General features: G+C 68.7%; 51 protein-coding genes (2 of these 51 running past the window's edge). 22 read left to right on the forward strand and 29 right to left on the reverse strand.

Features of this window, described 5'->3' with window-relative positions; translation table 11 throughout:
* Both BGO46_RS01035 and BGO46_RS01040 read left to right on the forward strand, forming a co-directional pair.
* Nucleotides 1-746: the 3' portion of a glycoside hydrolase family 99-like domain-containing protein gene (locus BGO46_RS01035; RefSeq protein WP_292674545.1), read on the forward strand. The gene continues 448 nt to the left of window position 1, outside the view; 746 of the gene's 1,194 nt are visible here — the last part of the coding sequence; the start codon falls outside the window, past its left edge; its stop codon occupies nucleotides 744-746.
* Nucleotides 743-2,035 (forward strand): hypothetical protein, encoded by a 1,293-nt coding sequence (locus BGO46_RS01040; protein ID WP_292674542.1) that lies wholly within the window; start codon nucleotides 743-745, stop codon nucleotides 2,033-2,035. Before BGO46_RS01035 ends, BGO46_RS01040 begins: the two co-directional genes overlap by 4 nt.
* A gap of 60 nt (nucleotides 2,036-2,095) precedes the next feature.
* Here the strand turns inward: BGO46_RS01040 and BGO46_RS01045 are convergent, their stop codons facing one another.
* The 8 genes from BGO46_RS01045 to glf form a co-directional block, all read right to left on the reverse strand.
* Entirely contained in the window at nucleotides 2,096-3,397 is a 1,302-nt protein-coding gene (locus BGO46_RS01045; RefSeq protein WP_292674539.1) for a polysaccharide pyruvyl transferase family protein, read from the reverse strand.
* A gap of 32 nt (nucleotides 3,398-3,429) precedes the next feature.
* Complete coding sequence (locus BGO46_RS01050; RefSeq protein ID WP_292674537.1) at nucleotides 3,430-4,890, reverse strand: oligosaccharide flippase family protein; 1,461 nt, start codon at nucleotides 4,888-4,890, stop codon at nucleotides 3,430-3,432.
* A 45-nt stretch (nucleotides 4,891-4,935) separates the two neighbouring features.
* Entirely contained in the window at nucleotides 4,936-5,853 is a 918-nt protein-coding gene (locus BGO46_RS01055) for a glycosyltransferase (protein ID WP_292674534.1), read from the reverse strand.
* A gap of 44 nt (nucleotides 5,854-5,897) precedes the next feature.
* The gene (locus tag BGO46_RS01060; RefSeq protein WP_292674531.1) at nucleotides 5,898-6,665 is read right to left on the reverse strand and encodes a glycosyltransferase; all 768 of its coding nucleotides are present in this window, start codon (nucleotides 6,663-6,665) and stop codon (nucleotides 5,898-5,900) included.
* Nucleotides 6,666-6,920: 255 nt separating this feature from the next.
* Nucleotides 6,921-7,652, reverse strand: coding sequence for an ABC transporter ATP-binding protein (locus BGO46_RS01065; protein ID WP_292674528.1), 732 nt, complete (start codon nucleotides 7,650-7,652; stop codon nucleotides 6,921-6,923).
* Complete coding sequence (locus BGO46_RS01070; RefSeq protein WP_292674525.1) at nucleotides 7,652-8,452, reverse strand: ABC transporter permease; 801 nt, start codon at nucleotides 8,450-8,452, stop codon at nucleotides 7,652-7,654. Before BGO46_RS01070 ends, BGO46_RS01065 begins: the two co-directional genes overlap by 1 nt.
* 24 nt (nucleotides 8,453-8,476) lie before the next feature.
* Nucleotides 8,477-10,330, reverse strand: a complete 1,854-nt coding sequence (locus BGO46_RS01075) for a hypothetical protein (RefSeq protein WP_292674522.1) — start codon at nucleotides 10,328-10,330, stop codon at nucleotides 8,477-8,479.
* Nucleotides 10,327-11,463 carry a UDP-galactopyranose mutase gene (gene glf / locus BGO46_RS01080; protein WP_292674519.1) on the reverse strand — a complete coding sequence of 379 codons (1,137 nt, stop codon included), beginning with the start codon at nucleotides 11,461-11,463 and terminating at the stop codon, nucleotides 10,327-10,329. Before glf ends, BGO46_RS01075 begins: the two co-directional genes overlap by 4 nt.
* Before the next feature lie 47 nt (nucleotides 11,464-11,510).
* Between glf and BGO46_RS01085 the strand changes: the two genes are divergently transcribed.
* From BGO46_RS01085 to BGO46_RS01110, 6 genes are read left to right on the forward strand one after another with little or no spacing between them, the layout of a single operon-like run.
* Nucleotides 11,511-12,401, forward strand: coding sequence for a glycosyltransferase (locus BGO46_RS01085; protein ID WP_292674517.1), 891 nt, complete (start codon nucleotides 11,511-11,513; stop codon nucleotides 12,399-12,401).
* A gap of 45 nt (nucleotides 12,402-12,446) precedes the next feature.
* Nucleotides 12,447-13,583 carry an NAD-dependent epimerase/dehydratase family protein gene (locus tag BGO46_RS01090; RefSeq protein WP_292674514.1) on the forward strand — a complete coding sequence of 379 codons (1,137 nt, stop codon included), beginning with the start codon at nucleotides 12,447-12,449 and terminating at the stop codon, nucleotides 13,581-13,583.
* The gene (locus tag BGO46_RS01095) at nucleotides 13,583-14,674 is read left to right on the forward strand and encodes an acyltransferase (protein WP_292674511.1); all 1,092 of its coding nucleotides are present in this window, start codon (nucleotides 13,583-13,585) and stop codon (nucleotides 14,672-14,674) included. The genes BGO46_RS01090 and BGO46_RS01095 overlap by 1 nt, the downstream gene beginning before the upstream one ends.
* 10 nt (nucleotides 14,675-14,684) lie before the next feature.
* The gene (locus BGO46_RS01100) at nucleotides 14,685-15,782 is read left to right on the forward strand and encodes a glycosyltransferase family 1 protein (RefSeq protein WP_292674508.1); all 1,098 of its coding nucleotides are present in this window, start codon (nucleotides 14,685-14,687) and stop codon (nucleotides 15,780-15,782) included.
* Between the two features lie 57 nt (nucleotides 15,783-15,839).
* A complete protein-coding gene (locus BGO46_RS01105; RefSeq protein ID WP_292674505.1) occupies nucleotides 15,840-16,835 on the forward strand; it encodes a GDP-mannose 4,6-dehydratase in 996 nt (331 codons plus the stop codon).
* Between the two features lie 2 nt (nucleotides 16,836-16,837).
* Complete coding sequence (locus BGO46_RS01110) at nucleotides 16,838-17,755, forward strand: NAD-dependent epimerase/dehydratase family protein (RefSeq protein WP_292674504.1); 918 nt, start codon at nucleotides 16,838-16,840, stop codon at nucleotides 17,753-17,755.
* Here the strand turns inward: BGO46_RS01110 and BGO46_RS01115 are convergent.
* From BGO46_RS01115 to BGO46_RS01125, 3 genes are read right to left on the reverse strand one after another with little or no spacing between them, the layout of a single operon-like run.
* On the reverse strand, nucleotides 17,752-18,996 hold the full coding sequence (locus BGO46_RS01115) for a hypothetical protein (protein ID WP_292674502.1): 1,245 nt from the start codon (nucleotides 18,994-18,996) through the stop codon (nucleotides 17,752-17,754). The two genes, BGO46_RS01110 and BGO46_RS01115, sit on opposite strands and share 4 nt — an antisense overlap.
* A complete protein-coding gene (locus tag BGO46_RS01120) occupies nucleotides 18,980-19,363 on the reverse strand; it encodes a DUF2304 domain-containing protein (RefSeq protein WP_292674500.1) in 384 nt (127 codons plus the stop codon). Before BGO46_RS01120 ends, BGO46_RS01115 begins: the two co-directional genes overlap by 17 nt.
* Nucleotides 19,360-20,091, reverse strand: coding sequence for a glycosyltransferase family 2 protein (locus BGO46_RS01125; protein WP_292674498.1), 732 nt, complete (start codon nucleotides 20,089-20,091; stop codon nucleotides 19,360-19,362). The genes BGO46_RS01120 and BGO46_RS01125 overlap by 4 nt, the downstream gene beginning before the upstream one ends.
* A gap of 103 nt (nucleotides 20,092-20,194) precedes the next feature.
* Between BGO46_RS01125 and BGO46_RS01130 the strand changes: the two genes are divergently transcribed.
* Entirely contained in the window at nucleotides 20,195-21,676 is a 1,482-nt protein-coding gene (locus BGO46_RS01130; RefSeq protein WP_292674495.1) for a DUF2142 domain-containing protein, read from the forward strand.
* On the opposite strand, the gene BGO46_RS01135 is transcribed toward BGO46_RS01130, so the two are convergent.
* On the reverse strand, nucleotides 21,636-22,493 hold the full coding sequence (locus BGO46_RS01135; protein ID WP_292674491.1) for a glycosyltransferase family 2 protein: 858 nt from the start codon (nucleotides 22,491-22,493) through the stop codon (nucleotides 21,636-21,638). The two genes, BGO46_RS01130 and BGO46_RS01135, sit on opposite strands and share 41 nt — an antisense overlap.
* Before the next feature lie 118 nt (nucleotides 22,494-22,611).
* Here BGO46_RS01135 and BGO46_RS01140 point away from each other — a divergent pair, with 118 nt between their 5' ends.
* The 3 genes from BGO46_RS01140 to BGO46_RS01150 are packed head-to-tail and all read left to right on the forward strand — an operon-like array spanning nucleotide 22,612 to nucleotide 25,763.
* A complete protein-coding gene (locus tag BGO46_RS01140) occupies nucleotides 22,612-23,538 on the forward strand; it encodes an ABC transporter permease (RefSeq protein ID WP_292674488.1) in 927 nt (308 codons plus the stop codon).
* Between the two features lies 1 nt (nucleotide 23,539).
* Nucleotides 23,540-24,751: an ABC transporter ATP-binding protein gene (locus tag BGO46_RS01145; protein ID WP_292674485.1), complete on the forward strand. Its 1,212-nt coding sequence runs from the start codon at nucleotides 23,540-23,542 to the stop codon at nucleotides 24,749-24,751.
* A gap of 28 nt (nucleotides 24,752-24,779) precedes the next feature.
* Nucleotides 24,780-25,763: a glycosyltransferase domain-containing protein gene (locus BGO46_RS01150; RefSeq protein WP_292674483.1), complete on the forward strand. Its 984-nt coding sequence runs from the start codon at nucleotides 24,780-24,782 to the stop codon at nucleotides 25,761-25,763.
* Here the strand turns inward: BGO46_RS01150 and BGO46_RS01155 are convergent, their stop codons facing one another.
* The 4 genes from BGO46_RS01155 to BGO46_RS01170 all read right to left on the reverse strand — a co-directional run bounded on the left by BGO46_RS01155 (nucleotide 25,764) and on the right by BGO46_RS01170 (nucleotide 31,531).
* Nucleotides 25,764-27,659 (reverse strand): rhamnan synthesis F family protein, encoded by a 1,896-nt coding sequence (locus BGO46_RS01155; protein WP_292674481.1) that lies wholly within the window; start codon nucleotides 27,657-27,659, stop codon nucleotides 25,764-25,766.
* Nucleotides 27,656-29,599 carry a rhamnan synthesis F family protein gene (locus tag BGO46_RS01160; RefSeq protein WP_292674479.1) on the reverse strand — a complete coding sequence of 648 codons (1,944 nt, stop codon included), beginning with the start codon at nucleotides 29,597-29,599 and terminating at the stop codon, nucleotides 27,656-27,658. Before BGO46_RS01160 ends, BGO46_RS01155 begins: the two co-directional genes overlap by 4 nt.
* A 61-nt stretch (nucleotides 29,600-29,660) precedes the next feature.
* The gene (gene rfbA / locus BGO46_RS01165; protein WP_292674477.1) at nucleotides 29,661-30,533 is read right to left on the reverse strand and encodes a glucose-1-phosphate thymidylyltransferase RfbA; all 873 of its coding nucleotides are present in this window, start codon (nucleotides 30,531-30,533) and stop codon (nucleotides 29,661-29,663) included.
* A 65-nt stretch (nucleotides 30,534-30,598) separates the two neighbouring features.
* Nucleotides 30,599-31,531 carry a glycosyltransferase family A protein gene (locus tag BGO46_RS01170; RefSeq protein ID WP_292674474.1) on the reverse strand — a complete coding sequence of 311 codons (933 nt, stop codon included), beginning with the start codon at nucleotides 31,529-31,531 and terminating at the stop codon, nucleotides 30,599-30,601.
* 58 nt (nucleotides 31,532-31,589) lie between these two features.
* Here BGO46_RS01170 and rfbB point away from each other — a divergent pair, with 58 nt between their 5' ends.
* Both rfbB and BGO46_RS01180 read left to right on the forward strand, forming a co-directional pair.
* Nucleotides 31,590-32,588 (forward strand): dTDP-glucose 4,6-dehydratase, encoded by a 999-nt coding sequence (gene rfbB / locus BGO46_RS01175; RefSeq protein ID WP_292674472.1) that lies wholly within the window; start codon nucleotides 31,590-31,592, stop codon nucleotides 32,586-32,588.
* Between the two features lie 73 nt (nucleotides 32,589-32,661).
* The gene (locus BGO46_RS01180; RefSeq protein WP_292674470.1) at nucleotides 32,662-34,074 is read left to right on the forward strand and encodes a bifunctional dTDP-4-dehydrorhamnose 3,5-epimerase family protein/NAD(P)-dependent oxidoreductase; all 1,413 of its coding nucleotides are present in this window, start codon (nucleotides 32,662-32,664) and stop codon (nucleotides 34,072-34,074) included.
* Between the two features lie 19 nt (nucleotides 34,075-34,093).
* Here the strand turns inward: BGO46_RS01180 and BGO46_RS01185 are convergent, their stop codons facing one another.
* The 7 genes from BGO46_RS01185 to BGO46_RS01215 all read right to left on the reverse strand — a co-directional run bounded on the left by BGO46_RS01185 (nucleotide 34,094) and on the right by BGO46_RS01215 (nucleotide 42,232).
* Complete coding sequence (locus BGO46_RS01185) at nucleotides 34,094-36,118, reverse strand: cell wall-binding repeat-containing protein (RefSeq protein WP_292674468.1); 2,025 nt, start codon at nucleotides 36,116-36,118, stop codon at nucleotides 34,094-34,096.
* 81 nt (nucleotides 36,119-36,199) lie between these two features.
* Entirely contained in the window at nucleotides 36,200-37,369 is a 1,170-nt protein-coding gene (locus BGO46_RS01190) for a glycosyltransferase (RefSeq protein WP_292674466.1), read from the reverse strand.
* On the reverse strand, nucleotides 37,366-38,760 hold the full coding sequence (locus tag BGO46_RS01195; RefSeq protein ID WP_292674817.1) for an LCP family protein: 1,395 nt from the start codon (nucleotides 38,758-38,760) through the stop codon (nucleotides 37,366-37,368). The genes BGO46_RS01190 and BGO46_RS01195 overlap by 4 nt, the downstream gene beginning before the upstream one ends.
* A gap of 146 nt (nucleotides 38,761-38,906) precedes the next feature.
* Nucleotides 38,907-39,374 (reverse strand): 5-(carboxyamino)imidazole ribonucleotide mutase, encoded by a 468-nt coding sequence (gene purE / locus BGO46_RS01200; RefSeq protein ID WP_292674813.1) that lies wholly within the window; start codon nucleotides 39,372-39,374, stop codon nucleotides 38,907-38,909.
* A 161-nt stretch (nucleotides 39,375-39,535) separates the two neighbouring features.
* The gene (locus tag BGO46_RS01205) at nucleotides 39,536-40,651 is read right to left on the reverse strand and encodes a 5-(carboxyamino)imidazole ribonucleotide synthase (protein WP_292674463.1); all 1,116 of its coding nucleotides are present in this window, start codon (nucleotides 40,649-40,651) and stop codon (nucleotides 39,536-39,538) included.
* Nucleotides 40,652-40,706: 55 nt separating this feature from the next.
* On the reverse strand, nucleotides 40,707-41,285 hold the full coding sequence (locus tag BGO46_RS01210; RefSeq protein ID WP_292674459.1) for a PH domain-containing protein: 579 nt from the start codon (nucleotides 41,283-41,285) through the stop codon (nucleotides 40,707-40,709).
* 143 nt (nucleotides 41,286-41,428) lie between these two features.
* Nucleotides 41,429-42,232, reverse strand: a complete 804-nt coding sequence (locus tag BGO46_RS01215) for a biotin--[acetyl-CoA-carboxylase] ligase (protein ID WP_292674457.1) — start codon at nucleotides 42,230-42,232, stop codon at nucleotides 41,429-41,431.
* Between the two features lie 400 nt (nucleotides 42,233-42,632).
* Between BGO46_RS01215 and BGO46_RS01220 the strand changes: the two genes are divergently transcribed.
* Both BGO46_RS01220 and BGO46_RS01225 read left to right on the forward strand, forming a co-directional pair.
* The gene (locus BGO46_RS01220) at nucleotides 42,633-44,183 is read left to right on the forward strand and encodes an acyl-CoA carboxylase subunit beta (RefSeq protein WP_292674810.1); all 1,551 of its coding nucleotides are present in this window, start codon (nucleotides 42,633-42,635) and stop codon (nucleotides 44,181-44,183) included.
* On the forward strand, nucleotides 44,180-44,434 hold the full coding sequence (locus BGO46_RS01225) for an acyl-CoA carboxylase epsilon subunit (protein WP_292674454.1): 255 nt from the start codon (nucleotides 44,180-44,182) through the stop codon (nucleotides 44,432-44,434). Before BGO46_RS01220 ends, BGO46_RS01225 begins: the two co-directional genes overlap by 4 nt.
* A 191-nt stretch (nucleotides 44,435-44,625) precedes the next feature.
* Here the strand turns inward: BGO46_RS01225 and BGO46_RS01230 are convergent, their stop codons facing one another.
* From BGO46_RS01230 to BGO46_RS01245, 4 genes are read right to left on the reverse strand one after another with little or no spacing between them, the layout of a single operon-like run.
* Complete coding sequence (locus tag BGO46_RS01230) at nucleotides 44,626-45,678, reverse strand: hypothetical protein (protein WP_292674451.1); 1,053 nt, start codon at nucleotides 45,676-45,678, stop codon at nucleotides 44,626-44,628.
* Entirely contained in the window at nucleotides 45,675-46,925 is a 1,251-nt protein-coding gene (locus tag BGO46_RS01235) for an ATP-binding protein (protein ID WP_292674450.1), read from the reverse strand. Before BGO46_RS01235 ends, BGO46_RS01230 begins: the two co-directional genes overlap by 4 nt.
* The gene (locus BGO46_RS01240; RefSeq protein ID WP_292674448.1) at nucleotides 46,903-47,571 is read right to left on the reverse strand and encodes a response regulator transcription factor; all 669 of its coding nucleotides are present in this window, start codon (nucleotides 47,569-47,571) and stop codon (nucleotides 46,903-46,905) included. The genes BGO46_RS01235 and BGO46_RS01240 overlap by 23 nt, the downstream gene beginning before the upstream one ends.
* A 9-nt stretch (nucleotides 47,572-47,580) precedes the next feature.
* Nucleotides 47,581-48,987 carry a TRAM domain-containing protein gene (locus BGO46_RS01245; protein ID WP_292674446.1) on the reverse strand — a complete coding sequence of 469 codons (1,407 nt, stop codon included), beginning with the start codon at nucleotides 48,985-48,987 and terminating at the stop codon, nucleotides 47,581-47,583.
* 79 nt (nucleotides 48,988-49,066) lie between these two features.
* On the opposite strand from BGO46_RS01245, the gene BGO46_RS01250 reads away from it, so the two are divergent.
* The 3 genes from BGO46_RS01250 (at nucleotide 49,067) to BGO46_RS01260 (ending at nucleotide 52,064) form a co-directional block, all read left to right on the forward strand.
* Nucleotides 49,067-49,723 (forward strand): nucleoside triphosphate pyrophosphatase, encoded by a 657-nt coding sequence (locus BGO46_RS01250; RefSeq protein WP_292674444.1) that lies wholly within the window; start codon nucleotides 49,067-49,069, stop codon nucleotides 49,721-49,723.
* 78 nt (nucleotides 49,724-49,801) lie between these two features.
* Nucleotides 49,802-51,598, forward strand: coding sequence for a biotin carboxylase N-terminal domain-containing protein (locus BGO46_RS01255; protein WP_292674442.1), 1,797 nt, complete (start codon nucleotides 49,802-49,804; stop codon nucleotides 51,596-51,598).
* Between the two features lie 4 nt (nucleotides 51,599-51,602).
* The gene (locus BGO46_RS01260; protein ID WP_292674440.1) at nucleotides 51,603-52,064 is read left to right on the forward strand and encodes a hypothetical protein; all 462 of its coding nucleotides are present in this window, start codon (nucleotides 51,603-51,605) and stop codon (nucleotides 52,062-52,064) included.
* Between the two features lie 195 nt (nucleotides 52,065-52,259).
* Here the strand turns inward: BGO46_RS01260 and BGO46_RS01265 are convergent, their stop codons facing one another.
* Entirely contained in the window at nucleotides 52,260-53,711 is a 1,452-nt protein-coding gene (locus BGO46_RS01265; RefSeq protein ID WP_292674438.1) for an NAD(P)H-quinone dehydrogenase, read from the reverse strand.
* Between the two features lie 111 nt (nucleotides 53,712-53,822).
* Between BGO46_RS01265 and BGO46_RS01270 the strand changes: the two genes are divergently transcribed.
* The 3 genes from BGO46_RS01270 (at nucleotide 53,823) to BGO46_RS01280 (ending at nucleotide 57,130) form a co-directional block, all read left to right on the forward strand.
* Nucleotides 53,823-54,656 carry a purine-nucleoside phosphorylase gene (locus BGO46_RS01270; RefSeq protein WP_292674437.1) on the forward strand — a complete coding sequence of 278 codons (834 nt, stop codon included), beginning with the start codon at nucleotides 53,823-53,825 and terminating at the stop codon, nucleotides 54,654-54,656.
* Nucleotides 54,653-56,332 carry a phospho-sugar mutase gene (locus tag BGO46_RS01275; protein WP_292674436.1) on the forward strand — a complete coding sequence of 560 codons (1,680 nt, stop codon included), beginning with the start codon at nucleotides 54,653-54,655 and terminating at the stop codon, nucleotides 56,330-56,332. Before BGO46_RS01270 ends, BGO46_RS01275 begins: the two co-directional genes overlap by 4 nt.
* A gap of 225 nt (nucleotides 56,333-56,557) precedes the next feature.
* Nucleotides 56,558-57,130 (forward strand): GNAT family protein, encoded by a 573-nt coding sequence (locus BGO46_RS01280; RefSeq protein ID WP_292674434.1) that lies wholly within the window; start codon nucleotides 56,558-56,560, stop codon nucleotides 57,128-57,130.
* Nucleotides 57,131-57,398: 268 nt separating this feature from the next.
* Here BGO46_RS01280 and BGO46_RS01285 read toward each other — a convergent pair whose 3' ends face one another.
* Nucleotides 57,399-57,671, reverse strand: the final stretch of a protein-coding gene (locus BGO46_RS01285; RefSeq protein ID WP_292674432.1) for a PTS sugar transporter subunit IIA. It continues 1,689 nt past the right edge of the window; 273 of the gene's 1,962 nt are visible here — the last part of the coding sequence; its start codon lies off the right edge, out of view; the stop codon is at nucleotides 57,399-57,401.

Genomic DNA, 57,671 nt, shown 5'->3' on the forward strand with positions numbered 1-57,671 from the left:
CGCACTACCTGACATTGGACGGCAAGCCCATCCTCCTCGTGCACCGCGCCGAACAGATCCCCGATGCCCCGTCGTTCGCCCGAAAGCTGCGCGAGAAGGCGATATCCTCGGGGTTTCCCGGTATCCACTTGATCGCAGCCGAGACCACCCCCGGGCTGCGGCCCGCCTCCGTAGGCTTCGATGCAGTGGCTCAGTTCCCGCCCGTAGGAGCGAACACGCTCGCTTCGGCTCATCTGAGCCCGCTACGCGGTGTTCGCCGTGGTTTCCGAGGCCGCCTGATGTCGTACAGCAAGCTCGCACAACGCGCGACGCGCGACGCTCAGCGTTCTTCCTACGTAAAGTACCCAGGAGTCGCGCCCGGCTGGGACAACACTGCGCGTCGGCACAACAACGCAACCATTTACGTGGGCTCCAGTCCGGAGCATTATGCGCGATGGCTGGCGGAGGCACGTTCGTTCGAGCAGGCAAAGCGTGGCGACGACGGTCTCGTCTTCGTGAACGCGTGGAACGAGTGGGCGGAAGGCGCATACCTCGAACCGGATGAACTGCACGGCGATGATTACCTGCGCGCGACTGCGGATCCGGCTGGCTTCGTTGCGACAAGCGATGCGAACAACCTCACACCTGGCCGCTTTCCCGGCACCAGCCAGGTCAACAGCATTGCGCTCGCCGGCATCGGGTCCGCTTTGGCGCTATCTCGTCGGGCACGCAACGTCGTCCGCCGAAAGGGATCGAGCGCCCGTTGACGCGTCCACTGCGTGACTTTCCGAGTCTGTCCGACCTCGAGATGTCGGGGCGCGCGTTCCCTCAGCAGATCGGCAACCTCCTGCGAAGCCCGATGGCGATGATGCCGCTTTGGATCGTAGCGGGGACCGCGCTCTACACCCTCGGATGGTCGCGGCTGTTCGAGCCTTTTCGCTTGGACACACTCGCGTTCCTCGCCATCGCGGCACTCCTCTTCGTCGCACTTGCGACGACCTCGCGCATGGAAGTCGATGCACGTCCAGGTGCCAGTCTGGACCGCTGGGCGCTCACTGTCATCGGCGTGTACTTCGTGGGCGCGTACATCGAGAATGGCGGAATCCCCGTCATCCAGATCGCCACCGGCGACGACTACGACGTCTACGGTTTCGGCGTCGACGGGCTCCACATCTTCATGCTGTGCTTCACGGGCTTCTACGGTGTGCGTGCCTGGCACGTCTTTCTTACGCGCGGCGGGATGTGGAATCTCGCGGCGCTCGCCGGAATCGGCGGGCTGCTCCTTTCGATCGGGAATCGCAGTGCGTTCTCCTTCCTCGTCTTCGCGTGTGCCGTTGTCTTCGTCCGACTGCGAAGGATCTCGGCGCCTGTCTGGGCTGGCGTAATCCTCGCCGCTATCATCTTTGCTTTCGGTTTCGGAAAGTTCGGCGACTTCCGCCTGAGCTACCAGATCGAACAGGCGACAGGCGAGCCTGGCGCACCCGATGCCGTTCTTGCCCTGGCTCGAGCGACGGACGGCTTCAGAGAGTCCGGCCTGTCGCCGTCGTGGCTGTGGACGTACATGTACTTCGCATCACCACTCGCGAACCTCAACTCTGCCTTCAACCTGAGCGGCGGGCGTCCCTGCGGGCAAGAATGTGATGTGTCGGCGGCGCTCGTCTACGACGTGCTTCCGGACGTGATCGGCGTGAGGCTCGGGGCGATCCTCGGAATCGCCGATCCCGCGACCACGGACTTTCTCGTCGCACCCAACTTGACCGCATCTACCGCCTTCGGCACTGCAGTAGTCGCCGCTGGGGCGGTCGGCGGGATGATGACGCTCGCTTTCCTGGCGGCGTTGGGGGTTATGTCCGCACGTCTACTGCGCGATTCCCCCGCCGGGGAGGTCGGTATGGCAATCCTCGCGACGGTTATCTTCTTCTGCTTCTTCGAAAACATGTTGGTATATACGCCGCTTTTGGGACAGCTCGCGTTCCCTCTCGCGCTAGCGGGATACTCCCGTGTGCGCCGACGTACCCGCGCCCAACCTCCCGAGAGCGCGCTTCACCCGAAATGACCACGGCTCGCCACCCGGAAGGTCGCAGGAGCAGGTCGCAACAAGTTGCTCAGCGCCCCATCAGGACAGCGGCCGCACCATGTACCTGACAGCGCGAGTTGCGAGCGACATTGGCGAACGCTGGAAGCGATCATGACGTCGTGCACTCGCCTCTCTATTCCGTACCCGGTCGCCCGAGTCGCTGATCCCGCTGACGATCGCAGAAATCGCGTCCTGCATGTTGTTTGCAGCCGCATGTGCGAGCTTCACTCCTGTAGAGGCGTCGCGGCTACGCGCTTCGAGCGCAAGGGCACGGTCGACGGCGCTCGATAGGTCATTGATTCGCACGCGAGTGGGCATCGGATCGGTCCAAGCCGATGCATATCGCGCGACCTTCTCAATCTCGAGACCAACGTGCGGAACGTCGAACGACATCGAGATGATCATCGCGTGCAGGGACGTCCCGAGAACCAGGCTACTGGTCGCGATCTCCCGGGCCTTCTCGAGTGCGCTTACAGCCGTGGAAACACTTGCATCCAGCGCCGGGTTTCGGCTCTTCATCGCTTGTATGACCGCGGCATACAACTCGATGGAGTCGTGCCTCGGCGCAGTCCCGGCAGGGAGAAATCTCAGTTCACGCCCGGCGAGCGCGGGGGCGTCCAGGAGCGCGTTCGCGAGTTCATCGGTTCTCCCTGAGAGCACGGCCTCGCTCATCTGCACGATGACATGACCGGAGTGCCGCGCGGTCTCTCGTGCCTGCGGAGATGCCCAGGTCTCGTGGTCGAGCCGGAGCGTGTGCACAAGGTCGGGTGCGAGGCGATGAGGTACACCCAACTCGTCTAGCAGGGCAGACGAGCTCTTGTCGCGGACAGAAACAAAGTCCGCCTCCCGGAGAGCGGTCTCCGCGCTCGCGCGCATATCGCGCTGCAGAGATCGTATGCCAGAGAGACCGACGGAGTTGACGACCAAGGGCAACGGCCGCAGTACGCCGCGCGAAGACATACGCGGAAGGTAGGCAAGGTCCGTGAGCCTGGCGCCAGACTCATCACGGATGATCCTGCGACGGACGCGCCTCGGCGCATCACTGAAGCCAGCCGATTGTTGTAGCGTCCCGAGCATGCCATAGGCCGCGTACATCGCGACGCCGGCAACCTCACCGCCGACTGTCCAGACGCCATCGAGATGTCCGTTTTCCGAGGCTTCAGTCAACGTATGCGCCGGTCGTCGCGAGAGGAGTTCTGGCGTGCTTTTGAATGGGGTGAGCGGAAGAGCCACCACACCCGAGTGCGCCAGATATCGCTCCGTGCGCTCAAGGAAAAGAATGTCGCCGAAGTTGTCCCGCTCGTAGGCACCCAGAAGGCCAACAACGCTCATCTCTTTCATAGGTTCGTCCCTGTCCATCGCTTAACCCGCTCCTACTTGCGCCCCAAAGCGACGCGGACGGCCCGAACGAGATGACGGTAATCATCCCTCACCGCCGGTATCGCGAGGGCGATGGCGTACCCGCCGAGGACGCCCAGGAGGGCGGCCCCCGCTTCCGCAAAAGCGCCAGCTTCCGCGACTGCGGCGGCAGTCGCACAGAGCAACCCTATCGCCGCAGAAACCGCACCAGTGCCGAGGAGTCGCGCGCCCTGCAGTAGGAGCGGGGCCGGCGGCAGTGCGGCTGCCCTGGTCGACCAGATGAGTGCCACCGGCCAAGCGATCGCGACTGCAATGGTGTATCCGAGGGCCACGCCTACCGCACCGAAACTGACGCCGATCAGAACCCCGACCACTTTGAATGTCGATGAAACGATCATGTAGTTCCGCAACCGGGCCGCGTGCCCCGAGGTCACGAACAGCCAGGATGCGACCGTCGCCAACTGCTGCAGCGCTGCCGCAATAGCCAGAATCGCGACAATCGGGGCGGCGTCCGACCATTCTGAGCCGAGCAGAAGGCGGACGCCCGCGTCGGCGCCCGCGAACATCGCCGCGGCGATCGGAACGGTCAGGTACCCCAGGAGCAGCTGTCCCCGCAGGAGAAATCGCATCAGCGCGGATTCATCGTCCCGCACGATCGATAAAGACGGAAGCGCCACCGTAACGGCCGGAGCCTTCACCTGATCTAGAGTTCCAACTGAGAGTTGAAATGCCCGCGAGTAAACCCCGGTTGCGCGCGGTCCCGCCCACAGGCCCAGCGCGATCGTGTCGACATTGTTCCCCAGATATCCGATCAACTGAGAGGCCGCGTAGTCGGCCCCAAACCGGTAATACCTACCCATGCCACTCACGCGCACAGGACGCCGTGGCCTCCACCTTCCAGAGACGATCAAGACCGCTGTCGACAAGAGCGCGACGGTCAGCGCCTGCGCCACCAAGCTCCAGTATTCAGCGCCCGCGACTGCGGCGGCGATGGCCGCAATCAGCCCTCCCACCGCGGCGGCGGCATCCGCAGCGGCCAGGCGCCGGTAACGGCGTTCGCGGGTCAGGCTCGCCCGATACTGTGCCCCTACGCCGTTGATCAGGAACACTCCACTCAGGGCGGCTACGACTCCAGCAAGGGCCGGCATGTCGAAGAGCCAAGCGAGCGGCTGCGCGAGAATCAGCGCGAGTGCCGCCAGTAACACCCCGAGCGCAGTATTCGTCCAGAACAGCGCGTCACGGTGTGTGTCGGGGAGGTCACGTTCGCGTATCGCGGCTACAGACAATCCGAAATCTCGGAAGTACTCGGCAAGGCCGACAAAAGCGGTGGCAACAGCGAAGACGCCGAATGCTTCAGGCGTCAACAGACGCGAAAGCACGACCAAGCCGACCAGGTACGCGGCGAACTTTACGACCTGGGCGATGCCGAGATCCCTCGCGCCCCTCACGGCCTCGCCAGCAAGCCCATTACTCATCGTAATTTCCCTTGAACATGCGCATCTCGTTGAAACGCGACGGCGTCAAGCTTGCGCGCCGCCGACAAGCGCGCCCAGGATGAGAGCACACCCTCTCGCAGCCGGCGCTCGACGAGTTACGACCGCAATCGTGATGAGCCGCGAAGCACGCAACGCGCGCCCGCGAACTGAGAACGCGTCCATCACCTGTGCTACGGAGGGCGGCATCGTCGAGAGCTTGCTTCGGAGACTATGCGCCATGTTGACTCGCCAACCCCAACGATGTATGCGGAGATAGCCGATCATGGCTCGCGGACCGCCGGCGCTCGAACTCATGAGGGCTTGGGAGCGGGCGACGATGCTTGTGCTCTCCTCCTCGCCGATGACGTTGGCGTCATGCTGGACGTAGTCCTGGACGACGCGTGGGTCGAGGATCACGCCACCGGTCGACGCGGCCGCAACTCCGAGCCAATGGTCGTGATACGCCACATCGGTCGGCTCCGGGAACGGTAGCGCGATATCCAGCAGATCTCTGCGGAAGACTGCGAGGCTTCCCGTCACCTGGTTGTCAACCATGAGCGCTGTCAGACCCCGGTACGCGCGAGCCGTAACCCCCGACGAGACCCCGTCCTTGTCCACAACGCGCGCAGCCCCTGTCACCAACGATGCGTTGACGAGCGCGGGCAGTAAGGTCGCAAGCTTCTCTGGGTACCAGCGATCGTCTTGGTCGGCAAGGGCGATCCACGACGACGTCGCTTCGACCTCAGAGAGCAACCGTTCGAAGTTGCGGTAGAAGCCCACGTTCTCGTCAAACGCCAACACCGTGAACCTGGAGTCCTCACCAATGGCAGCACGCAGCAGCGCGGCGGTGGCAGGATCGGTGCCGTCGATACCGACGAGGCATCGCCAAGTCTTCACGCTCTGAGCTTTTATCGAGTCGAGTTGGACCTTCAGCAGGTCTGGGTCGGGCCGGTATACAGCCATGCAGATAGTGCCGAAGAAATCGTCTTCGTCTGACTGATGAGGCATCACTGGCCATCCGGAAAAACAGCGGACTCAACATCAGGGTGCACCCGAGCGCTGATGCGGCGCCCGAGGAGAAACTCGGGGTACCTCCGGTAGAACTTGGCCATGGACGCTAGTTCTCGACGCCACGGCGCAACACTGAACCGTGTGGTCTCACGCGCCCATCCGTGGACGAATCTCGCACGAGGCGACACCAGTACCTCAAGACCCGCTGCCCACGCTCTCAGGCAGATGTCCTTGTCCTCGTAGTACAAGAAGAAGTGTGGATCCCACCCCTTCACGCGATCGAACGCCTCAACGGCCCCGAACACCGCAGCTCCCATGAACCAGCAGACTGGGCGGGGCTCGGATCCGTGCGCCAAGAGCAAGTAGCGCGGGTCGCCGCCTCGCAGCCGGTTGCGTATCTTCGCGGTCAGCAACGGGTATCCGCGTCCGTTCGGCTGCAATGAGCCGTCAGCATTGACCAACTGCGGCGCCACGAGCGCGCCCCGACTGAGGGCGATCTCTCTGAGCTCGCGCAGACCCGCCTCATCGATGCGCAGATCAGGATTGACAAACCCGACGAACTCGCTCCGCGCCGCTTGGCGACCAATGTTGTTGGCGTAGGAGAACCCTTTGTTGGCCCCCAGCCGGATGACATGGGCCCCCAGGCGATCAGCGACGTCGGCCGTGTCGTCAGTGGAGGCATTGTCGACCACGATCCACTCGACGCCATCGGGTAACGGTCGCTGCCAGAACTCGGCGAGAGTAGCCGCGCTGTTATAGGTCACCGTGATGAGCGTGCACCATGGCCGCCCATCCGCCCCCACCTCCTGCAACGTCCTAGCTCCTCTGCGGCATCTGGCGCCCGCGTTTTGCAAACCTGAGCAATTCTAGAGTGTTTCCGAGACGGACGCGTGCGCACCAATGCGAGGGCACCGTATACTCACCCCTCCGCGTCTCGACCCGACACTAGTCGGTCAAGTCTTCCGAGCCCCCGAGACGCGCCCACCGTCGCTTGATTGCGCGATGCCTCAGCGAGGACTTCACTCGCCGTTGTACGCCGCCAGCACCTCGGCGATCGGGGCATCCATCTTCAGCTGCCCCTTGTCGAGATAGAGCCCACGGGTGCAGAAGCGGCGCAGGTCCTTCTCGTTGTGACTGACGAAGAAGAGCGTCCTGCCGGCAGCTAGCAGCTCATCGATGCGGCGGTAGCACTTGTCGCGAAACGCCTTGTCGCCGACGGCGAGCACCTCGTCGACGAGCAAGATCGGTTCGTCGAGCTGCGACACGACGGAGAATGCCAGTCGCACCTTCATTCCATTCGAGAGATGCTTGTAGGGCATGTCGATGAAGTCGGCGATCTCCGCGAACTCGATGATGTCATCGAAGCGGCGCGCGACCTCGGCCCGACTCATGCCGTGCAGACCCGCAGTCAACCGGACGTTCTCACGCACGGTCAGGTCTCCCACGAAGCCGCCGGTGATCTCGATCAGCGGCGCGACTCCCCCGCGCACATCGACGGTGCCCTCGTCTGCCAGCAGCACACCGGCGACAAGCTTGAGCAGCGTCGACTTGCCCTGCCCGTTGCGACCGACGACACCGATCGCCTCACCCTGGCGCACGTCGAACGACACCTCACGCAGCGCCCAGAACTCGTCGGGTCGCGTGCGGCGACGTGACCCGCCGAAAAGGTCCTTCAGGCTGCGGCGGCCCCGCCGAATGCGTCGAAAGCGTACCCCGAGGCCGGCCACGTGAATGGCGATGTCTGCAGCCACTACAGCTCCTTCAACACGGCCGGCTCGAAGCGTCGGAACACGTAGGCACCCACAGCGAGCAGAACGAGCGACATCACCGCGGCGAGGCCCGCGGCAGCGGCATCCCACTCACCGGGGAACAGCCCGGCGCGGTACAACGAGAAGATGCCCGACAGCGGATTCAGCAGGGCGATCTCGCGGAACGGTGAGGGCAGATCGGGCAGTCCGTAGATGATCGGCGACGCATAGAACAACGCCCGCAGCACGAGCCGCGTCGTGCGCTCGAGGTCGCCCCATAGCGCACACAGCGGGGCGATGAGCAGCCCGAGTCCGACCAGCAGGATCGTCTGCAGCAGCATGCCGAGCGGAAAGAGCAGAACCATCGCGTTGAGCTCGACGCGCGGCACGGCGAATACCGCGAACAGCACCAGCACCGGAATCGAGAACGCGAACTCGATGCCCTTGCTGAGCACGATCCGATTCACCCAGATCGACCGCGGAATGGCCGTCGACCGCACCAACCGGGCATCCTTCTGGAACGCCTTCGTGAAATCCCCCACCGCCGAGTTGAACCACACCCAGGGCAACAGCCCCGCGATGAGGAACACGATGTACGGCGATGCGCCGATGTCACCGCGCTGGAACACCTGCGTGAAGACGAACCAATAGATGGCACTCATCACGAGCGGGTCGAGCACTGACCACAGATAGCCCAGCGCGCTCGTCGAGTACCGCACCCGCAGATCACGCGCCGACAGCAACCACAGCGAGTGCAGATAGCGCCGCGGCGATCCGGGGGCGCCGACGACGGCGGTGGTCACGGTGTCGAGTCTAGGCGCGAGCGCTCACTGCGCCCGTACTTCGACGACGACATCCGCGTCGGGGCACAACTGGGCGAAGCGCTCGGGCAGGGTCGCGTCGCTCGTCACGATGCGCACGGGGGTATCCCACACGCGCACCGCCTCACACGCCTGCTCTTCGTTGCGCGGGTCAAGCCCGTACGCGTACACCCTGATGGGGTCAGACCCCGACTCGACGTCCAACTGCAGCAGCCAGCTGTTGAGGAAGACATCCTGGGGCACCGACAGGTACGACACGACCATCGTGCGCTCGCCCGGAACAGCCAGATCGAACAGGCGCTGCGCGGCCGGCGGGCTCTCGGCGACCCCGGTGCCGGTCACGATCGCGACCGGAGTGAGCAGCGACGTCAGCCGATCGGTCGTCGGCAGCACCTGCGCCATCAACACCCACGGCAGACCGACCGCTGCCGCGAAGACGCCGATCGTCAGCCCCGCTCGCCGCCGCGCCCCGGCCAGTTCCGACAGGATCGTCGCGGTGAGCACCACCAGCAGCAACGAGGCGACCAGCCAGCTGAACTTCGCCGGGTAGTAGCCCCACCACTCGGCATCCGCGCGCACACGCTGCCAGGCGAGATACGCGCCCACCAGCGCCGAAGACCCGACGATGATCGCGACGCCGACCAGCTGATGACGCTGGCCCAGGTGCACCGCGGTGAATCCGGATGCCACGAGGGTGACGATCACGATCACGGCGATGTGCACGGGCGCGATCGGCATGATGCCGCCATCGACGGCGAGCGCCTCGCCCTCGCGCAGCAGGTCCGGCAGGGTGACGAACAGCAGATACAACGGCACGGGCACGACCGCAAGCACCAGCAGCCCCACCCGTCGACGGTCGACCCGCTCGCGCCGCAGAGACGGCAGGCGCGAGACCAGCGCGAACACCGCGAGCAGGAACGGCAACGCCGCCACGGGCGCCCACGTGGCCAGCAGGGCCACCGACGCGAGACTCAACGCCGCGGCACCCGCGATCGGGGCGACCCTCGTCTCGAGCCACGCCAGCCACGATGCGAGCAACAGCACGAAGGCGAGTGTCGCGTTGTAGAAGCCGAACTGCGCGGAGAACCCGAACGTGAACCACACCCACGGGATCACGCCCGCAACGGCGGCCGCACCGACGCGTGCCAGCCGCGATCCGCCGTGCACACTGCGAGCGCCAATGAGCGCGGCCAGCAAGCCGGCCAACGCGGTAGCGAGCAGCCAGAACGTCGCGAATCGACCTGCGTCATGGCGCAGCAGATCCGCTGCGGCAACCGAGTCCCGACCGACGGCGGCAGCGATGGCGAGCAAGCCCGCCGCCAGTGGCGACGGATTGGGGTGGGCCACCGCATCAAGACCACCGTCGGCGATCAGCACGCGCGTCGTGACGAGGTTCCAGACGGCATCGCCGCGCATCGCCCACTCGAGGTTTCCCGAGAACAGTCCCCACGCGCTCACTGCTGCCACGAGCAGCACCGGGACGATGAGCAGCGGCAGCACGACCCGCAACGCGCGTCGACCGATCAGTCGATGCGCGCCGGTGCGGATCAGCACCCCGATCGAGAGGGCCCCGAGAACGGCGAACATGATGCCGGCCCCGCCGACGAGGCTGACGCCGGTCGCGGGAGTGAACCGCAGCACCAAGGCGATGAGCGCGAACTCGGTGATGGTCGCCGCAGCGATCGCGAACGGCCACGAGGTTCGCTGCCCGATCGCCAGGGTCATACTCACGAGCACGGCCAGCGGAGCGACCCACGGCGTGACACCCGTGACGAACAGGACGATCCCGACGATGACGCCGACCGCTGCGGCGCCGATCCAGACGCGCTCGGCTCGGCGCGTGTGCAACCCCGCGCTCACGCGAGCTGGTTGTTCCACATCGACAGCGCAGACCCGATGGCCATGTGCATGTCGAGGTACTGGTAGGTGCCCAGGCGGCCACCGAAGTGGACATCCTGCTCGCCCTTCGCGAGCTCGCGGTAAGCGAGCACCCCGTCACGGTCGGCGGGAGTGTTGACCGGGTAGTACGGCTCGTCGGCACGCTCGGCGAACCGCGAGTACTCGCGCATGATGACGGTCCGGTCGGTCGGGTATCGGTCGGCGCGTTCGGGGTGGAAGTGCTTGAACTCGTGGATGCGGGTGTACGGCACCTCGGCATCCGCGTAGTTCATCACCGACGTGCCCTGGAAGTCGCCCACCTCGAGCACCTCCTCCTCGAAATCGAGCGTCCGCCATGACAGTTCACCGGCCGTGTAGTCGAAATACCGGTCGACCGGGCCCGTGTAGACGATCGGCACCTGCCCGACGGTGGCCTGCTTGTTCAACGGCTGCGCCTGGTCGAAGAAGTCGACGTTCAGCTTCACCTCGATGTTCGGGTGGTCGGCCATCCGCTCCAGCCACGCCGTGTACCCGTCGGTGGGCAGGCCCTCCCACGTGTCGTTGAAGTACCGGTTGTCGTACGTGTACCGCACCGGCAGGCGACTGATGATCTCGGCGGGAAGATCCTTCGGATCGGTCTGCCACTGCTTGCCCGTGTAGTCGCGGATGAACGCCTCATACAGCGGGCGACCGATCAGGCCGATCCCCCGCTCCTCGAGGTTCTGTGCCGTCTTCGGGTCGAACTCGCCCGCCAGCTCACGCACGAGCTGACGCGCCTGGTCGGGCGTATACGCAGCTTGGAAGAACTGGTTGATCGTGCCGAGATTGATCGGCAGCGGGAACACGACACCCTTGTGGTTCGCGTACACGCGGTGCACATAGTCGGTGAACGACGTGAACCGGTTCACGTACTCCCACACCGTCGCGTTCGACGTGTGGAACAGGTGCGCCCCATACCGGTGCACCTCGATGCCCGTCGTCGGCTCGGCCTCGCTGTACGCGTTCCCACCGATGTGGTGACGTCGGTCGATGACCGTCACCTTTCGCCCGGCAGCAGCAGCCCGCTCGGCGATCGTGAGGCCGAAGAAGCCGGAGCCGACGATGAGAAGATCCATGGTTCAGAGTCTGTCATGCGAGCCATCTCGCGTAGCCTGGACAGGCTATGACCATCGAGATTTTCGTGCCCTTCTGGGGCGACCCCGGGCTCCTCTACGACACCGTGGAGTCGGTGCGCGCCCAGCGCGACGCTGACTGGCGCCTCATCGTCATCGACGACTGCTATCCCGATGACAGCGTCCCCGCTCATTTCGCCGCGATCGACGATCCGCGCATCGAGTACGTGCGCAATGAGGTCAACCTCGGGATCACCGAGAACTACCGCGAGGCGATCCGCCGGGCAACCACCGAGCACATCGTGATCCTCGGCTGCGATGACCTCCTCCACCCCGACTATCTCGACGTGATCCGCCGGACCGTCGCGGCGGTGCCGCACGCCGACGTCATCCAGCCCGGCGTCATCGTCATCGACGAGCACAGCGCCGTCGTGTCACCCCTCGTCGACCGGGTCAAGCAGCGCCTGCTCGCGCCGCGCCGTGGCACCGGCGTCGCCGTGCTCACAGGCGAGCAGATGGCGACAAGCCTCATCCGCGGCGACTGGCTCTACTGGCCGTCACTCACCTTCCGCACCGAGACGCTCAAGCGCATCGACTTCCGCGAGGGTCTTCCGATCATCCAAGACCTCGCCCTGCTGATGGACATCGCGTTCGACGGCGGCACCCTGGCCTACAACCCGACCGTCGCCTTCTCGTATCGTCGTCACGGCGGCAGCGCCTCACAGAAGACCCTGCTCGACGGCAGACGCTTCCGCGATGAGCGCAGCTACTACGCGCAGGCCCGGCAGCTCGCCGGCGCGAAGGGATGGCGCCGCACGGCACTGACGGCGCGGATCCGCCTCATGTCGCGTCTGCACGCCGTCACCGAACTGCCCGGCGTCCTGCGGTCGGGAACACGCGACGGACTAGAATCGACGCTGGCTCACATTTTCGCCCTCTAGCCCGGGAGTCTCCCGCGGCGGCGCACACCACCCAGGAGACCATTCATGCCTGAGCACGTGCTCATCACCGGCGGCGCAGGGTTCATCGGCACTCGACTCGCGCGGCGCTTCGTCGACGCCGGACACACGGTGACCGTGCTCGACTCGCTCATCCCGCAGGTGCACGGCGACGACCCACAGACCACATCGCCGCTGCTGCGCTCACTCGACGGCATCGCGACGGTGATCGAGGGCACCGTCACCTCGGTCGACGACCTGCGCCGCGCACTGCAGGGCGCGCAGATCGTCGTCCACCTGGCCGCCGAGACCGGCACCGGCCAGTCCATGTACGAGATCGACCGCTACGTCGAAGCCAACGTCGGCGGCACCGCCAAGCTGCTCGACCTGCTCGCGAACGAGTCCCACACCGTGGGGCGCCTCGTGATCGCCTCGTCGCGGTCGATCTACGGCGAGGGCGCCTACCGCACCGACGACGGCCGCCTCGTGTACCCGTCACATCGCGCCGACGCCGACATGGCCGCCGGCGACTTCGACGTGCACGCGCCCGGCGAAGGCGAGCTCACGCTCGTCCCGACCGACGAGTCGGCGAAGCTGCACCCGTCGAGCGTGTACGGAATCACGAAGCAGATGCAGGAATCGCTCATCATGACCGTCGCGCCGACGATCGGCATCGAACCGGTGTCGCTTCGCTACCAGAACGTGTACGGGCCGGGGCAGTCGCTGAAGAACCCCTACACCGGCATCCTGTCGATCTTCTCGACCCTCATTCGCCAGGGCAAGCCGATCAACATCTTCGAGGACGGGCTCGAGAGCCGCGACTTCGTGTACATCGACGACGTCGTCGAGTCCACCTTCCTGGCCTCGACGCTGCCGGCCGCAGCCGGGCGCACGATCAACGTCGGCTCAGGTGTCGCGACGACAGTCAACGAGGTCGTGGATGCCCTGTTCACCGCCTTCGGCACCGAGGTCCCGACCACCGTGACCGGCAACTACCGACTCGGCGACATCCGACACAACGTCGCCGACACCACGGTGCTCGCCGACGCGCTGGGCTACTCGCCGCGCACCGACTTCCGCACGGGCGTCACACGCTTCGTCGAGTGGGTGCTCGAGGAGCCCGTCGAAGAGAGCGGCTACGAGCGTTCACTCAAAGAGATGGCCGAGCGGAGCCTGCTCAAGTAATGGTCACTGCGACGGTCTCCGCCCGCGCCTTCCCCCATCGGAACAACAGCCTCAACCTCTTCCGGCTGATCCTCGCGGCGGCGGTGCTGTTCGCGCACGCGTTCTACATCACCGGCAACGGCACCGGGCCGATGCTGCACGGCGAGAACCTCGGTGGGTGGGCTGTCGCCGGCTTCTTCGTGCTGAGCGGGTTCCTGATCATGGGCAGCCGCATGCGGCACTCCCCCGGCGAGTTCCTGGTGCACCGCATCGCCCGGATCTACCCCGCGTTCCTCGTCGTCATCGTCGTGACCGCTCTCGTGTTCGCACCGCTGGCCGGCCTGCTCGAGCGGGGCAACCTCGACGGCTTCCTCACGACGCCGGTCACTCCGCTGCAGTACATCTGGGGCAACCTCGGTCTCGAGGTGAGCTCGTACACCGTCTCGTGGACGTTGCAGACCGTTCCCTACCCCGGGGCGTGGAACGGCTCGCTGTGGACGCTCTACTTCGAGTTCTTCTGCTACATCATCGTCTGGACGCTGGGTTTCCTGCCGTGGTTCCGGCGCACGGTGTGGTTCCCGATCGCCCTGTGGGTCGTCGCCGTCGGCATCTACGCGACAGCAGGATTCTGGGGGCGGCTGGGGCTCGCGGCCGACTTCACGCTGCTGTTCAAGCTGTTGCCGTTCTTCCTCGGCGGGGTCGTCGCGTTCATCGCGTTCGAACGCTGGGGGCTGCGCACGCAGATCGGCATCGCGAGCCTCGCAGGAGCGCTCGTGATCATCGTGGTCGTACCCGGGTTCGGCGGTCAGCTCGCATCTCCGCTGCTCGCCTACGGCCTGCTGTGGCTGAGCACCGTCATCCGTCAGCCGAAGCTCATCGCCACGCACGACGTCTCGTACGGCTTCTACATCTATGCCTGGCCCACCGCGCAGCTGCTCGTGCTGCTCGGTGCGGCTCGGGCCGGCGTCTGGGTGTTCATGATCGTCAACGTCGTGGCGACCCTGGTGTTCGCCGTCGCGAGCTGGCTGCTGGTCGAACGCCCGATCATGCGGGCGACGCGCGCTCATCTGCGCACGTTCTCCGGAACGAAGCAGACCACGACCGCGAACTAGAATGGTCGGCATGCCCCGCGTCTTGGTCGATCTGCTGTCGTACACGGGCACCAAGGGCGGCATGGAGGTCTACACCCGCGAACTGTACCGTCGCCTGGGCACGCTCGCCCCCGACTGGGAGTTCGTGGGGTTCTTCAGCCGCGAGGGCTACGCCCTGGATCGCAGCTGGTTCCCCGGTCGCGCGATCGATTCGGGCATCAGCGGTGAGAACCGCTTCGTGTGGGCGTGGGGCGAGCTCGTCTCGGTCGCTCGCGCGGCCCGCCGCGAGAGCGCGGATCTCGTCCACTCGCCCGCGACACTCGGCCCCCGTCGCACGACGATGCCACACGTGGTGACGATGCACGACATGCTCTATTGGAGTCATCCCGACTTCATGACGACGCCCCTGTACACCGAGCCGGTGAAGTGGATGGAGCGGATCGTCTCGCGCAACGCCCGACGCATCATCACCGACAGCCCCGGATCAGCCTCCGAGATCGTCAAGTACCTCCACATCGACCCGGAACGGATCGACGTCGTGCCGCTTGCCGGCGGACACCCCCAGGGGGTCGACCGCTCGCTCGCAGGCAGCGAAGGCCCGATGATCCTCGCGATGGGCAATCGGCGGCCGCACAAGAACTGGGGCTCGCTGCCGCGCGCGATCGCGCTGCTGCCCCCCGAGCGTCGCCCCCGCGTCGTCATCACCGGCGGCCGCGGCGATGACCCGCTTGCCCCGCTCGTCGACGAGCTCGGGGTCGCGGACTGGGTCGAGCTGCGCGGGTGGGTCGACGACGACGAGGTCGCGCACCTCTACTCGACGGCCACCGCCCTTGCCATCCCCTCACTCGCGGAGGGCTTCTCGCTGCCCGCGCTCGAGGCGATGAGTGCGGGCGTGCCCGTCCTGCTGAGCGACATCGACGTGCACCGCTACGTCGGCGGCGACGCCGCGCGCTACTTCGCGCCGCAGAATGATCAAGCGCTGGCCTCCGTGATCGACGACGTCGTCGCCGACCCGGCGTTGCAGGCACAGATGAGCGCAGAAGGCCACCTGCAAGAGCAGAAGTTCACGTGGGATCGCACCGCGCGCGAGACGCTCACCGTCTTCGAGCGTGTGCTCACCGGTGCGTGACCGGTACCCTCCGACATGACAGGGGGCGCGATGCGCCCGTTACCAAAGAAGGATGACATGGCAGACCAGAAGCGTGCACTGATCACCGGTGTGACCGGACAGGACGGCGGACACCTCGCCGAGCTGCTGATCGCCGAAGGCTACGACGTCTACGGCCTCGTGCGCGGTCAGAACAATCCCCGCCGCGCCGTCGTCGAGGCCGAGTTCCCCGACCTGACCCTCATCGAGGGTGATCTGACCGATCCGGCATCGCTCGTGCGCGCCGTCGAGCGCTCCGACCCTGACGAGGTCTACAACCTCGCCGCGGTGAGCCACGTCGGCTTCTCGTTCGCGAACCCCACCCTGACCGCCGATGTCACCGGCAAGGGCGTGCTCAACCTGCTCGAAGCCGTGCGCATCACGGGTCGCTCTGAGCGCACGCGCTTCTACCAGGCATCCACCAGCGAGATGTTCGGCGGGCTCGACTACAACCGCCCCGGCAACGGGTACACGGAAGACTCGCTCTTCCACCCGCGCAGCCCCTACGGCGTCGCGAAGCTGTACGGCCACTGGATCGCCAAGAACTATCGCGAGAGCTACGGGATGTTCGTCTCGTGCGGCATCCTGTTCAATCACGAGGGCGAACGTCGCGGCAAGGAGTTCGTGACCCGCAAGATCACCGACGCCGTCGCGCGCATCAAGCTCGGCACGCAGAGCCACATCAATCTGGGCAACCTGTGGCCCAAGCGTGACTGGGGCTACGCCGGCGACTACGTGCGCGGCATGTGGCAGATGCTGCAGCATGGCGAGCCCGACGACTTCGTCCTGGCCACCGGCGAGACCCACTCGATCGAGGAGTTCCTGACCCTCGCCTTCGCCGAGATCGGTGTCGACGACTGGCAGCCGTACGTGCGGCAGGATGCCGCGCAGCTGCGCCCCGCCGAGGTCGACATCCTGCTCGGCGACCCGTCGAAGGCCGAGTCGGTGCTCGGGTGGCATCGTGACGTCGACTTCCCCGGGCTCGTGAACCGCATGGTGGCGCACGACCTCGCCGTGCAGTCCGCCGCAGTCTGATCGTGCCGAGCCGCACTCTCGTCGTCACCGGCGCCAGCGGGTTCGTCGGCACCCACGTCGTACGCCAGGCGCGTGACGCCAGCTGGCGTGTGGTCGCCGTCGGACGCGAGGATGCGGCGCCGCAGCAGATCACCGCGCTCGCCGATCGCTACATCGGCGCCGACCTGGCCGGCGAGTGGCCCGTCGACGAGAGGGTCGACGCGGTCGTGCACTTGGCCGGCCTTGCCGCCGTCGGCCCGTCGTTCGCGCAGCCGCAGCGCTACATCGAAGTCAACAGCGCGATCATGACGGCGATGTGCGAGAGCCTGCTGCAGAACTCGCCCGGCGCCCGCGTGGTCGTCGTCAGCTCAGGGTCGGTGTACCACTCCAGCGCTGCGGATCGCCCCGTCGACGAGACCGCCACGACGTACGCCGGATCGCCCTACGCGGTCGCCAAACTGCTCGTCGAGCGACAGGCGGAGTACTACGCCCACCGTGGACTCGACACCGTCGTGATGCGCCCGTTCAACCACATCGGCCCGGGCCAAGGTCTCGGCTTCCTGGTGCCCGACCTGGCGCGCGCCCTGCGGACGCTCACGCCGGGCGGGTCACTCACGGTCGGCAACCTCGACACGGCGCGCGACTACACCGACGTCCGCGACGTCGCCGCCGCCTATCTCACGCTGGCGGGCGCGGCGGCACACAGCCACGCTGTGTACAACGTGGCTTCCGGCGTCAGCCGCACCGGCCGCGAGGTGCTCGAGGTCATCGCCGGTGCGCTCGGCGTGGCCGTCCCACCGCTCGAGATCGATCCGTCGCGCCTTCGACCCGGCGATCCTGCGCGCATCACGGGATCAGCCCAGCGCTTGCGCGACGAGTTCGGCTGGGCTCCGAGCCGGGACTGGACAAGCTCGATCCGCGACTTCGTCGCGGCTTCTTAGCCGGCCGCTTCGACGCTCGGCTCCCGAGCCCACCAGATCGCGGCGACGTGCACCACGACCCCGACCGCCGGCGGCACGAGGAGAGTGAGCGCGACCCGGGACTCCAAGCCCACCGGCAGCAGCAGACACACGATCGTCAGTGCCGCCGCGACGACCCAACCGGCCACGTACGGAGCGTGTCGCCGCGCTGACAGCAGCGCCGGGCCCGTCACGCACATCATCGCCACGAGGCCCGCCCCCGCCGTGATGGTGGCCATCATGGCGGCATCCACGTCGGATCGACCGCTCGAGACGAAACCGATCGCCCACGGCCCGAGGGCTGCCGCGGCGCCGCTGAGCGCGATCACGGCGACGAGGGCGATGCCGAGTGCGATCAGCACGCGCCGCCGCGTGACGGCACCGCCACCCCGCAGCAGCGAGATCAGGTAGCTCTGCAGCGCCAGCAGCGGCACGACGATGGGAGCCCGCGTCACCGTGATCGCCAGGATCAGTCCGGCCAGTGCTGCCGTGTCCGACGCACCCGTCGTGATGCCGAGCAGCATCGGCAGCCCGTTCATCATGACACCCATGGCGGCCGCCGCGACGACCGTGCCGCCGACGTGCGCGAGCAGGCGACGCAGCGGTACATCGAGTCGGAAAGCCCCGACGACGCGCCCACGGATCCACAGCCACACGATCAGGAACGCGATGCCGAACGGCAGCGACACCGCGAGGGCGATCCATTCCGGCGCCCACCCCGCGACGAGCCCGCCGAGGACGAGAAGCGTACGGATGCCGACGTCGAGCACCGTGATCCACGCGACCGCCGACCACAGGCGCAGCCCGTACAGCACACCGCTGAGCACCGCGATCATCAGGTAACCGACCACACCCAGGCTCAGCGCGCCGGCCAGCATCAGCGTGGGTCCGGGCAGGATCGACTCGCCGAACAACAGCGCGAGCACGGCGACGACGGCCACGACGATGCCCACCATGATGAGGGTGAACTGCCGCAGCACGGCGGTCGGCGGCTCGTCGGTCACGGGTCGGGCCGCGCGGGTGACCTCCTGCTGCACGCCCGAGAGCGCAGCGACGCACAGGTACAACGTCGACCAGTACACCGAGAAGGTGACGTAGGACGCATCATCGGCGATGAGTGCCGGGGCGGCGAGCTGGATGACGTAGCCGAGAGCGCCCGCAACAGCGGTCGCGAGCAGAATGCTGCGCAGACCTGCTGCGGCCGACTCAGCCTTCGCCGTCATCAGAGTCTGCGCCGGCCGTGCCGCCGGCCTGACGCCGCAGGTCCTCCACGTCGGCGCGCAGGATCGCGACATCCTCCGCGACGCGGCGCACCTCGTCTTCGGCGAGCGAGAGCTCCCACGACAAGTGCAGCGCGACACCGATCAGCAGAACGAGCGCCAGGGCGAAGATGAGGTTGGAGGGCACTTCGACGCCCAGCGCATCAGAGAGCCAGAGCAGCAGGCCCGGGAAGATCGCCAGCACCAGGATCACCAAGCCGATGACGATCCACAGCGTCGCATACTTCTCGCGCAGCTGGCGCCGCAGCAGCAGCGAGACGATGATGACGAGGACGATCACCGCCAACGAGATTCCAGCCAGGACGATCACGCGCTCACCTCCGACCGGACTCGACTTCCGCGCATGAGCGCGAGCGACAGGGCGAACACCGATCGCAACAGATAGATCGAGGCCCCGACGGGGCTCTGACTCGGCTTGCCGTGCACGCGCGGCCTCATCGCAACGGGCACCTGCGTGACCGTGAGTCCGGAGTGGATAGCGCTGACCAGCGAGTCGACGGTGTCGCCGAGGTACTCGGCCGGGTAGTAGCGCACGTACTGGTCGATCGCGCGCTGATTGGCGGCGCGGAACCCACTCGTGACATCCGTCAGCCGCGTCTTCGCGACCCGCGACAGCACGCCGGCGAGGAAGACCATGGCCCAGCGTCGCGGCCCCTTCGCCTCGTACTGGCCGACGTCGGCGAAGCGGGCGCCGATGGAGATGTCGGCGTGCTCGAGGCCCGACAGAACGGCCGCGATGTCGCGAGGGTTGTGCTGCCCATCGGCATCCACTTGGATCGCCCTCGCATAGCCGTGCCGCTGCGCGTACGTGAATCCGGTGCGCATCGCGCCGCCGACGCCCATGTTGAACGGCAACGGGATGACCCGGGCGCCGGCCTCGCGGGCGACGCGCGCGGTGTCGTCGGTCGATCCGTCATCGACGACGACGACGGAGTAGGCGGGATCGGTCTCGAGGATCTCGCGCACCGTGTTGCCGACGTTGCGCTCTTCATTCCACGCGGGCACGATGACCAATACTCCCCCGGTCTGCTGCGCCACAATCAGTCATCCTACCCAGTGCGCCGCCGTTGCCCGCCCGGCACGCGGTGCGAACCGTTCGGCGTGGCCGTGCGCGGCGACCGTGCCGGGCTACGATGACCGAATGGCACAACGCGCGACGACGGCACGGCGCTGGCTCACCCTCCTCGGCATCCCCGTCCTCGCGTGGATCGCCGTGATGGCATGGTCATTCTCATCGCCGGTGGGGTCATCGCCCGACGACGATTTCCATCTCGCGGCGATCTGGTGCGGGCTGGGAGAGCGCCCGGGACTGTGCGAAGCGGTCGACAACAGCCCGGCACGTGCGGTGCCCGCACCGATCGTGCACGCCACCTGCTACGCCTTCCACCCCGACAGGGACGCGAGCTGCTGGAAGCCGGGTCAGCCGGGAATGGCCGTCGCCGAGCGCGCCAACGCCGACGGCCTCTACCCGAAGTTCTTCTATGCCGCGATGAGCATATTCGCAAGCCCTGACGTCCAGGTCTCCGTCCTCGTGATGCGGGGCGTCAGCGCGGCATTCCTCATCGGTCTGCTCACCGCCACCTTCCACGCCCTGCCTCGAGCGCTGAGGCCCGCGCAGCTCATCTCCGTGATCGGCACCGTCGTGCCCCTCGGGTTGTTCATCCTCGGCTCCAACAACCCCTCGTCGTGGGCGATCGTCTCGGCCGCCGCTGTCTGGGTCACGGTGTACGGCACGACACTCACGACGGGTCGGCGTCGCGTCGTGCTCGCCGCTCTCGCCGTGCTCGCCACCCTCGTCGGTGCCGGTGCCCGGGCCGATGCCGCGATCTTCGCGGTCTTCGGTGCCGCCGTCGGGTTGTGGCTCGGCGTGCGCGGCGTGCGTCGTCAGCTCATCGCACTCGGCACAGGCGCCGCGATCCTCGTGCTGAGTCTGGCGCTGTACTTCTCGGCAGGTCAGAGCGGCGCGGCCGTCACGGGCCTCGATCCCTCCGCGCCGCCGCTGAACCTGTCGGCGCACGTGGCGAACCTGCTGAACATCCCGCTGCTGTGGACCGGCGCCTTCGGTCAGTGGAATCTCGGCTGGCTCGACACGCCTCTCCCCGCCGTCGTCTGGTTCGCCGCGACCGCGGTGTTCACCGGCGCGATCTTCGTCGGGTTGCGCGGCGCGACACCGCGACGCATGACGGCGTTCATCATCGCCGGCGCGGCGGCATGGCTCGTGCCCTTCGTGCTGCTTGCGCAGACCAATGCGACCGTGGGCTCGATGGTCCAGCCGCGCTACGTCCTTCCGCTGCTGGTCATCCTGCTCGGAGTGGCAAGCCTGCGCAGCGATGCGGAACGCGCGTGGGACGGCGCTCGCTATGGGGTCGCGGCTTCCGCGCTGACCATCGCCGTCGCGTTCTCGTTGCACCAGAACATGCGCCGCTACACGACGGGACTCGACGACCCGGGCCTTGACCCCGGCCAGGGTGCGCGATGGTGGTGGGCGGGCGCCCCTTCACCGATGTTCGTGTGGATTGTGGGGGTCGTCGCGTTCGCGGGAGTGCTGACCCTGCTGTGGTTCGCGAAGGAACGCGGGGCGCTCACAGCGGGCGATACCGCAGCCCGTCCCGCCATCCCCTGAAGAACGCGCGGATCTTCGCCGGGCGGTCCTTCTCGCACAGCAGCACCTTCACCCACGCCTTGGTCGTGAACCAGAGATCGTCCCAGAACCAGCGGCCGAACCCGAACCTGCGGATCACGATCATGCGATTGCGCGCCATGTAGTACTGGCGCTGTGGAGAGTAGTTCGAGAGGTAAACCGGCCGCCCGAACAGGCGCACCGGGTCGGAGTCACCGAAGCGGTGCTCCAGCAGCGCGTCATACACCTTGAGATTGTGCATACCCGCGTGGCGGGCCCGCAGCGTGATGTCGTGATCGACATAGTCGATGAACAACGGCTCGTCATGCAGACCGATGCGCTGAAGCAGGGCTCGCGAGAAGAGCGAGCCCGAGCTGATCAGCATGTCGACTTCGCGCGCTCCGGTGCCGGTCTCACGCCGGTACACGATGCCCGTCGCATGCGAACGCAGCGCCGGGCCGACGACCCCGGCCTGATCGCCCAGCGCGACGGAGGCGGCGACCAGGTGCTCGCACATGCCGGGCGTCACGGTGCTGTCCTGATCGAAGATCCACACGAAGTCCGCGCCGGCGGCAAGGCCGGCACGCATCCCCGCATTGAACCCCGCGGCGACTCCGACATTGCCGTCTTGCGCAAGGATCACGACGCCGGGCTCGTTCGCGAGCGTCTGCATCGGCTCGCTCGGCACCTCCGGGGAGTTGTCGACGACGTACACCGCGTCGACCTGGGCGAGCAGGGCACGCACGTTCACGACGATCGACTCGTCGGGCCGATAGGCGAGGACGACACCGGCGACGAGCGGGCGGGAAGGAACGGACATCAGGAAGCGATCCTACCCGGCGCGCTTGCCGCTCCCCCGGCCGAGCCCGCAGGGTTCGGTCAGATGTGCCGCTGTATAGTGGGACGCTGTTTGTCCATGCGACGAAGTTGAGGAACGGGTGAGCGAAAGCACCACGCAGCGATTCGAGAGGCTCGCCGCGGCGCCACTGGTCGCCACCGTCTCTCGGCGCACCGGATTCCTGGGGTCTTTCGCGTCGATCCGAGAGATCCTCGCGCATCGCCAGTTGCTCGGGCTGCTCGTGCGCCGCGACATCACGTCGCGCTACAAAGACAGTGCGCTCGGCCTGCTGTGGACGCTCATCAACCCGATCATCCAGCTCATCGTCTACTACGTGGTGATGGGCCAGTTCCTCGGCGCCGCCCGCTCGGGGGGCATCCCTGATTTCGCGCTCTACATCTTCTCGGGACTCACGATCTACGTGCTGTTCAACGAGTCGGTGTCGGGTGCCACGGCATCCATCGTGACCAACGCGGGTCTCGTGAAGAAGGTCTACGTACCGCGTGAGGTCTTCCCGCTCGCCTCGATCGGCTCGGCGAGCTTCACGTTCGCGATGCAGGTCGTCGTGCTCGTGATCGCGTGCTTCGTCCTGGGCGCCCCGCCGCTGAGCTTCGGTCTGCTCTACGCCATCCCCTCGATCGTGCTCGTGCTCATCTACGCCACGGCGCTGGGCCTGCTGCTGGGCGCACTGAACGTGTACCTGCGCGACATGCAGTACCTGTCGCAGATCGTGCTCATGCTGGCGCTGTGGTCTTCGCCCATCGTCTACGGATGGACGATGGTGCGCGACACGCTCGAGCGCATCACCTGGATGCCCGAGTGGGCGATCGACGTCTACACCTCGAGCCCGCTGACTCTCGCTGTGCTGGGGTTCCACCGCGCATTCTGGGTATCGGGCAGCCCCGCCGACTATCCCGCCGACCTGCTGCTGCGCATGGGCATCGCCGCGCTCATCGGCCTCGTCGTGCTGTGGCTGTGCCACCGCGCGTTCGCCAAGCTGCAGGGCAACTTCGCGCAGGAGCTGTGACATGACCATCTCTGAGCCCCTCGCCACCCCCGCCGTCGTCGTGATCGACGACGTGTCCAAGCACTTCGCCATCCGCAAGGACAACTCGCTCAAAGAGCGGATCGTCACCCTGGGGCGGCGCGGCAAAGCGCACAGCGAGGTGTTCGACTCACTCAAGAACGTGTCGCTCACCATCAACGCAGGCACGACGATCGGCCTCATGGGCCCGAATGGATCCGGAAAGAGCACGCTGCTGAAGACGATCGGCGGGATCATCGAGCCCTCCAGCGGTCGCGTGCTGCGCCGCGGACGTCTCGCGGCGCTGCTCGAACTCGGTGCCGGCTTCCACCCCGATCTCTCCGGACGCGACAACGTGTACCTCAACGCCGCGATCCTCGGCCTCTCACGTGAAGAGACGGACGCGCAGTTCGACAGCATCGTCGCGTTCTCGGAGATCGGCGATTTCATCGACACGCAGGTGAAGTTCTACTCCTCCGGCATGTACGTGCGACTCGCTTTCGCCGTCGCCGTTCACACCGACCCCGACATCCTCCTCGTGGACGAGGTGCTCGCCGTCGGAGACGAGGCCTTCCAGCGCAAGTGCATGGACAAGATCCGCGAGTTCCAGCACGACGGGCGCACCATCATCCTGGTCTCGCACTCGGCCGCTCAGGTGATGGAGGTCTGCGACGAGGGTGTTGTCCTTCACGATGGCGCCATCGCGTTCGTCGGCAGTGCCGCGGATGCCACCAAAGTGCACCGCGACATCTTGGAAGGCCGCCGCCGCGAGCTGGTCGTCCACGACGAGGTACCAACCGCACCGGTCATGACACCGACCGTCACAGGAATCACACTGCGCCCCGGCGACACCGATGACACCGTCATCGCGCCAGGCGACGAGCTGACGATCGAAGTGCACGTGCGCCTGCCCGAGCAGGTGGCGGCCTGGAACACCTCCGTCAGCATCGACACGCCACACGGTCAGCAAGTCTTCGGTACGGGGTCGCGCCGACTTGACGCCCCGCACGGCCCGCACGCTGCGGGCGAGGCGACCGCCGTCTACGTCCTGCCGCGTGTCGCGTTGGCGGGAGGTTCGTACTTCGTCAACGCGTCGGTCGCAGACGCTGAGGGCACGACGCTGGACGTCCTCTGGCAGGGCGCGACCTTCTCAATTCCTTACGCCGAGACGCAAACCGGTACGGTCTACTCAGAGGCCCACGTCTCCGAAGCGTGACGCCCACCCGCACCCGAAGGAACCCCCGGTGAGGATCTGCGTCTACACGTATCTGCTCGGCTCCTACGACCAGCTGCTCGACCAGGCGGTCGCCGCCGACAGCGACGCCGACTTCATCTGCTTCACTGACGACCCCGAACTCGCCAGCGACACCTGGCGCATCGAGCACGTCGAACCGCGCTACCCCACCGATATCGTCCGCAGTGCCCGCTCGCTGAAGATCCTCGGGCATCCTGCGCTCGACGAGTACGACGTGACACTGTGCATCGACGCATCGGTGCTGCTGCGTGCCGCTCCCGAGCAGATCGTCGCCGCGTGGTTGACCGATGACGTCGACCTCGCCCTCCCGTTGCACAGCTTCCGCGAGCAGGTGCTCGACGAGTTCGATGAGGTCATCCGTCTCAATTACGACGATCGCGCGCGCGTGCATGAGCAGCTGCTGTCGTACTCCGTCTCCGACCCCGATGCGCTGACGCAGAAGCCCCTGTGGACGGCGATCATGGTGCGCCGACGCACCCCCGCCGTCGCCGAGACGATGCGGCTGTGGTTCGATCACGTGCTGCGATTCTCACGCCGCGACCAGTTGTCGGTCAACGTCGCTATCGCGCGCACACGGCTTGCCACGCGACGGGTGCCGCTGGACAACTTCGCCTCCGACCTGCATCAGTGGCCTGCCATCGAGGGGCGCAAGGTCTCGCTGGGAAAGGCCAGCCCGTACGGGTCCGGGCCGCTCCTGGCCGAGCTCCGTCGCGCCAGGCGTCAGCTCAGCGAAGTGGAGACGCAGCTGACTGCACTCGGAATCGGCGGCGTTGCAGACCTGGCCGAGACCTTGGGCGTCCTGCGGGAGCGGGCGGCCCAGGGTGAGGAAGATCGCATGCGGGCCGAAGAGTGTGCGCGCGAGACCATACAGTGGCGCGAGCGCTGGCATTCGACGCAGGGTGTCACGGGGGCATCCGCCAACTTCCTGCGATCGCTCAAGGGGCTCGTGCGGCCGAAACGCGATCGAGGCTGATCAGCTCCGCCGGAACCGGCCGACCACGCGGCCGAAGCGGCTGTGCGGATCGATGAGCCAGCCCAGTCGCCTCCCCACGCGCGGGTGCAGTCCGAAGTACATGCGGACGAAGTCGCGCAGTCGGCCCTCACCGACGTAACCGGCGCGTTTGATCAGCAGCACGCGATCGGTGAGGTCGCCGGGAGTCGTCGCCGACATCTGGTCGAGGTTGAACTCCATCGAGGTGTGACTGATGGACATGTACTCCGCCGTGGACACCGTGCGGGTGTGGTAGCCGAGTTCGCCGGCCGCGTACGACGGCATCCGCTCGAGGATGTGCGCCAGTCCACCGTCCTGGTACGCCTCGACGCCGCCGAAGTCGTCGTACCGCCACGCGTGTTCGACGAGCAGGCGGAGCGCTTCGGGCCGGGCGATGTACATCGACCCGTACGGTGCCAGCGGCGAGATCTCATCGAGAGGCACCTGGATGCCCAGGCGTTCGCACCACTGCGCGAACCCCGGCTTGTTCGACCACCAGCCCCGCCCCATCGTCGGGTAGCCGATGTGGATCATCGGGGGGTAGACGAGGCCGAGGCCCGGCTCGCGCTGGAACAGCGCCAGCAGGTTGGCCGTGTAGCCAGGGCTGTTCAGAAGGTTGCGGAACTGCTGATCGGCGAAGTGGCGACCGATCGCGAACCCGTCCTGTGGCGTCTTCTTCGAGTGGAGTTTGACCACGAGGTCGTAGTCGCCGGACAGGAGGATGTCGCGACAGGCGACGAGGAAGGCGCTCTGGTCACGCCCGTCGTTCGATGCCAGCACCCGCACGTCGACTGATCGACCGTCGCGAGGCCTGGCGGCGATGATCTCGCGGATGGCCTGCGCGCGCTGCTCGTCCTGCGTCGTGACGACGAGATCGTAGGCGCCGGGAAGCGTGTCGACGAGGTCGAGCATCGCGTCGGTCATCTCGACGTAGAAGATGTGCAGGATCGCGACGATCCGCAGCGGCGCGGCGGCGTCGTACGACACGTCGACCTCGGGCAGCACGTCGTGCAGCGCCAGGTTCGTGTTCACGACCTTCGGTTCCACGGTGCGGGAGAGGTTTCGCAGGATGAGCTCGGTCGGGTACCCGTATTCGCGCACCGCCCGCAACGTCCACGTGTCGATGACGGCGTGACGGTTCAGGAACGGCGGGAAGTGGAAGAACGGACGGCGCTTCAGTAGAGGACAACCGTCGCGCAGCAGCAGATCCGCGTTGAACAGCGCGGCATGGTCGCTCGGGTAGTCAGCGTGCCCGAAGGCCGCCTCAGCCGTGAAGCCGCCGTCACGGAACGACTGTGTGAACACGACCTCGTGCTGTTGAACGGCGTCTTCGTAGCTCGAGAACACCGGCAACTGCGCCCAGTAGTCCCGCCACTGCGGCGACTGGTGCATGCGGCGGCGCACGGCGATCCAGAACGACTGCAGATGCTCGGGCAGCACCCCCGATCCGGTGAACGGGTTGGGCTCGAGGCGCGGGTGGTCGGTCATCCCCCAGAAGTCGAGCTCCCGGGCATCCATCCGCTCGAACACCGGCGCGAACGGGCGCACCGGGCCGAACCACGTGTCGTTGCACAGCACGATCTCGTCGTATTGATCGAGCTCGTCGCCGAGGTGTGCAAGCACCGCTTGGTGCCCACCGATGTCGAAGCCGGTGTTCTCGCGCACGATGATCTCGTCGCTCACACGCGAAAGCGTGGCCCGGCCCCCCTCGGAGAGCTCGCCGTTGACGACCACGATGATGCGCTCCGCGTGTGCCCGCAGCCCCGCGAGCGCGTGCGGGACGAAATCCTCGATCTCGCCGCGGCGGTCCCAGACGGCGTAGCTGATGACGCGTCGGCCCGCTGCCGGGAACGCAACGGCCGCTGTCTGCGCGCTCATCGCCGACCTCGCAGTCGCGAGAGGACAGACTTCGCCCACAGCACGGACCCCCGTGCGGTGCGGTAGAGCGGGTCGACGACCCGCACCACCCTCGGATGGTTCATCCGCAGGTACATCATGGTGAGCGGAACGGCTCCGCCGTGCGACATCCAGCCGGCACGGTGCAAGAACTGGATCTGTTCGATGGGATACCCCGGAGTGGTCGACGAGAGCTGATCGAGGCCGAACTCAAGCGCGGTGTGACTGATCGCGGCGTGCTCGGCGTTGAGAACGGTGCGGCAGTGATAGCCGCCCTCCCCCGCGATATACGCGATCGAGCGCTCCTGCGCCGCCGCCAGCCGCGCCTCGGGGTAGGTGGGATCCGTGCGGTAGTCGCCGTAGCTCCACGAATGCTCCGTCAGCAACCTCATCGCCTCGGGGCGCGCGATCCACATTCCACCCATCGGCGCGAGTGGCGACACCTCGTCGATGGGCACACGTACGCCGAGCCCCGACAGAAGTGCCTCGACCCGCTTTCGGTACGACGACCAGCCCGAGCCCAGCATGGGCAACCCGATGTGCATCGTCGGCGGGAAGACGACACCGAGCCCCTGTTCGCGCTGGAACAGCGCCAGAAGGTTGCGGACGTACCCGGGCGAGCTGAGCAGGTTCTCGATCTGGTGTCGAGCGAAGTAGCGACTCACGTTGTAGGGCTTGCTGCGCGACCGCTTCGAGTGGATCTTGACGATCAGGTCGTAACGGCCCGGGACGAGCACATCGGCGCATCCGATGAGGAAGGCGCTCATGTGCCGGCCGCGACGCGTCGGCACAAGCCGGACGTCAGCATTCGCGTATCGGGCCCCTTCCCGGGCCGCGAGCCGCTCGCGCAGCCCGTCGACGAGACCCGCGACCGGTGTCGTGACGAAGACGTCCACGGGGTCGGGCAGGTAGCCGATGCGGTCCAGCAGCTCATCGGCCATCGCCTCGTGCACCACGTTCACGATCGCCGCGATGCGCTGCGGTCGAGCCTCGTCGTAGGCGACGTCGACCTCAGGCAGTACCTCGAGCATGCCCGCATCGGCGTTGAGTGTGCGCGGCGGCACATTGCGCGCCAGGTTCTGCCAGACGAGCTCTACGGGGTAGCCGTACTCCTCGACCGCCCGGATGAGCTCGCGGCCGATCACCGCGTGCCGGTCGAGGAACGGGGGGTAGTGGAAGAACGGGCGCCGCTTCAACAGAGGGCAGCCGTCGGCGAGCAGCAGATCGGCGTTGAACAGCGCCGGGTGATCGGTCGGATAGTCCGCGCACGGATACGCGGCAAGGGCCGTGTAGCCGCGCGACGTGAAGTGCTCCGTGAAGATCGTCTCGTGCAGCAGCACGGCATCCTCGTACCGGTCCATGGCCGGCAGATCACGCCAATATGCCTCCCAGTCCGCGCTGAGGAAGAGCTCCGGGCGCGCGGCCAGCCAGAACGACTGCAGATGCCACGGCAGCCGTCCGTCCCCGGTGAACGGGTTGGGAATCTGCTCGGCGTGGTCGGTCATGCCCCACAGGTGCACCCGCGTGGCATCCATACGATCGAAGACGGGGCCGAACGGGCGCACCGGTCCGAACCACGTGTCGTTGGCGAGGATGACCTCGTCGAAGCCCGACAGATCGCCCACGTGCGCCATGCCCTCTTTGTGTGCCCAGATGTCATACCCGCGGTTCGAGCGCACCAGGATGTCGTCCGACACCGCCGCCAGCCTCGTGCGGGCCTCGTCACTGAGCGAGCCGTTGACGACCGCGAGGATGTGCGAGCTGTACTCGCGCAACCCGCGCAGCGCATGTTCGACGAAGGGGTCGAGCTCACCACGCCGGTCATACACGACGTAGACGACGAGACGGCGACCATCCTGAGCGAAGGGCGCGGGGGGAGCAACGGGCGACGGTGCAGGCAGCTGCGCGCTCTCGTCTGTCATCGCCGTTCCCGTCTCCGCATCGTCGGTCGCCTGCGCGGGCGGGCAGCCCACCCTCGCGGGGTCAGCCTCGTCCCTGCGCCAAGGCCTTGAGAAGGTACGTGCCGTATCCGCTCTTGACCAGGGGCTCGGCGCGCTCGCGCAACTCGTCGTCCGTCAGGAATCCGAGCCGCCACGCGACCTCCTCGGGGCATCCGATCGACAGCCCCTGGCGCCGTTCCACCGTACGGATGAAGTCTGTGGCCTCGCTGAGCGAATCGAACGTCCCCGTGTCGAGCCACGCGGTACCGCGCGGCAGCAGCTCGACCTTGAGCGCGCCGCGCTCGAGGTATGTGCGGTTGACGTCGGTGATCTCCAGTTCGCCACGCGGCGACGGCGCGAGGTTCTTCGCGATCTCGACGACGTCGTTGTCGTAGAAGTACAGACCGGGAACCGCATAGTTGCTCTTGGGCTGCGCGGGCTTCTCCTCGATCGAGACGACGTTGCCCTCGCGATCGAACTCCACGACGCCGTACGCGGTGGCGTCATCGACCCAGTAGCCGAACACGACACCACCGGTCAGTTCGTTGTACTGGCGCAACCGCGTCCCCATGCCGGGACCGTAGAAGATGTTGTCACCCAGCACGAGCGCGACACTGTCTGAGCCGATGTGCTCTTCACCGAGCACGAACGCCTGCGCCAGCCCGTCAGGCGACGGCTGCGTCTTGTACGAGATCGAGACACCGAACTGCGAGCCGTCACCGAGCAGTCGCTGGAACTGGTCCGAATCGTGCGGGGTCGTGATGACGAGGATGTCGCGGATGCCCGCAAGAATCAGCGTCGACAGCGGGTAGTAGACCATCGGCTTGTCGTACACGGGCACGAGCTGCTTCGAGGTACCGAGAGTGATGGGGTGCAGCCGGGAGCCTGTGCCGCCCGCGAGAATGATGCCACGCATGGCATCCAGTCTCTCGCATCCGTGCGCGTCTGCCTAAACCCGTTCCGAGTCGGCGCCCGCGCGGATCACGGCGTGACCGCTGCCCGATCGATGTCGTCGCGGATCCGCTGGCGCGTCACGGCGGTGTGACACGTCGCCAGTTGCGCGTCGTTGGCACCGCCCACGACGTTGACGATGTTGAGACCTTCGCCCTGCGAACCGGGCACGAACGGCCAGTGCCGCTGGCCGGGGAGCGCCTGTCGGGTGCGGATGCCTGCGCCCACGGCGGTGCGATGGATCCAGATGTCATCGTTGGTCGGCGCCAACTCGCGGAAGGCGACACCCTCCGCATGCAGAGCGCGCTGCAACGCGACCGGCAGCACCTGCCCGGACACCGAGGTCGCGAGATGCGCGAAGCTCGCCGTGTCGTCATCGCACGACCGCCACTGCGCGTACGGCGTGAAGTCCTCGCCGGTCATCCCGATGACGTGGGCCCGGTAGGCGACGACGAGGTCGGGCGTCTTGTGATGTTCGCGCAGCAGTACTTCAAGCCAGGTCGGCGGATACACGATGTCATCGTCGGCCAGGACGAGCGGGCGCTCCAAGGGCTCGGACTCGATGTACGGCCAGTACTTCGTGTGCACGCGGTTGCCCGCGGGAGTGAAGCGGATCTCGATGCCGCGCGCGCGGAGGCGCTTGAGCCGGGCGGGCAACCGCCGCGGCTCGTCCAGCCACAGGATCAACCGTGCCGGCCGCACCGTGCCACGACCGATCGACTCGATCGCGACCCAGACATCGGCGAGGCGACGCCCCCTCGTCGTCATGCAGATGACCGCCTCGCCGGCCGAGTCGGTGACCCGCCGAGCACCGAACGGACGCGATGAGCGCAGCCACAGCCGGGTGATGTCATGCGCCGCCTCGGGTGTCGGCGTGTCGACCTGACTGCTCGGACGCGGCAGACCGCCGTATCGCTCGGCTACTCCACGGGCGAACGACCGGACACGACGAACGAGAGGCACGCGAATCAGCGTACCGGCCCGCCAGTCGCGCTCCCCCTCCCCCGGTAGGCTGGAACCCATGCGCAGACTCGTCGTGACCGGTGGTGCCGGCTTCATCGGTTCGAACTTCGTCCACCACGTGATCGAGCACACCGACGACCACGTCACGGTGCTCGACAAGTTGACCTACGCCGGGAACCTGGCCTCGCTGGCGGGGTTGCCGGAAGACCGGTTCACGTTCGTGCAGGGCGACATCGCCGACGCGGCCCTCGTCGACGGCCTGTTCGCGAACGCGGACGCCGTCGTGCACTATGCCGCCGAGTCGCACAACGACAATTCGCTGAACGATCCGCGTCCGTTCCTGGACACGAACATCATCGGCACGTACACGCTGCTCGAAGCCGCCCGCAAGCACGGCACCCGCCTGCACCACATCTCCACCGACGAGGTCTACGGCGACCTCGAGCTGGATGACCCGGAGCGGTTCACCGAGAACACGCCGTACAACCCGTCGTCCCCGTACTCGTCCACCAAGGCCGGGTCGGACCTGCTCGTGCGGGCCTGGGTGCGCTCGTTCGGGGTGCAGGCGACGATCTCCAACTGCTCGAACAACTACGGCCCGTACCAGCACGTGGAGAAGTTCATCCCCCGCCAGATCACCAACGTGATCCGCGGCATCCGCCCCAAGCTGTACGGCGCGGGTGAGAACGTGCGCGACTGGATCCACGCCGACGATCACTCGTCCGCCGTGCTGACGATCCTCGAGAAGGGTGTGACCGGCGAGACGTACCTCATCGGTGCCGACGGCGAGAAGGACAACAAGACCGTCGTCGAACTGATCCTGACGCTCATGGGCCAGGATGCCGACGCGTACGACCACGTCACCGACCGCGCCGGCCACGACCTGCGCTACGCGATCGACTCCACCAAGCTGCGCACCGAACTCGGCTGGGCTCCCCAGTACCGCGACTTCGAGGCCGGTCTTGCCGCCACGATCGACTGGTACAAGGCCAACGAAGCCTGGTGGGCACCGGCGAAAGACGGCGTCGAAGCCTTCTACGCCAGCAAGGGACAGTGACCTCACCGGTGGTCGAGTGCGCCGGCGCAGCCGGCGTTTACCTCGACCATCGTGACCTCCAGCGGAGATACACATGACTGAATACGGCAAGACCCTCGGGGCCACCGAGACCACGATCCCCGGGCTGGTCGTCTTCGACCTGCCCGTGCACGGCGATGCGCGCGGCTGGTTCAAGGAGAACTGGCAGCGCGAGAAGATGACCGCACTGGGCCTTGCCGACTTCGGGCCGGTGCAGAACAACATCTCGTTCAACGACGCCGTCGGCACCACCCGTGGCATCCACGCCGAGCCGTGGGACAAGTGGGTTTCGGTGGCGACCGGCCGCATCTTCGGCGCGTGGGTCGACCTGCGTGAGGGCCCCAGCTTCGGCGCGGTGTACACGACCGAGCTCGACCCGTCGAAGGCGATCTTCGTGCCGCGCGGTGTCGGCAACTCGTACCAGACGCTCGAACCTGACACGGCGTACACGTACCTCGTCAACGACCACTGGTCGCCGGATGCCGCGTACTCGTTCCTCAATCTCGCCGACGAGACCGCGGCGATCGACTGGCCGATCCCGCTTTCCGACGTCGAGATCTCGCCGAAGGACCTCGCCCACCCGCGCCTGGCCGACGTCACGCCGATCCCGCCGCGGAAGGTGCTCGTGCTGGGCGCGAACGGCCAGCTCGGCCGCGCCCTGCGGGCCGAGTACGGTGACGCCGCCCACGTCGAGTACGCCGACCGCGCGACGCTCGATCTCGCTTCTGCCGGGCTCGCCACGGCACGCCGCTGGCGCGACTACGGCACGATCATCAACGCCGCCGCGTACACGAAGGTCGACCTCGCCGAGACCCCCGAAGGGCGCGCGGATGCCTGGGCGGCCAACGTCACCGGCGTCACCGCCCTCGCCCGCATCGCGGCCGAGAACGGCATCACCCTCGTGCATGTCTCGAGCGACTACGTCTTCGACGGGACGCTCGAACGCCCCTACACCGAGGACGACACCGTGCGCCCGCTGGGCGTCTACGGCCAGACCAAGGCAGCCGGCGACGCGGTCGCCGCTGCCGTGCCGCGTCACTACATCGTCCGCACCAGTTGGGTCATCGGCGAGGGCGGCAACTTCGTGCGCACCATGGCGTCGCTCGCCGAACGCGGCATCGACCCCAAGGTCGTGGACGACCAGATCGGTCGCCTCACGTTCACCGATGACATCGCCCGCGGCATCCGTCACCTCGTCGACACCGGCGCCGCATACGGCACCTACAACCTCACCGGGGCGGGCGAACCGCAATCGTGGGCCGACATCGCGCGGCGCGTGTTCGAGCTCACCGGGCACGACCCCGCGCGCGTCACGGGCGTGTCGACCGACGAGTACTTCGCCGCGGCGACGACCCCGGTCGCGCCGCGCCCGCGCAACAGCATCCTCGACCTCGGCAAGCTCGAGGCCACCGGCTACCAGCCGTCAGACGCCGACACCTCACTGTCGTCTCTGCTCACCGGCGCCTGACGCGCGTCAAGCGGGACGCTCAGCAGCGCACGGATGCGGCGACTGCCTCACTCAGGCTCGGTAGTCCACCGATCAGCGTCACCCTCGTGACCTTCGACGTCAGAAGCCACGTCTTCGGGGCATCCGCCATGCAGGTCGTCGGCGTCGAGAACAGCGGCACCTTGCCCCGACCCGCCAGGACCGACCCCGTCAGCGCATCGGGGAAGTTCGCCCCGGTCGCGAAGAGCACCGACGTCGCGCCGTTCGGGTACGCATTGACGTTGAGCAGATAGCTCGTCTCGTAGCGGTCGATCCCACCGATTCTCGTCGTGGCGACTCCCGCCGCCTTGATCGACGACTCGATGCCGCTGCTCACCGATGCGGTGGAGCCGGCGACGATGACACTACGGATGCCGGCCCCGAGCGCCTTGATCCGCGTCGACATGTCGGACGAAAGACCTGCGTCGCCGCCGGGGACGAGGATGACAGGCATCCCCTTTGCGCCTCCGAGAGCGGCGGCGACCACCGCATCGGCAAAGTTGCGTCCGTCGACGACATACGCGGCGGTCGCCGTCGGGAAGAACCGCGCGGCGAGCAGCAGGCTCGTCTCGGTGCGGTCACGTCCGGCGATCCGCTCGATTGCGGCGCCGGGCAGCACCGACTGGACAGAGGCGCGCACCGCAGAGGAGACACGGTCCTCGCCACCGATGAGGATGACTCTCGTCGCTTTGAGCCTTGTCAGCTCTGCCGCGACCGACGACGGCAGCGCGCCCGGATCAGTGAGCAGCAACGACGCCCCGGCAACGCCGGCAGCTGCACCGGCCGCCAGCGCATCGGGGAAGTCCGTCCCGGATGCGAGCATCACCGTGCCCGCGCCGGACGGGTACGTCGACTGCGACACCTTGATCGCGGTCTCATAGCGATCGATCCCACCGATGCGACCGACCGTGTACGTCATGTCGGGCGCCGTCGTCAGGTAGTCACTGTGCACCCAGTACACGATGCCGCCGACCTTGACCTGCCACCAGACTCCGACGACACCCAGACGCGTCACGCGGGTGCCGGTCGGGAAGGTTGCGAGGACGTTGGAGCACTCGGTCGTCGGCGCGGCGCGGCCATTGAGGCTCGCCGTCGTCACGTATTCGCCGCCGGCCGCGGTGATCGCCGACGCCGGCGGTGCCTTGCACGGGTCGACGGTGGCCTGCGTCGACCCGAACCATGCCGTGTAGTAGTTGTAGAAGTTGCGGTTGCCGTAGCTCGAACAACCGTCACCCAGCCCGTAGCCCGCCGCGAGCGCCGCGGCGTTCGGCTGATAGGGCGTGTATGAGTACAGCGCGGCGGTGGCGTAGTTGGCGATGTTGAGATTCGTGCCGCCACAGGCGCTGTTCGGACTGTAGCCGACCCAGTTCACACCCGGCTGCTTCGCGAACTCCGCAGCCTTGTACGTCTTCAACTGCTGCGCACCCTTGAGGATCTGCGGGCCGACGCCGGCGAACGCGGGGTCGCAGGGCGCAGTATCGGGGCAGGAGGCGCCCATCGCGGCCTTGAGAGCCCACTCTGACGGCGCGGTGCTCGTCACGAGCCCCTGTTCCTTCTGCAGCGTGACCAGGATGACCTTGGCCGAGATTCCGCACGCCACCTGCACCCGGTAGATCAGCTCAGATACCTTCATCGTGCCGCCCTGGATCGCCGAGCAGATCAGGTTGCCCGTGCTCTGCGAGGACACGGCGTCACGCGTCGAGATGCCGGTGTTGAGCACGTTGAGGCAGTTCCCGTTCTTGCACGTGCCGATCTTGGCGTCCAGGAATGCCTGGATCTCTGCCGCGCTCATCGAATAGCTGTCGTAGAACAGCGTGTCGTTGATGATGTTCTCGGGGTTGAAGCCCACGACGGCGGCTGTCTTGACGACGTTCCCCCCGAGCGCCGTGGCTACGTCGGCAGGCGTCGCGGCGGTCGCCGGAGCTGCAGCGAAAAGCGACGTGATCAGCGCAAAAACAGCGACCAGGGCGGCGAGAACAGGCGGGCGCGCACGGCGGCGCAGAGGGGGCGTGCTCCGGGGGTGCATGTGACTATTGTTACGGAAGTTCGCTGCTGTTACCACCACGCGCCCATCCGACACGCCAAAGACACGCCGTTTGCGGCGGCTCTACAGGTCGGCGTGCAGCTGCCAGACGCGCTCGGCAGCGCCGAGCCACGAGAACGCGCGGCCGCGGTCGCCGGCCAGCACGGCGTACCGTTCGACGGCGGCAGCTGAGCCCAGAATCTGCGCGAGCGCGTCGCCGAGTGCCTCACCCGCGACCGCGTCGGCGCCGGCGCCGGCGCCGGCGTCACCGTCACTGTCACGGGGCGAGGCAGCCGCGAACACTCCCCCATCGAGGATGACCTCGCGGTGCATCTCGGTGTCTGCCGCCACGACCGGCACGCCGATCGCGAGCGCCTCGACCACACGCCACGGGAACGCCGTCCGCCTCGACGGCGCGACGAAGGCCACCGCCGCACCGAACACGGCGGCGCGGTCGGCGTCATCGAGCGTTCCGCGCACGTGCACACGCCCCGCATCGATCCCCGCCGCTTCGGCGAGCTCGACGACGGCGGGCTCGTCGCCGTCGGGGGCATCCAGCACCACGACCGGCAGGTCGGCCCCGGCACGCGCGATCGCGGCGAAGGCTTCGTCGAGTCGGGCGGATGCCGCGGACGACCCCGCCACGAGCACGAACCCGTCGGGCAGATTCAGTGCGCGACGCCGGCCGATCTCGTCGGTCGGCACGGCGAACGCGGCCGGCGCCGCTCCCGCGATCACACGGATGCGGTCACCGAACGCGCCGAGCTCGCCGAGCCGCTCCGCGGCGGCATGCGTCGGCACGACCACGGCATCAGCGTGCTTGACCGCCCGCTTGAGCATCGCCTTGTGCCACGTCACGGCGCCGCGGGCGAGCTCACCGGGCCGTTCCCAGGCATCCAGGTCCCACGCCGTCACGACGATCTGGTCGTGATCGTGCACGCGATCGTGCTTGACGAGCGGCGCGAGCATCGACGGCGAGTGGATGAGGCCACCGAGTCCAGGCGCGACGCCGAGCTGCCACGCGGCGGCGAGCTCGCGCCGCGGCAGCGCCGTGCGGGTCAGGTCGACGAGGCCCGGCACCGCCGCCTCGATCGCGGCCGCCGCGTCGGTCGCGGCGGGGACGATCCCCTCGACCGCGCATCCGGAGGGCGCCGTGCGCACCAGCGCGCGGGTCAGTTCGCGGGATGCCATCGCGAGCGTGGCATCCGTCGGCGTCACGATCTGGTCCAGGACCACCCGAAGGTTCGTCGTCATGGCGCCGCGGTGGGGGTCGGCGACGGCGGGTAGAGCGCCTGCTGGATGAGGTCGCGCACGTGCGCGTACTCGTCCGCCGTCGGGTTGTCGGTGTCGATGCCCGCCCCGTCAGGGGTGAGCTCGAGGGTGGCGACCGGCTGCTCCTTCGCCTTGACGGCGAGATCGACGAGGAACGGCAGCAGCGACGCCGGGATGTCGGTCTGCACGAGGTCTTCACCCGCGGCCGCGACCTGCTGGAAGCGCGCGAGCACGTTCGCCGGGTTCGCCTGCGCGAGAATCGCCTGCTGCAGCTCGCGCTGGCGCCGCATGCGGTCCCAATCGCTCGTCGTGTAGCGCGACCGCGCGTACCACTGCGCCGTGTCACCGTCCATGTGCTGCGGCCCGACCTCGATCCAGCCCGTCGCCCACTCTTCGGCGGACTGCCCCTCGTACGCGGGCCCGCCGCCTTCGGGCAGGCGTTCGGTGACGGTGATGTCGACGCCACCGAGCGCATCGACGATGTCGGCGAAGCCCTTCATGTCGACGAACACGTAGTAGGGGATCTCGATGCCGAGGATCCCCTCCGCGGCATCCTTCGTCGCCTCGATCGCGGGCGTCGAGCCGTTGTCCGCGGCATCCGGGTAGATGTCGGCGCCGCCGTTCGGCTGGCAGACCTCGACGGCGTTCATGAGCTGGTTGATGCCCGGCCCCCACCCGCACGTCGCGGAGGGGTGTCCTGTGAACCCGTCGGGGTACAGGTCGTGCATCGGCCCGTCCGAGAACGGCGCGTAGGCGAGGTCACGCGGGATGCCCGTGATGTGCACGGCCCCCGTCTCGGCGTTCACCGAGACGACAGAGATGCTGTCGAAGCGCATGGAATCGCGTCCGAGGCCGCTGTCGGCGCCCAGCAGCAGGAAGTTGTAGTAGCCGTTCGACGGTGCCACGGCCGGTTCGTTGTTGGTGAAGATGGATGCCAGCAGCTCGCGCGCCGGCCCGATGATCTGCTGCGAGGCGTAGGCGACGCCGCCACCGCTCACGACGAGTCCGAGGATCGCAGCGAGGGCGATGAGCGGCCGCGCCACCGGGCGGGTTTTGACCAGGCGCACGAGCCGCAGCGTATCGATCGTGAGCACCACCCACAGCACCGCGTAGGCGAGCAACACGACCTGCAGCACGAGCAGGAAAGCGACGTTCGTCGCGAGAGTCGTCAGCAGCGACGGCCACACGACGAGGGCCGCGATCGCGAGCACGACCAGCACCCACATGAGCAGGGTCGCGCTCAGTCCGACGCGAGCGAGCCGGCGCGAGCCCGCGAGCGACTGCGCAGAGCCGGGGATCAGGAAGTTCAGCGCGATGAGCCACCAGCCGCGGCGGGTCATGACCCGCGGCGAGCGCGCGTCGGGCCGCCGCATCGGCTGGTCGCCGAGGATGACCCCGACGCTGCCGCCGCGTGCGCCCTTGCTCGGGTTGCCGCCGCTCGAGTGACCGTCGCTCGAGTGGCCGTCGCCGGGTCGCGGCGGCAGCGGTGGCCGCGGCGGGGCGGACGGCGGAGCGACACTCACAGAGAGTCCTTGAGGCGGCGGTTCTTCTCCTCGACCTGCTGCTCGAGCAGCTTCGCGTACTGCTCGACGCGATCGGCGAGGCGCTCGTCGGAGGTGCCCAGGATGCGCGCCGCGAGCAGGCCCGCGTTCTTCGCGCCGTTGATCGACACGGTCGCCACGGGGATGCCTGCCGGCATCTGCACGATGCTCAGCAGCGAGTCCATCCCGTCGAGGGTTGCGAGCTGCACGGGCACGCCGATGACGGGCAGCGCCGTCATGGAGGCGAGCATGCCGGGCAGGTGCGCCGCTCCGCCGGCGCCCGCAATGATCGCGCGCAGGCCACGGGCACGGGCATCCCGCCCGTACGTCATCAGCTTGTCGGGCGTGCGGTGCGCCGACACGACCTCGACCTCGTGCGGGATGCCGAACTCACTGAGCACCTGTGAGGCGTCACTCATGATCCGCCAGTCGGAATCGGAGCCCATGACGACACCGACGAGAGGGGATGCCGAGGAGTGCAGAGCCGAAGTCACCCGACCAGGCTAGGGCGACACCCTGGAAGATCCCGGAGCGGCGCGCGCTCGGGGAGCGCAAATGGCTCGCCGAACCGGGTTTCGGGAGCCATTTGCGCTCCTCGAAACGTGAATCAGTCGCCGAAGAAGGCCGCAGTGGCGCGGGCTTCGTAGACGACGGCATCCAGGTCATCGCCGATGGCGTTGACGTGGCCGACCTTGCGGCCCGGACGCGGCGCCTTGCCGTAGGTGTGCACCTTCGCGGCGGGGTGCGCGGCGAGCGCCGCGGGCAGGCGGCTCTCGAGCGAGGCATCCGCGGGGCCGCCGAGGATATTGACCATCACGGCCCACGGCTGACGCGGCGCCGCGTCGCCCAGCGGCAGGTCGAGCACGGCGCGCAGGTGCTGCTCGAACTGCGAGGTCGCGGCGCCGTCCTGACTCCAGTGCCCGCTGTTGTGCGGGCGCATCGCGAGCTCGTTGACGAGCAGACGCTCATCGGTGGTCTCGAACAGCTCGACCGCGAGCATGCCGGTGACGCCGAGTCCTTCGGCGATGGATGCCCCGATGCCCGCCGCGACCTCGGTGAGACGCAGCGCGCCGTGGGGCGCCGGCGCGATGACTTCGGCGCATACGCCGCCGCGCTGCACCGTCTCGACGACCGGGTAGGCGACCAGATCGCCCGAGGGGCGGCGCGCCACCTGTTGAGCGAGCTCGCGGCTGAAGTCGACGAGTTCTTCCGCGAGCAGCGCGCCGTCGCCGAACCAGTCCGCGACCTCGGCGGGCGAGGTCACGACCCGGACGCCCTTGCCGTCGTACCCGCCGCGCGGCGTCTTCACGACGGCGCGGCCACCGTTGGCATCCAGGAACGTCTGCAGCTGCGCGGCATCCGCCACCTCGGCCCACTCGGGCTGCGGCACGTCGAGCTCGGCCAGCCGCGCGCGCATGCGCAGCTTGTCCTGCGCGAACTGCAGGGCGTCGGGGCCGGGATGCACGGCGACGCCGTCGGCGACGAGCGCGCGCAGCACCTCCTGCGGGACGTGCTCGTGGTCGAACGTGACGACATCGACCTCGCGCGCGAACGCGCGCACCGTCTCGAGGTCGCGGTAGTCACCCGTCGCCGTCGCGGCGAGGGCCGCCGACATGTCGGGCTGCTCGGCGAGTACCCGCACGTCGAGTCCGAGCTCGACCGCCGGCGCGATCATCATCCGGGCCAGCTGCCCGCCGCCGATGATTCCGACCTTCAGTGCCATGCGCTGCCTTTCGTCCACCCCATCATCCCGCACCCGCGCTCCCCGCGCGGCGGGGTCAGGGCAGCGGGGGCGGCGGGCCGGGGACGATCGGCATGGCGTGCGAGTCGCGGTGCGCGAGGATCTGACTGACCTCGACCTGATCGGCGAGCGCCTCGTGCATCAGCCGCACCGAGGGGATGTCGACCAGGCGCACCGGCTCGTCCACTCCGTTCGACAGCGACAGCGTGCCCGAGCCCCACAGTCGCTGCAGCGGACCGCGGCGCTCTCCGATCGTGTATCCGCGGGCGTGCAGGATCTCGGTGCGGTTGCGCCGCAACAGCCCTGACTGCGCGATGACCCGACGCGTCGTGACGGTGTACGTCCGGGCCAGCCAGCGCAGGTACGGCACGACCACCAGGAACAGGACGAGGATGCCCGCCACCGCCCACAGCATCCAATCACTCAGCCACTCGGAAACCGGCGCCGGGATGTTCCCGCTGAAGTACCCGACCGCGCCCGCGACGGCGATCAGCACGAGCGACGGCCAGAACAGCCGCCGGGCGTGCGACCGCACGCGCGCGATGCGCAGTTCGCGCGTCTCGGCACCCGGCGCCGGCGTGAGCGGGCGCCCCGGGTACGAAAGCGGCTGAGTCACCCCTCCATTGTGGCCGGTCCCGGTCCGAGAGCAGGCTCAACCAGCCGAGGATGCCCGATCCCACGCCGCGCGTGACGATTCAGCCTGCTTGCGGGCAACCGAGCGCGGCACGGCGGCCGCGAGCAGCGGGCGGCACGCGCCCCTCAGCGCACGTGCACGACATCCCCCGCACCGACGACGACCTCGCGACCGTCGCGCTCGACGACAAGCCGCCCGGCGTCGTCGAGGCGCGCGGCGCGCCCGCGCACGGTCTCGCCGTCCGGCAGCGAGACCGACACGTCGGCGCCGAGCGTGCGGCACCGATCGGAGATCCGCCCGGCGACGGCGGCGTGCCCGCCCACCGCGAGATCGGCGATGCCATCCCGCAGGGCGGTCAGGTAGTCGGCGAGCAGCCGATCCTCATCGGCGACCGCGCCCTGATCGGCGAACGAGGTCGCCGTGGGCACCGGCAGGTCGACGGATGCCATCGCCGTGTTGACGCCTGCCCCCACGACGACCGCGAAGGGGTCGGACGGAACGACTTCGGCGAGGATGCCACAGATCTTGCGCGCCCCGGCTTCATAGCCCGCGCCCGCCGGTCCGACGAGCACGTCGTTGGGCCACTTGACCCAGACCTCGGCACCCGGCAGTTGTGCCGCCACGGCATCCGCCATCGCGGCGCCCGCCACAAGCGGGATCCACCCGCGGTCGGCGATATTGATCGCGCCGACGCGCAGCAGCACCGAGATCGCGAGGGCCGCGCCGGGCGGCGCCGTCCAGACGCGGTCGAGTCGGCCGCGCCCGGCGCGCTGATCCCGCGTGAAGAGGACCGAGAGGTGCGGATGCCCGTCGGGTGCCTCGGCCGCGTCGTGCAGCAGCTTCGCGTTGGTCGAGGCGACGGTCTCGACGTACTGCAGTCGCGGCGACACCGCCGCCGCGAGCGGGTAACCCTCGTTCGGGATCGACATAGGCCCACCCTACGCGCGCCGCCACCGCAATAACTCAGGAGATGCGCGGCCTCGCCGCGGGGCCGCAGCCGAGATTCCGCGGGTCAGGCCGACGGCCACCGGCGCTGGTCCTGAGTTATTGCGGCGAACCGGCCGCGCGAGCCCGCGGTGAGCCGGCCGCGCGCCCGGCGGAGCGCCGGCTGCGCGCTGCGAGACGCGCGCCGCGCCGGCCGCAGACACCCGAGGACTGGAGGACTCGCACAGCGGATCGCGCGAGCGGCTGTCGCACTCCCCCAACCGTCCGGTCCGGACGGTCACTAGGGTGGAATGCGTGCCAGAGCAGCCGAACCAGCCAGAGCAGACCGAGACCGCGCAGCCCCAGGTCTCGACGCAGCCCGACCTCGCCACGACAGCCGGCAAGATCGCCGACCTCCGCCGGCGCTACCAGGAGGCGATCGTCGACGCCGAGGTGGGCGCTCGCGAGAAGCAGCACGCGAAGGGCAAGCTCACGGCCCGCGAGCGCATCGAGCTGCTCGTCGACCCGGGCTCGTTCGTCGAGCTCGACGAATACGTGCGCCACCGCACGACGGCGTTCGGCATGGACCGCTCCCGCCCCTACGGCGATTCGGTCATCACGGGCATCGGCACGATCCACGGCCGCACCGTCACGGTCTACGCGCAGGACTTCACGACCTTCGGCGGATCGCTCGGCGAGGTCGCCGGCGACAAGATCATCAAGGCGATGGAGTTCGCCCTGCGCGGCGGGATGCCCATCATCGGCATCCTCGACTCGGGCGGAGCCCGCATTCAGGAGGGCGTCGTCGCCCTCGGCAAGTACGGCGAGATCTTCCGCCTGAACACTGCGGCCTCGGGCGTGATCCCGCAGATCTCGATCATCATGGGTCCCGCCGCCGGCGGCGCGGTCTACTCCCCTGCCCTCACCGACTTCGTCATCATGGTCGACAAGACCTCGCAGATGTTCGTGACCGGCCCCGACGTCATCAAGACCGTCACGGGCGAGGACGTCGGCATGGAGGAGCTCGGCGGCGCGTACACGCACAACACGCGCTCCGGTGTCGCGCACTACCTGGCCGAAGACGAGGACGACGCCCTCGACTACGCGCGCACGATGATCGGGTACCTGCCCGACAACAGCATGGCCGACATCCCGGTCTACGAGAACACGTTCGAGTGGGAGACGACGGATGCCGATCGGGTGCTCAACGCGATCATCCCGGACTCCCCGAACCAGCCCTACGACATCCACCAGGTCATCGGCCACCTCGTCGACGGCGGCGACTTCCTCGAGGTGCAGCCGCTGTACGCGCCGAACATCGTGATCGGCCTCGGCCGCATCGAGGGTCGCACCGTCGGCATCATCGCGAACCAGCCCTCGCAGATGGCGGGCACCCTCAACATCGAGGCCGGCGAGAAGGCATCCCGCTTCGTGCGGTTCTGCGACGCGTTCTCAATCCCGATCGTGACGCTCGTCGACGTGCCCGGCTACCTGCCCGGCACCGACCAGGAGTGGACGGGCGTCATCCGCCGCGGCGCGAAGCTGCTGTACGCGTACGCCGAGGCGACCGTGCCGCTGGTGACCGTGATCCTGCGCAAGGCCTACGGCGGCGCGTACATCGTGATGGGTTCGAAGCAGCTCGGCGCCGACGTGAACCTCGCGTGGCCGACGGCGGAGATCGCTGTGATGGGCGGGCAGGGCGCCGTCAACATCCTCTACCGCGGCGAGATCAAGCGTGCCGAAGAGGCCGGCGAGGATGTCGCGGCGGTGCGCACCAAGCTCGCGAACGAGTACACGTACAACGTGGCATCGCCGTTCCTGGCCGCCGAGCGCGGCGAGTTGGACGGCATCATCGAGCCGGCGCAGACGCGCGTCTCGATCGCCAAGTCGCTGCGCGCGCTGCGCGGCAAGCGGGCCAGCCTACCCGCGAAGAAGCACGGTAACATCCCGCTATGAGCGGGGCAGACAACGTCGGGGGCACGAACGAGATGGATGCCGCGCCGGCAGCCATCCGCGTCGAGGTGCTCCGCGGCGACCCGACCCCCGAAGAGCTCGCCGCCGTCGTCGCGGTCGTGACCGAGGCCTACAGCCGCGAGGCGGCGGATGCCGTCGCCGAGACGGAGCCGCGCCCCTCAGCCTGGCGCGTGTCGGAGCGCCTGCGCGCGCCGCTGCGCCGCGAGATCGGCTGGGGCCGCTTCGGCGCATAGCGCCGCGAGCATGTCCCCCAAAATACCTACAGACAGGTTCTTGCCCACCCGTCAGACTGGTGGAGCTGGAACGCTTCTGCGTTCGGTGCACCCGCGCTCTTCGCGCGACCGCACCCTCGCGAGTCCGGTTTTCGGGTAACCGACTCGCATGGCGAGGGGCGGGCGGCTTCGCCGCCCCTCGCCTCCTCCTCTCACTCCGGCTGGCGCTCAGGCGCCGGGCGCCGCGCGAACTCGTGCCACAGGTCGACCGCGTCTTCACCGTCGTCGCCCGCAGAGCGGCCGACGACGGTGAGGGCGATCTGGTCGTGCGTCGAGGTGCGCACGAACAGGCGCTGCGACCGGGCGCCCGTGAGCACCCGCGCGAGGTCGCCCCGCAGCGCGGCGCGCTCGTCGGCCGACAGGTCGTCGAGTCCGCCTTCGTCGAGCACCGACACGACAGTACCGCGCGCCCGGGCCGACGACAGCGCCGCGCGCACCTCATCGTCCAGCAGCGCCGCCCCGCGCAGCTCATCGCGCAGGGTGCCCTCGGCGATCCGGGCGAGCTGTCGCTCGGTCTCATCGAGGCGTCCGGCCACCGTGATCGTGTGCGCGAGGATCGGCCCGGCGACGGCGAGCGCACGCTGGATGAGTGTGCGCCGTTCGCGGCGCACACTCTCTTGCGACGCGAGCCACTCCGAGGCGGCGCGCTGCATGTCGGTCAACTGCGCCGTGTCGCGCGCCGCCCGATCGACGAGCCAGGTGAGCAGCTGCGCGACGGCGACCCACAGCACGTCGCCGACGACGCCGAAGGCGAGGGCGGCCGACACACCGATCCACCCGATCGCCGCGACCGCGACGAGCACGACGCCGATCCACGCCGTCCAGGGCCGGCGGCGCACCATCACGATCGCCATGAGCGCGCCCACGCCGCCGATCGCCCACGTACCGTAGTCGGCGAGGCGCCCGTCGTGCCCCGCCGCGATCCAGGTCGCGCTGGGCACGATTACCGCGACGGCGATCGCGAGCGCCGCCGCCCACGCCGGCAGCAGGGTCCGCTCGCCGAAGCGGCGCGGTTCCTGCCGCCCCGCTGCGCGCGGGACCTTCCAGAAGATGCACACCCAGGTCGTGAGCAGATAGAGCGCGACCGCACTCACCTGCAGCAGCGGGTACTGCGGTGCCGTCGTCCACAGCAGAGCGCCCGCCGCGAGGTAGGCCGTGAAGGCCACGCCCAGCACCGAGAGGACGGTGCCCACCCCCGCCTTCATCGGGGCCGCTCCCACTCCAGGTGCACGGTCGTGCCAGCGTGGCTCGTCTGCACGCGTGCGCGTCCGCCCGAGGCCGCCATGCGGGCCACGATCGATCCGCGGATGCCGAGACGGTCGGCCGCCACGGCATCCGGATCGAACCCGGCCCCCGCATCGCTGATCCGCACCGCGACGACCCCGTCCGCTGCCTTGATGTGCACCGACAGCCCCACGCCGCCCGCGTGTTGGACGGCGTTCGCCAGCGCCTGCGTCGCCGCCAGCACGAGCGATCGCACGACGCGGCCGGGGATCGCGTCGACCGCCGCGTCGACCTCGGCCGTGATCGGCAGGGTCAGTCCGAGCTCGGATCCGGCGCGCTCGATGCCGGCGACCACCGCTGCCGCGGGCATCGGCTCGTCCGACCCTTCCCCGGCATCCTGCTCGGCGTTGGCGAGCCGGGTCAGCGCCTCACGCGCCATCGCGACGGCGAGCGCCTCCTCCCGCGGAGTCGTCGCGCGCTCGGCGGCGATGAGGGCGGCCAGCACACTGTCGTGCATGAGCGCCGCGACGGCGACGCGCTCGGTCTCGGCGGCGTCGGCGGCGGCCGCTGCCGCGTAGGAGGCGACGGCGTCGCGCCGGGCGCGGTCGATCCCGATCGCGGACCATCGCAACATCCAGCCGAGCGTGATGATGACGGCCGCGAGGATCATCGCGAACACGACGTCGAGCGCTGTGTTGCTGATCCGCGCGGGTCCGACGCCGACGTGGAACACCCGCGCAACCCCGTACAGCACGGGGATGAGCACGGCCCAGACGATCTGCAACGGCAGCCGGAAGGCCATGACGGCCGCCGCCGTCGCGACGTTCAGGAGGTACCAGATCCACGGCGGGGTGAGCGGGTCAGCGATGATCCCGGCCGTCGCAAGCGGCCAGCCCGCGAACACGGCGGCGAGCGCTACGGCGCACACGCGGCTTGCGGTGCGCGAGAGGATGCCCGTCACGAGTGCCGCGATCATGAACGCGAGCGGCACGAACGCGGCGATCATCAGGATGGGATGCCACGCCGTCGTCTCCTGCGTCGAGCCGAGCGCGTTGATGAGTGACTGCGTGCCGAGCACGCCGCAGCCGAGGGCGACGACGAGCGACGCGATGCGCTCGACGCGCGATTGGGTGAAACGCTCGGCACCGACGGAGATGTCGCCGAGACGACGGCGGATCGTCGGGTCGACGGCGAGGGGCGGCCGGTCAGCGGCCACCGGGGCCGTCACCGCGATCGTGCCCGACGAGCCCGTCCTCCATGGCCCGCCGCAGCAGGTCGACCTTCGTGGGCGCGGGTCTGCCGACCTCGACGTACTTGACGCGCACGCGCGTGATGTTCTCCTTGGCCGTGGAGTACGCGACCCCGAGGCGCTCGGCGACGGCCTTCAGCGGCAGCCCCGCCGCGTAAAGGCGCAGCACGTCGCGCTCGCGCGCGGACAGCTGCGCGTCGGCGAACGCACGGTCGCCGTCGACGGCGTTGGCCCATTCGATGTTCTCGAGCGGTTCGCCGCGCGCGATCGTCGCGATCGCCGCCATGACGTCATCGGTGCGGGATGCCTTGCTGATCACGCCCGTCGCTCCCGCGCTGAGCGCTTCGCGCACGGCCGCCGGCCGGTCGGCGACGCTGTGGATGAGCACGGGCGATCCGTCGGTCACGACCCGCTGCACGTTCTCGGTCACGGTCGCGCCGTCGCCGAGCATCAGGTCGAGCACGACGACGTCGACGGGTGCGACACCGGCATCCGCCCGCCACCGCAAGTACGCACTGACCGTCACGCCGGAGAACACGACCTGAGTCGTGCCCGCCCGCGCGCACGCCGCCTCGAGCCCGAGCCGCACGGACTCGTGGTCGTCGATGAGGGCGACGCGGATCACGCTGTCAGCCTAGCCAGCCGCCCGCGCGAGCACGGCGACGGCCTCGACGTGGTGCGAGTGCGGGAACAGGTCGAACGCGTCGATGCGGGCCGGCTCGTAGCCGAGACCGCGGAACGTGCCGAGGTCGCGCGCGAGCGCGACGGGGTCACACGCGACGTAGACGACGGATGCCGGGGAGAGCGCTGCGATCCGCTCGACGACCTCGCGCCCGGCACCCGCGCGCGGCGGGTCGACCAGCACGACACCGCGCGCGAGCCGCGCCCGGTCGGCGGCGCCGGACTGGGCGAGCAGCCGCGCGAGGTAGCGGTCGGTGCGCTCGGTCTCGGCGCGCGCGCCGACCCACTCGGCGAGGTTCTCGCCGGCGTGCTCGGTGGCCCGGGCATCCGATTCGACGCTCGTCACGCGGGCCGCGGGGCCGGCCGCCTCGGCGATCGCGGCGGCGAACAGACCGACGCCGCCGTACAGGTCGAGGTGGTGCGCGGACGGATCGATGCCGGTGCTCTCCAGCGCCGTGCGCACGGCGGAGGTCAGCGTCGACGCCGCGAGGCGGTGCACCTGCCAGAACCCACCCGCGTCAACGCGGAACTCACGATCGCCGACGCGCTCGACGACGGTCTCGCGGGCCGTTGGATCCTCGGCGGGGCGCGGTGGACGGGCCGTGCGGGTGCGGCCGCGGGGCTGGCGTCGGGCCTTCGCGCCGGGTTCGGCGCCGGCTCGGCGTTCTGCGGGGCGTTCGGCGCCGGCGCGTTCTGCGGTCGGGCGGCGCTCGGCGGCCGGGCGGACGATGACACGCACGCTGCCGTCGGAGGGCTGGACGAGGTCGACGCGGCCGGGCGCGAAACCTCCCGGAGTGCCGCCCAAAGTCGCCGCGACCGCTTCGATCTCCGCCGTCGCGAGCGGCAGATCGGGGTTCTGAATGACGCGGTGGCTGCGCGCCGCGAACGGGCCGATCCGCCCCTCGTCGTCGACGTGCAGGCTGACTCGCGTGCGCCAGCGCAGGCCGTCGGGGTGCTCCCCTGCACCGTGGTCGCCGACCCCACCCGCGGGCGAGAGCGTCGTGTCAGGCTCGGGGATGCCTGCGAACCGGATCAGCGCGTCATCGAGCACACGCTGCTTCAGCGCCCGCTGGTGCGCGAGATCGATGTGCCCGAACTCGGCTCCGCCGGGCCGGTCGGCGGGAGCTGTGGCGACGTCCGCGGCCGGCCACACATGCGCGCGGCGGTGCGGCGAGGCATCCAGCACCTCAACGACATCGGCGCGCCAGAACGACGACTTGGCGGTGTCGGTGAGCTGCACGCGCACCCGCTCGCCGTCGATCGCGTCGGCGACGAAGACGACGCGACCCTCGTGCCGCGCGACGAAGACGCCGCCGTGCGCGACATCGGTCACATCGAGGTCGAGATACTCATCGGGCATGGTTCCCATCCTCCCCCGAACCCCGGCACCGCGCGTACCCGTGCGATGTCCGCCCCAACCCGCGCTCTACCCTGGGGGGATGCGCGTGTGCTTGGCATCCACCTCTCCCGCCCGCCTCATGCTGCTGCGGCAGGCGGGCATCGAGCCGCTCACGCGCGCGCCGCAGGTCGACGAAGAGGCGGTGATCGCCGACGTCGAGACGCGCGAAGCGCGCACGCTGCCGCCCGACGAGCACGTGCTGCTGCTCGCGCGGCGCAAGGCCGCCGATGTCGCGGCCACTCTCGTCGCCGAGGATCCGTCGTTCGACGGTCTCGTCATCGGCGGCGACTCGATGTTCGAGCTCGACGGCGAGATCCTCGGCAAGCCGTACCTGCCCGAGGTCGCCGCCGCCCGCTGGCGTGCGATGCGCGGGCGCACGGGCGTGCTGCACTCGGGCCACAGCGTGTACCGGGTCGCGCCCGGCGAGCCGCTGCGCGAGGCGCACGCCGTCGCCGAGGCATCCGTCGGCTTCGCCGCCGACGTGACGGATGCCGAGATCGACGCCTACGTCGCCACGGGCGAACCGCTGCTGGTCGCCGGAGCCTTCACCGTCGACAGCCTCGGCGGCGCGTTCATCGACCGTGTCGAGGGCGACCCGTCGACGGTCGTCGGGATGTCGCTGTCGACGGTGCGCCGGCTGTGCGGCGAGCTGGGCGTCACCTGGACCGACCTTTGGCAACCCCGCACAGTCTCGTAGCTTCTCGCACACGTTTCTTCGTTGATCTTGTGCGAGTGATCCAAAGCTGACCCGCGCATGCTGGGTAGGCTGGCATCCATGCCCCGCCCCTTGGACCTGGCGCCCGCGCGCCCGCAGATCACCAAAGTGCTCATCGCGAACCGCGGGGAGATCGCCGTCCGCGTGATCCGCGCCGCACGCGACGCCGGCAAGGCCTCGGTCGCCGTCTACGCCGACCAGGACCGCGATGCGATGCACGCGAAGCTCGCCGATGAGGCGTACGCGCTCGACGGCGTCACGAGCGCCGACACCTACCTGTCGATCGAGAAGATCCTCTCGGTCGCCCGCCGCTCCGGCGCCGACGCCGTGCACCCGGGCTATGGGTTCCTCGCCGAGAACGCCGACTTCGCCCGTGCCGTGATCGCGGCCGGCCTGATCTGGATCGGCCCGAGCCCCGAGGCGATCGAGTCGCTCGGCGACAAGGTCACCGCCCGCCACGTCGCCGAGAAGGTCGGCGCGCCGCTGGCCCCCGGCACGCCCGGCCCCGTCGCCGGAGCCGACGAGGTCATCGCGTTCGCACAGGAGCACGGCCTGCCCATCGCGATCAAGGCCGCCTACGGCGGCGGCGGGCGCGGCCTGAAGGTCGCCCGCGAGCTCGACGAGGTCGCCGAGCTGTTCGAGTCGGCGACGCGCGAAGCGATCACGGCCTTCGGCCGCGGCGAGTGCTTCGTCGAGAAGTACCTCGACAAGCCGCGTCACGTCGAGACGCAGTGCCTCGCAGATGCCGCGGGCAACGTCGTCGTCATCTCGACGCGCGACTGCTCGCTGCAGCGCCGCCACCAGAAACTCGTCGAAGAGGCGCCCGCGCCGTTCCTGACCGAAGAGCAGAACCGCACGTTGTACGAATCGTCGAAGGCGATCCTCAAGGAGGTCGGCTACGTCGGAGCGGGAACGTGCGAGTTCCTCATCGGCGCCGACGGCACGATCTCGTTCCTCGAGGTCAACACGCGTCTGCAGGTCGAGCACCCGGTCTCCGAAGAGGTGACCGGTATCGACCTCGTCCGCGAGCAGTTCCGCCTCGCCGAAGGCGAGACGCTCGACTACGACGACCCCGAGCCGGTCGGCCACTCGATCGAGTTCCGCATCAACGGCGAAGACCCGGGGCGGAACTTCCTGCCCCAGCCCGGTCGGATCCACCAATTCAAGACGTTCGGCGGCCCGGGCATCCGTCTTGATTCCGGCGTCACGGCGAACGACAGCGTCTCGGGCGCGTTCGACTCGCTGCTGGGCAAGCTCATCGTGACGGGCCGCGACCGCGCCGAAGCGCTGGAGCGGTCACGCCGCGCGCTCGACGAGTTCGAGGTGTCAGGGATGCCCACGGTGCTGCCCTTCCACCGCAAGGTCGTGCGCGATCCCGCCTTCACCGCGGAGGACGGCCGCTTCGGCGTCTTCACGCGCTGGATCGAGACCGAGTTCGAGAACGACATCCCGCCGTGGGACGGCGAGCTCGAGGCGCCCGAAGAGGCCGAGCCGCGCCACACCGTCGTCGTCGAGGTGTCGGGCAAGCGCCTCGAGGTCAGCCTGCCCGACCGCATCGCGGTGGCCCCCGTCAAGATCGGCCGCCCCGCGGCCGCTCCCCCGTCGCGTCGCTCGCACACGGCGAACGTGAGCGCCGGGGCATCGGGTGATGCTGTCAAGGCGCCGATGCAGGCGACGATCGTCAAGGTCGCCGTCGAAGAGGGCCAGCAGGTCGTCAAGGGTGACCTCGTCGTCGTCCTCGAGGCGATGAAGATGGAGCAGCCGCTGCAGGCGCACAAGGACGGCGTCATCGGCGCGATCGACGCGACCCCCGGCACGACGGTGTCGGCCGGGCACCAGCTGCTCACGATCAGCTGACGACATGAAGCGGATGCCGGGCCTCGCCGCCCGCCTGGGCACGGGCGTCGCACTGTCTGCGGCGGCCCTGGTGCTGCTGGCGGCGTGCGCGAGCAGCGCGCCCAGCGACCAGGAGCGCGCTGCCTGGGCGCAGTGGGGCTCCGACGCGATCGCGGCGAACGGCGTCGGCGTCGGCGGTGTCTTCGCGACGGATGCCTCTTCAGAGGGCGTCACGGAGACCTACCCGTCCCCGCAGGCGCTGCACGCGGTCGAGCTGCGCTGCATCGGCACCGACCGCGCGCAGTTCACGCTGAGCTACACGGGGACAGGCGAGTCGACGACCGTCACGCAGGACATCGTGTGCCACGACGGCGGACTGCTCACGCCGATCGCGATCCCGACCGCGGTCGGCGAGCTCACGGCGTTCACCGCGGATGCCACCTCGCCCGACGGCGAGGGCTACTGGGTCGCGCTCCCGCAGGGGTAGCGCGCGCGGGCGCGCGGGTGAAGTTGGCGCGACACGCGGGAATGGCAGGTGGATACCCACGTGATGCGCCAACTTGTGGCGCGCCGCGCGAGCGCGCGCTTGTGAAGTTGGCGCGACACGCGGCACTGACAGCTGGATACCCGCAGGATGCGCCAACTTGATGTGCGTCGCGCGGGCCGCGCGCGGGCGCCCGCGCTACCCGAAGAAGTCGTCGTCGCGGTTGACGAGGTGCATCGCGCGCGTGGCATCCGTGATCGAGCCCGTCAGCGACGGGAACACGGCGAACACGCGCGACACCTGATCGACGGTGAGGCGGCGCTCGACCGCGATCGCGATCGGGTAGATGAGCTCCGACGCGCGCGGCGCGACGATGACGCCACCGATCACGGTGCCCGAACCCTCGCGCGCGATGATCTTGACGAAGCCGTCCTTGATGCCCATCATCTTCGCGCGGGCGTTCGCGGCCAGTGGCAGCTTGTGCACGTAGCCGTTGATCGCGCCGGTCTCGACATCCTTCTCTTGCCGGCCGACCGTCGCGATCTCGGGCGCCGTGAAGATGTTCGCCGTGATCCGGCGGCGCTCGAGCGGAATGACGGTGTCGCCGAGCGCGTGGAAGATCGCGGTGCGTCCCTGCATCGAGGCGACCGATGCCAGGGGCACGAACGTCGTGCAGTCGCCGGCGGCGTAGATGTTCGGCACCGACGTGCGCGCGACGCGGTTGACGTTGATGTGCCCCGACTCGGTCAGCTGCACGCCCGCTTCTGCGAGCCCGATGCCTGCCGTGTTGGGGACCGAGCCGACCGCCATGAGGCAGTGGCTGCCCTCGACGACGCGGCCATCCGACAGCGTTACGACGACGCCGTCGCCGACCCGCTCGACGGTGTCTGCGCGCGACTTCGACAGCACGGTCATCCCGCCGCGCGTGAAGACCCTCTCGATGACGGCGGCGGCGTCACGGTCTTCGCCGGGCAGAACTTGGTCGCGGCTCGAGATGAGCGTCACTTGCGCGCCGAGGTTCATGTACGCCGATGCGAACTCGGCGCCGGTGACGCCCGAGCCCACCACGATGAGATGCTCGGGCAACGCCTTCATGTCGTAGAGCTGCGTCCAGGTGAGGATCCGCTCGCCGTCGGGGCACGCGGTCGGCAGCTCGCGCGGCGACGCGCCGACCGCGACGACGAGGGTGTCGGCCTCGACGCGATCGAAGTCCGTGCCGCCGGGGCCGGTCGCGACGACGAGGGAGTGGTGGTCGTCGAGGCGTCCGTGTCCCGAGATGATGCGCACACCAGCATCCACCAACTGCGCCCGCATGTCGTCGGACTGCTGCCGCGCGAGCGAGAGCAGCCGTTTGTTGACCGCGGCCAGGTTGATCGCGACCTGCGGTTTGAGCGGACGGCCGGACTCGCCCTTCGCGAAGAACTCGACACCCAGATCGGATGCCTCCGAGATCGCGACTGCGGCATCAGCGGTCGCGATCAGGCTCTTCGACGGAACCACATCGGTGATGACGGCCGCGCCACCGACACCCGCCCGCTCGACGAGCGTTACACTCGCGCCGAGCTGCGCGGCGGCGAGCGCCGCCTCGTAGCCGCCGGGCCCGCCCCCGAGCACCGCGACGGACTGGGAATGGACGAAGCTCGGAGACATTGCTCCATTCTCTCAGCCCTCCCGCCTCGCCCTTCAATCTCGCGGGACTCAGCCCTCCCGCCTCGACCTTCAATCTCGCGGGAACAGGGGGCGCGCGGCTACCGTGGGAGCATGTCCGACACGTACAGCAACCCCCTCGACGACCCCGCCGCCGATCCGTTCGAGATCGCGGCACAGGCGGCATCCGACATCACGCGCCTCACGGGCGTCGAGCAGCACGACATCGCCCTCACGCTCGGAAGCGGCTGGGGCAAGGCCGCCGAGCTCGTCGGCGAGACGACGGCCACGATCCCGGCGACCGAGGTCACCGGCTTCAGCGCGCCCGCCCTCGCCGGCCACGTCGGATCGCTGCGCAGCATCCTGACGCCCACGGGCAAGCGCGTGCTCGTGATCGGCGCGCGCACCCACTACTACGAGGGCCACGGCGTGCGCCGGGTCGTGCACAGCGTGCGCACGGCCGCCGCCACCGGCGCGAAGACCATGGTGCTCACCAACGGCGCGGGCGGCATCAAGACCACGTGGAGCCCGGGCACGCCCGTCCTCATCAGCGACCACATCAACCTCACGGGCGACTCGCCGCTCGAGGGCGCGACCTTCATCGACCTGACCGACCTCTACTCGACGCGCCTGCGCGACCTCGCACGCACGATCGACCCCTCGCTCGACGAGGGCGTGTACTGCCAGTTCCGCGGCCCGCAGTACGAGACCCCCGCCGAAGTGCGGATGGCGAAGACCATCGGCGGCCACATCGTCGGCATGTCGACGGCGCTCGAGGCGATCGCCGCGCGCCAGGCGGGCATGGAGATCCTCGGGTTCTCGCTGATCACGAACCTGGCCGCGGGCATCCAGACCACTCCCCTGAGCCACGCCGAGGTCATCGAGGCCGGCCAGGCCGCTGAGCCGGTCATCTCCGACTTGCTCGCCCGCGTGATCGGCCTGCTGTGAGCGCCGCGCCATCGCCCCTGGAGGCGGCGCGAGCCTGGCTCGCGCAAGACCCCGACCCCGTCACGCGCGACGAGCTCTCGGCGCTCATCGACGCGGCATCCACCGGGGATGCCTCTGCCGCGGCCGACCTCGACGATCGGTTCGGCGCGCGCCTCGCGTTCGGCACGGCCGGCCTGCGCGGGCGCCTCGGCGCCGGCAGCAACCGCATGAACCGCGTGCTCGTCTCGCAGGCGGCGGCGGGGCTCGCGGCCTATCTGCGCGAGAAGGCGGGGCCGGATGCCACGCCGCTCGTCGTCATCGGATACGACGGCCGCCGCAACTCCGACGTCTTCGCGCAGGATTCCGCCGAGCTGTTCGCCGGAGCCGGCCTGCGCGCCGTGCTGCTGCCGCGCCTGCTGCCGACGCCCGTGCTCGCGTTCGCCGTCCGGCACCTCGGCGCCGCCGCGGGCGTCATGGTCACGGCATCCCACAATCCGCCCGACGACAACGGCTACAAGGTCTACCTCGGCGGCGCCGACGACGGATCGCAGATCGTGTCGCCGGCGGATGCCGAGATCGCCGCCCACATCGACCGCGTCGCCGCGACGACGCCGCTCGGCGACCTGCCGCGCGGCGCATACGAGATCGCCGATGAGTCCGTCGTCGACGCGTATGTCGCGGCGACCGCGGCGGTCGCTCCGGCACCCGCGGGCGCGGCGGGCATGAACTGGGTGTACACCGCGATGCACGGCGTCGGGTACGAGACGCTCGCGTCGATCCTGCGCGCCGCGGGGTACCCGCTGCCGGTTGTCGTCGAGGCGCAGATCGAGCCGGACGGGCGCTTCCCCACGGTCGCGTTCCCGAACCCGGAAGAGTCCGGCGCCATGGACCTGTCGTTCGCGACGGCGCGGGATGCCGGGGCGGAGTTCATCCTCGCCAACGACCCCGACGCCGACCGCCTCGCCGTCGCGATCCCGGACGAGGGCGCCGAGGGTGGCTGGCGGCGGCTCACCGGCAACGAGACGGGGCTGCTGCTCGGCTGGCGCGCCGCGCGGCGGGCGAGTGCCGGGGCATCCGGTTCACTGGCCTGCTCGCTCGTCTCGTCACCGGGACTGCAGACGGTCGCCGAGCACTACGGCCTGGACTTCCACGCGACGCTGACGGGGTTCAAGTGGATCTCCCGCGCCCCGGGACTCGTCTACGGCTTCGAAGAGGCGCTCGGCTACCTCGTCAACCCCGACACCGTCCGTGACAAGGACGGCGTCTCGGCGGCGGTCGCGATGCTCGGCATGATCGCCGAGGCCCGCGCAGAGGGGCAGACCGTCGCCGACCTGCTGGCGGAGTTCGCAGACACGTTCGGCTTCTTCCAGTCCGGGCAGGTGTCGCTGCGCGTCGACGACGTCGCGGTGATCGGCCGCATCATGGCCGCGCTGCGTGCCGACCCGCCCGCGCAGATCGGCGACGTCGCCGTCGAGCGCATCGACGATCTGCTCACCGGTGTCGACGGGTTCCCGCCCGGCGACGTGCTGCGCCTGTGGCTCGTCGACGGCTCGCGCGTCATCGTGCGGCCCAGCGGCACGGAGCCCAAGCTCAAGGCGTACCTCGACGTGCGCGGCGACTCGGCAACAGACGCCGCGTCGCGCCTCGCCGCGCTCGACGCGGGCGCCCGCGCCCTGATCGCCGCGGCGCGGGCCTGAATGGCGCGGGCCTGAGCCACCCGTCGCGTTCGCAATTCAGTCTCTGCGCCTGCTGGCGCGTCGGATGCCCGCGCCGTTCCGCGGCGCGGGCATCCGACCGAGGTCACGGAGACTGAATTGCGAACGGGCCACGGCGCATAACTCAGGCAGATTCCACCGCAGCGCGCGCAATGCGCCGCTCGGACGGGATTCTGCCTGAGTTATGAACCCCGTAGGCTCGAGGCCGTGCTGCTGACCGACCCCGTCACCCTCGAGAACGCCCACGTCCGGCTCGAACCGCTGGCGGCCGCCCACGCGGCCGACCTTGAGAGCGCCCGCGAGGGGCTCGAGTACGCGTGGTATACGTCGGTTCCGGCGTCGGCCGCGGAGGAAATCACCCGCAGACTCGCCGAGCGGGATGCCGGGCGCATGAACCCGTTCGCGGTGATCGCGGGCGGCCGCGCCGTCGGCATGACCACCTTGTGCACGATCGACCAGCCCAACCGGCGCGTCGAGATCGGCTACACCTGGCTCTCACCGACGGTGCAGCGCACGGCTGTCAACACCGCCGCGAAGCTGTTGTTGCTCGGCCACGCGTTCGAGCAGTGCGACGCCATCGCCGTGCAGTTCTGCACGCACTGGCACAACCGCCAGTCGCGCGCCGCGATCGAGCGCCTCGGCGCGAAGCGGGACGGCGTACTGCGCAACCACCGCATCGGGCCGGACGGCACGCTGCGCGACACGGTCGTCTACTCGATCCTCCCGCACGAGTGGCCCGCCGTCCGCCGCAGCCTGCAAGAGCGCCTCGCCCGGGGCTGACGCGCCAGCCCGGCCGAGCGCGCCCCGCCCGGCTGAGGGCGCCTCGCCCCGGGGCTGACCCGCCCCGCCCGCGGCGTGACGTGCCACACCCCGTCACACCCGCGACGCAACTGCAAGGGATGCCACGCGACACGCCGGCCACGCGCGCCCGCGCGCGGCGTGTCGAACGCGGGGCCTTGCAGTTGCGTCACGGCGACGCAGCGCGCGTCACCGAAGCGCGGCGTCCGTCACGGTCGAGCAGGCGCGCGGCACAGCGACGCGTCGCGCGTCACCCGTCGACGACGGCGACGAGCTCGTCCAGGAACGCCGCGAAGGTCTCGCCGCGGCGCACGATGCGCTGCACGCTCTCGCGTTCGCTGAACACCTCGACGAGCTGTTCGAACACCGTCTGGAACGCCTCGCGATCACTCTCCGAGAAGGCGACCATCGCGACAACCTGCACGCGGCCCTCACCCCACTCAATCGACGGGTCGGCGATGCCGACGGCGATCGCCGTGCGGGTCGCGGTCATCCCGAGCGCGTGCGGCACGGCGAGCGCGTC

This window comes from Microbacterium sp. 70-16, assembly GCF_001898315.1.
Taxonomy (GTDB): Bacteria; Actinomycetota; Actinomycetes; order Actinomycetales; family Microbacteriaceae; genus Microbacterium.

Coding starts and splice junctions, on each gene's coding strand:
- BGO46_RS01160 (WP_292674479.1), bottom strand. CDS start 29,599: ATGACAGACGAGAGCGCGCAGCTGCCTGCACCGTCGCCCGTTGCTCCC.
- glf (WP_292674519.1), bottom strand. CDS start 11,463: ATGGATCTTCTCATCGTCGGCTCCGGCTTCTTCGGCCTCACGATCGCC.
- BGO46_RS01185 (WP_292674468.1), bottom strand. CDS start 36,118: ATGCACCCCCGGAGCACGCCCCCTCTGCGCCGCCGTGCGCGCCCGCCT.
- BGO46_RS01190 (WP_292674466.1), bottom strand. CDS start 37,369: ATGACGACGAACCTTCGGGTGGTCCTGGACCAGATCGTGACGCCGACG.
- purE (WP_292674813.1), bottom strand. CDS start 39,374: ATGGGCTCCGATTCCGACTGGCGGATCATGAGTGACGCCTCACAGGTG.
- BGO46_RS01250 (WP_292674444.1), top strand. CDS start 49,067: ATGCGCGTGTGCTTGGCATCCACCTCTCCCGCCCGCCTCATGCTGCTG.
- BGO46_RS01050 (WP_292674537.1), bottom strand. CDS start 4,890: ATGAGTAATGGGCTTGCTGGCGAGGCCGTGAGGGGCGCGAGGGATCTC.
- BGO46_RS01260 (WP_292674440.1), top strand. CDS start 51,603: ATGAAGCGGATGCCGGGCCTCGCCGCCCGCCTGGGCACGGGCGTCGCA.
- BGO46_RS01130 (WP_292674495.1), top strand. CDS start 20,195: ATGGCACAACGCGCGACGACGGCACGGCGCTGGCTCACCCTCCTCGGC.
- BGO46_RS01180 (WP_292674470.1), top strand. CDS start 32,662: ATGACTGAATACGGCAAGACCCTCGGGGCCACCGAGACCACGATCCCC.
- BGO46_RS01215 (WP_292674457.1), bottom strand. CDS start 42,232: ATGTCGATCCCGAACGAGGGTTACCCGCTCGCGGCGGCGGTGTCGCCG.
- BGO46_RS01045 (WP_292674539.1), bottom strand. CDS start 3,397: ATGAAAGAGATGAGCGTTGTTGGCCTTCTGGGTGCCTACGAGCGGGAC.
- rfbB (WP_292674472.1), top strand. CDS start 31,590: ATGCGCAGACTCGTCGTGACCGGTGGTGCCGGCTTCATCGGTTCGAAC.
- BGO46_RS01195 (WP_292674817.1), bottom strand. CDS start 38,760: ATGCGGCGGCCCGACGCGCGCTCGCCGCGGGTCATGACCCGCCGCGGC.
- BGO46_RS01095 (WP_292674511.1), top strand. CDS start 13,583: ATGGTCACTGCGACGGTCTCCGCCCGCGCCTTCCCCCATCGGAACAAC.
- BGO46_RS01145 (WP_292674485.1), top strand. CDS start 23,540: ATGACCATCTCTGAGCCCCTCGCCACCCCCGCCGTCGTCGTGATCGAC.
- BGO46_RS01255 (WP_292674442.1), top strand. CDS start 49,802: ATGCCCCGCCCCTTGGACCTGGCGCCCGCGCGCCCGCAGATCACCAAA.
- BGO46_RS01115 (WP_292674502.1), bottom strand. CDS start 18,996: ATGACGGCGAAGGCTGAGTCGGCCGCAGCAGGTCTGCGCAGCATTCTG.
- BGO46_RS01055 (WP_292674534.1), bottom strand. CDS start 5,853: ATGGCTGTATACCGGCCCGACCCAGACCTGCTGAAGGTCCAACTCGAC.
- BGO46_RS01230 (WP_292674451.1), bottom strand. CDS start 45,678: ATGAAGGCGGGGGTGGGCACCGTCCTCTCGGTGCTGGGCGTGGCCTTC.
- BGO46_RS01245 (WP_292674446.1), bottom strand. CDS start 48,987: ATGCCCGATGAGTATCTCGACCTCGATGTGACCGATGTCGCGCACGGC.
- rfbA (WP_292674477.1), bottom strand. CDS start 30,533: ATGCGTGGCATCATTCTCGCGGGCGGCACAGGCTCCCGGCTGCACCCC.
- BGO46_RS01225 (WP_292674454.1), top strand. CDS start 44,180: ATGAGCGGGGCAGACAACGTCGGGGGCACGAACGAGATGGATGCCGCG.
- BGO46_RS01265 (WP_292674438.1), bottom strand. CDS start 53,711: ATGTCTCCGAGCTTCGTCCATTCCCAGTCCGTCGCGGTGCTCGGGGGC.
- BGO46_RS01270 (WP_292674437.1), top strand. CDS start 53,823: ATGTCCGACACGTACAGCAACCCCCTCGACGACCCCGCCGCCGATCCG.
- BGO46_RS01105 (WP_292674505.1), top strand. CDS start 15,840: ATGGCAGACCAGAAGCGTGCACTGATCACCGGTGTGACCGGACAGGAC.
- BGO46_RS01100 (WP_292674508.1), top strand. CDS start 14,685: ATGCCCCGCGTCTTGGTCGATCTGCTGTCGTACACGGGCACCAAGGGC.
- BGO46_RS01135 (WP_292674491.1), bottom strand. CDS start 22,493: ATGTCCGTTCCTTCCCGCCCGCTCGTCGCCGGTGTCGTCCTCGCCTAT.
- BGO46_RS01155 (WP_292674481.1), bottom strand. CDS start 27,659: ATGAGCGCGCAGACAGCGGCCGTTGCGTTCCCGGCAGCGGGCCGACGC.
- BGO46_RS01205 (WP_292674463.1), bottom strand. CDS start 40,651: ATGGCACTGAAGGTCGGAATCATCGGCGGCGGGCAGCTGGCCCGGATG.
- BGO46_RS01085 (WP_292674517.1), top strand. CDS start 11,511: ATGACCATCGAGATTTTCGTGCCCTTCTGGGGCGACCCCGGGCTCCTC.
- BGO46_RS01090 (WP_292674514.1), top strand. CDS start 12,447: ATGCCTGAGCACGTGCTCATCACCGGCGGCGCAGGGTTCATCGGCACT.